The 55,186-nt window shown below is 68.1% G+C and carries 56 protein-coding genes (1 of these 56 cut by a window edge); 24 read left to right on the forward strand and 32 right to left on the reverse strand.

Annotation, left to right across the window (positions count from 1 at the left end; all coding sequences use genetic code 11):
* Positions 1 to 1,017: 1,017 nt before the first annotated feature.
* On the forward strand, positions 1,018 to 1,272 hold the full coding sequence (locus FHW85_RS19590; RefSeq protein ID WP_167252133.1) for a hypothetical protein: 255 nt from the start codon (positions 1,018 to 1,020) through the stop codon (positions 1,270 to 1,272).
* A gap of 149 nt (positions 1,273 to 1,421) precedes the next feature.
* Here FHW85_RS19590 and FHW85_RS19595 read toward each other — a convergent pair whose 3' ends face one another.
* Both FHW85_RS19595 and FHW85_RS19600 read right to left on the reverse strand, forming a co-directional pair.
* Positions 1,422 to 2,456 (reverse strand): PHB depolymerase family esterase, encoded by a 1,035-nt coding sequence (locus tag FHW85_RS19595; RefSeq protein WP_168649397.1) that lies wholly within the window; start codon positions 2,454 to 2,456, stop codon positions 1,422 to 1,424.
* Between the two features lie 26 nt (positions 2,457 to 2,482).
* The gene (locus FHW85_RS19600) at positions 2,483 to 4,759 is read right to left on the reverse strand and encodes a TonB-dependent receptor (protein ID WP_168649398.1); all 2,277 of its coding nucleotides are present in this window, start codon (positions 4,757 to 4,759) and stop codon (positions 2,483 to 2,485) included.
* Between the two features lie 169 nt (positions 4,760 to 4,928).
* Here FHW85_RS19600 and FHW85_RS19605 point away from each other — a divergent pair, with 169 nt between their 5' ends.
* From FHW85_RS19605 to yeiP, 10 genes are all read left to right on the forward strand, one after another.
* Positions 4,929 to 6,326: a GntP family permease gene (locus FHW85_RS19605; protein WP_167258152.1), complete on the forward strand. Its 1,398-nt coding sequence runs from the start codon at positions 4,929 to 4,931 to the stop codon at positions 6,324 to 6,326.
* 120 nt (positions 6,327 to 6,446) lie between these two features.
* Complete coding sequence (locus tag FHW85_RS19610; protein WP_168649399.1) at positions 6,447 to 7,148, forward strand: alpha/beta fold hydrolase; 702 nt, start codon at positions 6,447 to 6,449, stop codon at positions 7,146 to 7,148.
* 136 nt (positions 7,149 to 7,284) lie between these two features.
* Positions 7,285 to 8,598, forward strand: a complete 1,314-nt coding sequence (locus tag FHW85_RS19615; RefSeq protein WP_168649400.1) for an amidohydrolase family protein — start codon at positions 7,285 to 7,287, stop codon at positions 8,596 to 8,598.
* On the forward strand, positions 8,595 to 9,083 hold the full coding sequence (locus FHW85_RS19620; protein ID WP_167258145.1) for a GNAT family N-acetyltransferase: 489 nt from the start codon (positions 8,595 to 8,597) through the stop codon (positions 9,081 to 9,083). The genes FHW85_RS19615 and FHW85_RS19620 overlap by 4 nt, the downstream gene beginning before the upstream one ends.
* 10 nt (positions 9,084 to 9,093) lie before the next feature.
* Complete coding sequence (locus tag FHW85_RS19625) at positions 9,094 to 9,699, forward strand: YdeI/OmpD-associated family protein (RefSeq protein WP_168649401.1); 606 nt, start codon at positions 9,094 to 9,096, stop codon at positions 9,697 to 9,699.
* Positions 9,696 to 10,163 carry a GNAT family N-acetyltransferase gene (locus FHW85_RS19630; RefSeq protein WP_168649402.1) on the forward strand — a complete coding sequence of 156 codons (468 nt, stop codon included), beginning with the start codon at positions 9,696 to 9,698 and terminating at the stop codon, positions 10,161 to 10,163. Before FHW85_RS19625 ends, FHW85_RS19630 begins: the two co-directional genes overlap by 4 nt.
* Positions 10,160 to 10,720 carry a GNAT family N-acetyltransferase gene (locus tag FHW85_RS19635; protein ID WP_167258139.1) on the forward strand — a complete coding sequence of 187 codons (561 nt, stop codon included), beginning with the start codon at positions 10,160 to 10,162 and terminating at the stop codon, positions 10,718 to 10,720. The genes FHW85_RS19630 and FHW85_RS19635 overlap by 4 nt, the downstream gene beginning before the upstream one ends.
* A 68-nt stretch (positions 10,721 to 10,788) precedes the next feature.
* Entirely contained in the window at positions 10,789 to 11,220 is a 432-nt protein-coding gene (yiaA, locus tag FHW85_RS19640; RefSeq protein ID WP_168649403.1) for an inner membrane protein YiaA, read from the forward strand.
* Positions 11,221 to 11,500: 280 nt separating this feature from the next.
* Entirely contained in the window at positions 11,501 to 12,268 is a 768-nt protein-coding gene (locus FHW85_RS19645) for an SDR family NAD(P)-dependent oxidoreductase (protein ID WP_167258135.1), read from the forward strand.
* Between the two features lie 142 nt (positions 12,269 to 12,410).
* A complete protein-coding gene (gene yeiP, locus FHW85_RS19650; protein ID WP_167258133.1) occupies positions 12,411 to 12,977 on the forward strand; it encodes an elongation factor P-like protein YeiP in 567 nt (188 codons plus the stop codon).
* 345 nt (positions 12,978 to 13,322) lie between these two features.
* On the opposite strand, the gene FHW85_RS19655 is transcribed toward yeiP, so the two are convergent.
* Together FHW85_RS19655 and FHW85_RS19660 are read right to left on the reverse strand one after the other, a co-directional pair.
* Positions 13,323 to 14,102 (reverse strand): iron-containing redox enzyme family protein, encoded by a 780-nt coding sequence (locus FHW85_RS19655; RefSeq protein ID WP_208399904.1) that lies wholly within the window; start codon positions 14,100 to 14,102, stop codon positions 13,323 to 13,325.
* 199 nt (positions 14,103 to 14,301) lie between these two features.
* Positions 14,302 to 14,844 carry a TetR/AcrR family transcriptional regulator gene (locus FHW85_RS19660; protein WP_167258130.1) on the reverse strand — a complete coding sequence of 181 codons (543 nt, stop codon included), beginning with the start codon at positions 14,842 to 14,844 and terminating at the stop codon, positions 14,302 to 14,304.
* A gap of 244 nt (positions 14,845 to 15,088) precedes the next feature.
* Between FHW85_RS19660 and FHW85_RS19665 the strand changes: the two genes are divergently transcribed.
* The 4 genes from FHW85_RS19665 to kynU all read left to right on the forward strand — a co-directional run bounded on the left by FHW85_RS19665 (position 15,089) and on the right by kynU (position 20,225).
* Positions 15,089 to 17,176, forward strand: coding sequence for an FUSC family protein (locus FHW85_RS19665; RefSeq protein WP_167258129.1), 2,088 nt, complete (start codon positions 15,089 to 15,091; stop codon positions 17,174 to 17,176).
* Between the two features lie 125 nt (positions 17,177 to 17,301).
* Positions 17,302 to 18,315, forward strand: a complete 1,014-nt coding sequence (locus FHW85_RS19670) for an amidohydrolase family protein (RefSeq protein WP_168649404.1) — start codon at positions 17,302 to 17,304, stop codon at positions 18,313 to 18,315.
* 21 nt (positions 18,316 to 18,336) lie between these two features.
* The gene (locus FHW85_RS19675) at positions 18,337 to 18,843 is read left to right on the forward strand and encodes a hypothetical protein (RefSeq protein ID WP_167258127.1); all 507 of its coding nucleotides are present in this window, start codon (positions 18,337 to 18,339) and stop codon (positions 18,841 to 18,843) included.
* 101 nt (positions 18,844 to 18,944) lie between these two features.
* On the forward strand, positions 18,945 to 20,225 hold the full coding sequence (gene kynU / locus FHW85_RS19680) for a kynureninase (RefSeq protein ID WP_168649405.1): 1,281 nt from the start codon (positions 18,945 to 18,947) through the stop codon (positions 20,223 to 20,225).
* Positions 20,226 to 20,441: 216 nt separating this feature from the next.
* On the opposite strand, the gene FHW85_RS19685 is transcribed toward kynU, so the two are convergent.
* The 14 genes from FHW85_RS19685 to FHW85_RS19750 all read right to left on the reverse strand — a co-directional run bounded on the left by FHW85_RS19685 (position 20,442) and on the right by FHW85_RS19750 (position 34,246).
* A complete protein-coding gene (locus FHW85_RS19685) occupies positions 20,442 to 21,848 on the reverse strand; it encodes an esterase-like activity of phytase family protein (protein ID WP_168649406.1) in 1,407 nt (468 codons plus the stop codon).
* A gap of 192 nt (positions 21,849 to 22,040) precedes the next feature.
* Positions 22,041 to 23,303 (reverse strand): glutamate-5-semialdehyde dehydrogenase, encoded by a 1,263-nt coding sequence (locus FHW85_RS19690; RefSeq protein WP_168649407.1) that lies wholly within the window; start codon positions 23,301 to 23,303, stop codon positions 22,041 to 22,043.
* Positions 23,300 to 24,463 carry a glutamate 5-kinase gene (proB, locus tag FHW85_RS19695; RefSeq protein WP_167258123.1) on the reverse strand — a complete coding sequence of 388 codons (1,164 nt, stop codon included), beginning with the start codon at positions 24,461 to 24,463 and terminating at the stop codon, positions 23,300 to 23,302. The genes FHW85_RS19690 and proB overlap by 4 nt, the downstream gene beginning before the upstream one ends.
* On the reverse strand, positions 24,435 to 24,782 hold the full coding sequence (locus FHW85_RS19700; RefSeq protein WP_167258122.1) for a cupin domain-containing protein: 348 nt from the start codon (positions 24,780 to 24,782) through the stop codon (positions 24,435 to 24,437). The genes proB and FHW85_RS19700 overlap by 29 nt, the downstream gene beginning before the upstream one ends.
* A gap of 10 nt (positions 24,783 to 24,792) precedes the next feature.
* Positions 24,793 to 26,088 (reverse strand): argininosuccinate lyase, encoded by a 1,296-nt coding sequence (gene argH / locus FHW85_RS19705; protein ID WP_167258120.1) that lies wholly within the window; start codon positions 26,086 to 26,088, stop codon positions 24,793 to 24,795.
* Between the two features lie 23 nt (positions 26,089 to 26,111).
* Entirely contained in the window at positions 26,112 to 27,071 is a 960-nt protein-coding gene (gene argC, locus FHW85_RS19710) for an N-acetyl-gamma-glutamyl-phosphate reductase (RefSeq protein WP_167258118.1), read from the reverse strand.
* 19 nt (positions 27,072 to 27,090) lie between these two features.
* On the reverse strand, positions 27,091 to 28,356 hold the full coding sequence (locus tag FHW85_RS19715; protein ID WP_243868229.1) for an acetylglutamate kinase: 1,266 nt from the start codon (positions 28,354 to 28,356) through the stop codon (positions 27,091 to 27,093).
* 37 nt (positions 28,357 to 28,393) lie between these two features.
* Entirely contained in the window at positions 28,394 to 29,494 is a 1,101-nt protein-coding gene (locus FHW85_RS19720) for an acetylornithine deacetylase (RefSeq protein ID WP_167258114.1), read from the reverse strand.
* Positions 29,495 to 29,527: 33 nt separating this feature from the next.
* Positions 29,528 to 29,965: a GNAT family N-acetyltransferase gene (locus FHW85_RS19725; RefSeq protein ID WP_168649408.1), complete on the reverse strand. Its 438-nt coding sequence runs from the start codon at positions 29,963 to 29,965 to the stop codon at positions 29,528 to 29,530.
* A gap of 3 nt (positions 29,966 to 29,968) precedes the next feature.
* Entirely contained in the window at positions 29,969 to 31,165 is a 1,197-nt protein-coding gene (locus FHW85_RS19730) for an argininosuccinate synthase (RefSeq protein ID WP_168649409.1), read from the reverse strand.
* Positions 31,166 to 31,197: 32 nt separating this feature from the next.
* Positions 31,198 to 31,665, reverse strand: a complete 468-nt coding sequence (locus tag FHW85_RS19735; RefSeq protein WP_168649410.1) for an OsmC family protein — start codon at positions 31,663 to 31,665, stop codon at positions 31,198 to 31,200.
* Positions 31,655 to 32,281, reverse strand: coding sequence for an FMN-binding negative transcriptional regulator (locus tag FHW85_RS19740; protein WP_168649411.1), 627 nt, complete (start codon positions 32,279 to 32,281; stop codon positions 31,655 to 31,657). Before FHW85_RS19740 ends, FHW85_RS19735 begins: the two co-directional genes overlap by 11 nt.
* A gap of 1 nt (position 32,282) precedes the next feature.
* Complete coding sequence (locus FHW85_RS19745) at positions 32,283 to 33,290, reverse strand: N-acetylornithine carbamoyltransferase (protein WP_167258104.1); 1,008 nt, start codon at positions 33,288 to 33,290, stop codon at positions 32,283 to 32,285.
* A gap of 425 nt (positions 33,291 to 33,715) precedes the next feature.
* Positions 33,716 to 34,246 (reverse strand): glycine zipper 2TM domain-containing protein, encoded by a 531-nt coding sequence (locus tag FHW85_RS19750; RefSeq protein ID WP_167258102.1) that lies wholly within the window; start codon positions 34,244 to 34,246, stop codon positions 33,716 to 33,718.
* A gap of 169 nt (positions 34,247 to 34,415) precedes the next feature.
* Between FHW85_RS19750 and cysS the strand changes: the two genes are divergently transcribed.
* Positions 34,416 to 35,798 (forward strand): cysteine--tRNA ligase, encoded by a 1,383-nt coding sequence (cysS, locus tag FHW85_RS19755; RefSeq protein WP_168649412.1) that lies wholly within the window; start codon positions 34,416 to 34,418, stop codon positions 35,796 to 35,798.
* Positions 35,799 to 35,871: 73 nt separating this feature from the next.
* Complete coding sequence (locus tag FHW85_RS19760) at positions 35,872 to 36,297, forward strand: SufE family protein (RefSeq protein ID WP_167258098.1); 426 nt, start codon at positions 35,872 to 35,874, stop codon at positions 36,295 to 36,297.
* Positions 36,298 to 36,390: 93 nt separating this feature from the next.
* On the opposite strand, the gene dksA is transcribed toward FHW85_RS19760, so the two are convergent.
* Positions 36,391 to 37,563 carry an RNA polymerase-binding protein DksA gene (gene dksA, locus FHW85_RS22440; RefSeq protein ID WP_168649413.1) on the reverse strand — a complete coding sequence of 391 codons (1,173 nt, stop codon included), beginning with the start codon at positions 37,561 to 37,563 and terminating at the stop codon, positions 36,391 to 36,393.
* A 110-nt stretch (positions 37,564 to 37,673) separates the two neighbouring features.
* On the opposite strand from dksA, the gene yidD reads away from it, so the two are divergent.
* From yidD to FHW85_RS19780, 3 genes are read left to right on the forward strand one after another with little or no spacing between them, the layout of a single operon-like run.
* A complete protein-coding gene (yidD, locus tag FHW85_RS19770) occupies positions 37,674 to 37,958 on the forward strand; it encodes a membrane protein insertion efficiency factor YidD (protein WP_167258164.1) in 285 nt (94 codons plus the stop codon).
* Complete coding sequence (locus FHW85_RS19775; RefSeq protein ID WP_168649414.1) at positions 37,948 to 39,285, forward strand: dihydroorotase; 1,338 nt, start codon at positions 37,948 to 37,950, stop codon at positions 39,283 to 39,285. The genes yidD and FHW85_RS19775 overlap by 11 nt, the downstream gene beginning before the upstream one ends.
* Positions 39,286 to 39,302: 17 nt before the next feature.
* The gene (locus FHW85_RS19780) at positions 39,303 to 40,094 is read left to right on the forward strand and encodes a M23 family metallopeptidase (RefSeq protein ID WP_246866828.1); all 792 of its coding nucleotides are present in this window, start codon (positions 39,303 to 39,305) and stop codon (positions 40,092 to 40,094) included.
* 48 nt (positions 40,095 to 40,142) lie between these two features.
* On the opposite strand, the gene folE2 is transcribed toward FHW85_RS19780, so the two are convergent.
* The 7 genes from folE2 to efp all read right to left on the reverse strand — a co-directional run bounded on the left by folE2 (position 40,143) and on the right by efp (position 45,760).
* Complete coding sequence (gene folE2 / locus FHW85_RS19785) at positions 40,143 to 41,096, reverse strand: GTP cyclohydrolase FolE2 (RefSeq protein ID WP_168649416.1); 954 nt, start codon at positions 41,094 to 41,096, stop codon at positions 40,143 to 40,145.
* A 110-nt stretch (positions 41,097 to 41,206) separates the two neighbouring features.
* Positions 41,207 to 42,058, reverse strand: coding sequence for a squalene/phytoene synthase family protein (locus FHW85_RS19790; RefSeq protein WP_167258088.1), 852 nt, complete (start codon positions 42,056 to 42,058; stop codon positions 41,207 to 41,209).
* Positions 42,055 to 42,735 carry a phosphoglycolate phosphatase gene (gph, locus tag FHW85_RS19795; RefSeq protein ID WP_168649417.1) on the reverse strand — a complete coding sequence of 227 codons (681 nt, stop codon included), beginning with the start codon at positions 42,733 to 42,735 and terminating at the stop codon, positions 42,055 to 42,057. The genes FHW85_RS19790 and gph overlap by 4 nt, the downstream gene beginning before the upstream one ends.
* A 13-nt stretch (positions 42,736 to 42,748) precedes the next feature.
* Positions 42,749 to 43,456, reverse strand: coding sequence for a bifunctional 2-polyprenyl-6-hydroxyphenol methylase/3-demethylubiquinol 3-O-methyltransferase UbiG (gene ubiG / locus FHW85_RS19800; protein ID WP_168649418.1), 708 nt, complete (start codon positions 43,454 to 43,456; stop codon positions 42,749 to 42,751).
* Between the two features lie 41 nt (positions 43,457 to 43,497).
* Positions 43,498 to 43,752: a YciI family protein gene (locus FHW85_RS19805; protein ID WP_168649419.1), complete on the reverse strand. Its 255-nt coding sequence runs from the start codon at positions 43,750 to 43,752 to the stop codon at positions 43,498 to 43,500.
* Between the two features lie 4 nt (positions 43,753 to 43,756).
* Positions 43,757 to 45,097, reverse strand: coding sequence for a TRZ/ATZ family hydrolase (locus tag FHW85_RS19810; RefSeq protein ID WP_168649420.1), 1,341 nt, complete (start codon positions 45,095 to 45,097; stop codon positions 43,757 to 43,759).
* Positions 45,098 to 45,190: 93 nt separating this feature from the next.
* Positions 45,191 to 45,760: an elongation factor P gene (gene efp, locus FHW85_RS19815; RefSeq protein WP_167258078.1), complete on the reverse strand. Its 570-nt coding sequence runs from the start codon at positions 45,758 to 45,760 to the stop codon at positions 45,191 to 45,193.
* Positions 45,761 to 45,844: 84 nt separating this feature from the next.
* Between efp and epmB the strand changes: the two genes are divergently transcribed.
* Positions 45,845 to 46,855 (forward strand): EF-P beta-lysylation protein EpmB, encoded by a 1,011-nt coding sequence (gene epmB / locus FHW85_RS19820; RefSeq protein WP_168649421.1) that lies wholly within the window; start codon positions 45,845 to 45,847, stop codon positions 46,853 to 46,855.
* Positions 46,856 to 46,996: 141 nt separating this feature from the next.
* Positions 46,997 to 49,048, forward strand: coding sequence for a bifunctional diguanylate cyclase/phosphodiesterase (locus tag FHW85_RS19825; RefSeq protein WP_167258162.1), 2,052 nt, complete (start codon positions 46,997 to 46,999; stop codon positions 49,046 to 49,048).
* 126 nt (positions 49,049 to 49,174) lie between these two features.
* On the opposite strand, the gene rplS is transcribed toward FHW85_RS19825, so the two are convergent.
* The 5 genes from rplS to ffh form a co-directional block, all read right to left on the reverse strand.
* Entirely contained in the window at positions 49,175 to 49,552 is a 378-nt protein-coding gene (gene rplS, locus FHW85_RS19830; protein ID WP_167258074.1) for a 50S ribosomal protein L19, read from the reverse strand.
* A 31-nt stretch (positions 49,553 to 49,583) separates the two neighbouring features.
* The gene (gene trmD, locus FHW85_RS19835; RefSeq protein ID WP_167258072.1) at positions 49,584 to 50,363 is read right to left on the reverse strand and encodes a tRNA (guanosine(37)-N1)-methyltransferase TrmD; all 780 of its coding nucleotides are present in this window, start codon (positions 50,361 to 50,363) and stop codon (positions 49,584 to 49,586) included.
* Positions 50,364 to 50,396: 33 nt separating this feature from the next.
* Positions 50,397 to 50,912, reverse strand: coding sequence for a ribosome maturation factor RimM (gene rimM, locus FHW85_RS19840; RefSeq protein ID WP_167258070.1), 516 nt, complete (start codon positions 50,910 to 50,912; stop codon positions 50,397 to 50,399).
* Positions 50,913 to 50,914: 2 nt separating this feature from the next.
* Positions 50,915 to 51,169 (reverse strand): 30S ribosomal protein S16, encoded by a 255-nt coding sequence (gene rpsP / locus FHW85_RS19845; RefSeq protein WP_026635253.1) that lies wholly within the window; start codon positions 51,167 to 51,169, stop codon positions 50,915 to 50,917.
* A gap of 186 nt (positions 51,170 to 51,355) precedes the next feature.
* Positions 51,356 to 52,735 (reverse strand): signal recognition particle protein, encoded by a 1,380-nt coding sequence (gene ffh / locus FHW85_RS19850; RefSeq protein WP_168649422.1) that lies wholly within the window; start codon positions 52,733 to 52,735, stop codon positions 51,356 to 51,358.
* A 94-nt stretch (positions 52,736 to 52,829) separates the two neighbouring features.
* On the opposite strand from ffh, the gene ccsA reads away from it, so the two are divergent.
* Positions 52,830 to 53,636 (forward strand): cytochrome c biogenesis protein CcsA, encoded by an 807-nt coding sequence (ccsA, locus tag FHW85_RS19855; protein ID WP_168649423.1) that lies wholly within the window; start codon positions 52,830 to 52,832, stop codon positions 53,634 to 53,636.
* Between the two features lie 31 nt (positions 53,637 to 53,667).
* On the forward strand, positions 53,668 to 54,276 hold the full coding sequence (locus tag FHW85_RS19860) for a glutathione S-transferase (RefSeq protein WP_168649424.1): 609 nt from the start codon (positions 53,668 to 53,670) through the stop codon (positions 54,274 to 54,276).
* Positions 54,277 to 54,337: 61 nt separating this feature from the next.
* Here the strand turns inward: FHW85_RS19860 and FHW85_RS19865 are convergent, their stop codons facing one another.
* Positions 54,338 to 55,186: the 3' portion of an enoyl-CoA hydratase-related protein gene (locus tag FHW85_RS19865; RefSeq protein ID WP_168649425.1), read on the reverse strand. 840 nt of this gene lie beyond the right edge of the window; only the last 849 of its 1,689 coding nucleotides appear in the window; the start codon falls outside the window, past its right edge; it ends in the stop codon at positions 54,338 to 54,340.

Below are 55,186 nucleotides of genomic sequence, written 5' to 3' on the forward strand. Positions count from 1 at the left end.
CAGCCTTGAACTCGTCGGTGAAACGTTTGCTGGTCATAGATCCTCCGATCCTCAATAGACACTATCAGGTGTCTACGGAATCGGGGGCGTACCAGGCCACGTTGAGGGAGCGTATCGAGAAGCGGAGCCCCAGCACCGCCCAGCACTAACTCTGCGGTGGCGGGTTTTCTATGCCCGCCAGCTCCTACCTTCCGCTGGAAAGTCCGGCTATACCGGAGACAGGTAATCGAGGTAATCCGTCGCTTTTTGGCGTCCAAGTCATTGATCTTACGAAGATCAATGGTTACCTCAAAAAGTGATCAAAGGTAACCCTAAAGGTAATCACCTCCTAAGTCATTGATTTTTCGTGGCCGGCTCCGTCCGCGCCATTACCTTCTAAGGAGGTAATCAGTGACCTTCTCATCACCTCAAAGATTACCGTGGGGATCAACCTCTATGGCATTGATCCAGCGCGAAAAACATATCTATGAAAAAGCATGATGACCGTGATTACCTTTTTCCGATGGGGCCAAACATTTTCGAGCCCAAGAGCGACACGTCCCTCTCCATTGGGATCGACAATCATCTCCATGATCGCGCAGCTGCGTGCCGGCGTTGGTGCATCGGATAGTGCTCGTCAAAACGCCGCCGCACATTGCACCAGCCCAGTCGGTCGTGTAGCCGCTCTCTTGGGTGGCTGTTTGTACCTATAGCCCGCCCCGCTATGGACAGAGGCTTGCCTTCGTCTCCATCGCAGAGCCGTCGCTTGTGTACTCGTCCACTCATACACCACGACAAGATTGCTCATGTGCCCCGCCTTGCCGACGATAGTGGCCTCTTTCGCCACGCTTGGCCGCCTATGCAGCACCCACGTTGTTCTGCGAGACCTCGTTCAGAACGGCCTCTCCTTGCCCAACCTCAAGACGAGCGTGATGCTGCTGATCGTCGCCATGACCACGCTCGTGGATATCTCCGCACCGTCTTGGCGACCTTCTCCGAAACGCTCGCGTCCCATCCCTTCCTCTTGCTGGAGCATGCATGATTGGTATTCCCTCAACCGGCGGCCTGACTCAGGCCACCCTTACCGCGGTCTGCTTCGAAGGCCTTTCTGCTGAGACCCGAGAGGGGCAGAAGGCGACGTTCGCTATCATCGATGAGAACGAAAAGGTCATCGAAAGAGGCCCCGTCGTTGCCCGGGAGGCCTGGAATGTCATGCTCGCTTCCTACAAGAATTTCCTTGTAGGACAAGGACACCTTCGTGTGTTCTCCGGTCCGCCAAGCACGATGAAGTGAGACACTACCAAGCGGCCTAACGGCCGCTTTTTTTCGCACATGCGAGAAGTTTATATAGGCTTGACTTAGGGCACGCAAAGAAGAAGTAACTCGCCCCGCGGCAGCGGGGCGAAACACTCGCCAAAGGCGAGACACATACGCGACAGCGCTCACTTCGCTGACGGCAACCCGAGCGCCTCCACGGCACGCACCAGCCAGCGCAGCTGCACCCCCTGCCGCGTGTCGTAATTCGCGCCCGAATACCCCCACCAATCCCAGCATGCCTGCGGATTCAAAGGCGCCATGCTGGCGCGCGTCTGAGGATACAGGACCGCCACGCCGTACACGTCGGCCCAGCGATTGAACCCGGCATCCTTGACGAAAGCCTCGCCCACCGCCGTGGCGTTCTGCTTGCAGCCATGGAACGCCACCAGCAGACCGCAAGGCTTGCCGGCAAGACACGACGGCGGCAGGTAGACGTAACCCTCGTCGGCGAGGAACGCATCGGCACCATCCGGCTTGTACGCATTCTGGTCGAAGCGGCGTAGCTCGCCCTTCGCCTCGCCCGCCGCATGCGCCGGCTTGCCGAACAACTCGGCGAAAATCTCGCCCGCCGCATCGAACCCGCAATGCCCGAGATACGGCGACACCGACTTGTCGCAATCGTCGCCCTTTGCCGCGATCGGCAGGTTGTGCGCGAAATCGCGCCCGCCATCGTCATGCACCTTGAAGTTCTTCAGCGCCGGATCGGCCGCGCGCAACTTCTCGTAGAAGCTCGCCGCGGCCTCCGCCACCGAGGGCGCCACCAGCGCATCGCCCTTGCCATGCAGCAGATACACCTTGCCCTTGGCCAGCGCGGCCAGCGAACCGTTCTCGCCCGCCTTCGCGCGCTGGCGCGCCTTCTCCACCAGCGCCGGCACATCCGCCGGCGGCGCACCCTTCATGCAGGTACTGAGCGCCACATCGAGCTTGCCATCCGCGCATCCGTACGGCCCGCCCGCCACCAGCGCGGCGGCGGGAAAGCGCTCCGGATACGCCAGCTGCACCTGGGTCGCCATATAGGCGCCCGAGGACAGCCCGGCCACCGCGACGCGCGAGGCGTCCAGCTTCAACGACGGCAGCGCCGCCACGTCCGCGGCCTGCGCCGCGCCTGCCGCGGCCAGCAGCGCGCACGCCGCCAGCCAGGTTCCCCATCGATGCTTCATCGCCGTGCTCCGCGCCGTGTCCATGCTCAGAAGTTGTAGCGCGCGCTGACATACCAGTTGCGCGGCATGCCGTAGTACGCCGTGCGGATATTGCCCACGCTGGAGAACTCCTGCCCGTCGGTCTTGTACACCTTGTTGGTGGCATTGCGCACGCCGGCGCGGAACTGCCAGTGGCCGTCCAGGGTGTCGTAGATGCCGAACAGGCCCAGCAGGGTATACGCCTTCTGGCTCAGCGCCGCATAGTTGTCCACGCTCAGCCAGGTCTCGCTGCGGTACGACACGTCGCCGCCCAGGGTCAGCGTGCCGGCGTTGCCGATATTGAAGCTCTGGGTCAACGCCAGGCGGCTGGTCCACTTCGGCGAGAACGGCACGTACTTGTGCAGGTTCGGGTTGTACTGCGGATCGCCGGGAATCAGGCGGTGGTCGTCGAAGCGGTCGTAGCGCGCATCCAGATAACCCACCTGCGCCTGCAGGCGCGTGCCCTCGCCCAGCACGGCAGCGCCTTCGAATTCGATGCCGTCCATCTTCAGCTTGGCCGCATTGATCACCGGGAAGGCGAAGGTCGGGGTGATCGAACCCGGGTTCTGGATCTCCGACACGCGCGCCTGGAAATCCTTGTAGTCGCTGTGGAAGGCGGCGATGTTGGCCTGCAGGCGCTGGTCGGCGGAGCGCCACTTCAGGCCCAGCTCGTAGGTCCACACGTATTCCGGCGCGAACTGTGGATTGCGCGCCTCGTTGGCATCGTTGGCGCGGCCGTTGAAGCCGCCGGACTTGAAGCCGCGCGCGGCCGAGACATACACCATGGTCTGCGGATCGAGCTGCTTCTGCAGGCTCACCGTGGGCGTCCATGCGCTCCAGCGCTTGCTCTTGTCCAGCGCCACCGTGCCGTTGAGCGCCGTGAACGGCACGCCCCAGAAGGTGCTGGTGGTGCGGTAGTAGTCCTTGTCGTCGCTGCTGTAGCGCACGCCCGCGGCCAGGGTCCACGAGGGCACGAATTGCCAGTTGAGGTGGGCGAAGCCGGCGTAGCTGGTGGTCTTCAGGTCGTCGTCGATGGTGCGCAGGAAAGTGATCTGGCGGCCGGCCAGCGCGAACAGGTCGTTGGCATAGGCTTCCTGGTGCGAGGGCACCGTCTCGCGCAGGTAGTACAGGCCGTACACCGCCTGCAGGTTGCTGCCATTGTCGTACTGCAGCTGCAGCTCCTGGCTGGTCTGCTTCTGGTGGAAATCCACCAGCACGTCGCCGAGCTGGTACTGCGAGGCGTCGATGTCGATATACGAATCGCTGTTGAGCTTGCGGAACGCACTGATGCTCTTGAGCGTCCACTGGTCGTTGAGCTTCCAGCTCAGGTTGAGCGCGGCGCCCTCGTGCTTGAGCTTCTGGCCCCGGTCGGGATCGAACGAGGTGCGCGTCTGGAAGTTGTATTTCCGGTCGAGGTCGGGCTTGTACAGCACCACCGGACCCAGCACCAGGTCGGTGCGGATCAAGGGAGACACCGGCTGGCCCAGGGTCAGGCCGGTGTCCTGCCTGGTGTAGTCCAGGCTCAGCACCGCGTCGAAGCGATCGGAGGGGTGATAGCGCAGCTTGGCGCGCACCGCCTTGGTGTCCTCGTCGTTGTATTCGTGATTGGTCGACGGGTCCTTGACGTAGCCGTCCGTCCTGGTCGCCACGCCGGCGATCGAGGCCGACCAGGCGCCGCCCAGCGCACCGCTCAGATAGAACTTGCCTTCGCGCCGGCCGAAGCGGCCGAAGGTCACTTCGGCCGCGCCTTCGGTCTGCTCGCCGGGATTGCGCGTCACCACCTTCACCGCGCCGCCGGTGGAGTTCTTGCCGTACAGCGTACCCTGCGGGCCGCGCAGCACTTCCACGCGCTCCACGTCGAACAGGTTCAGCAGCGCGCCCTGGATGCGCGAGTAGTAGACGTCGTCCACGTACATGCCGACGCCGGGATCGAAGGTCTGCAGCGCGTCGGGCTGGCCGATGCCGCGGATGAAGATGTTCACCGCCGAGGACGAACCGCGTCCCTGCACGATATTGAGATTGGGCACCGCGCCCTGCAGGCCGTCGATATTCATCGCCTGCAGGTCTTTCAGGTCTTCGCCGCTGAAGGCGGTGACCGCCACCGGCACCTTTTCCAGCGACTCCTCGCGGCGCCGCGCGCTGACGGTGATCTCCTCCAGCTGCTTGGCCTCCGTCTTCTTCGCAGCCGGCTGACTGCCGCTGTCCGCCGCCTGCTGCGCGTGCAGCGGCAGGCAGGACAGGCTCACGACCAGGCCGATGGCCAGACTCAAACGCGTGCGCTTCATGGTTCCCCTCGCAATGAAGAACAGCCCCTCACCCGGGCTGCCGATGCCGGGCAATGTAGGCAGGGCCGGCAGATGGGGCACTTGTACCTTCGTACAGTGCCGTGACTGAAGGCACATCCGGATACTCGCCGCCGTTGCGTCTTTGGCGTCGCCGCGAGGAAGTTCCCGGATGTCGTTCCTGATCGTGCTGGCCGCACTGTGTTTCCTGATGCTGGCGGCTTACCGCGGCTACAGCGTGATCCTGTTCGCGCCGCTGGCCGCGCTGGGTGCGGTGCTGCTGACCGACCCGTCCCTGGTCGCGCCGATGTTCACCGGCCTGTTCATGGACCGCATGGTGGGCTTCCTCAAGCTGTATTTCCCGGTGTTCATGCTGGGCGCGGTGTTCGGCAAGCTGATCGAGATGTCGGGTTTCTCCAAGGCGATCGTGGCCGCCACCATCGGGCTGGTCGGGCGCGGGCGGGCGATGCTGTCGATCGTGCTGGTATGCGCGCTGCTCACCTACGGCGGCGTGTCGCTGTTCGTGGTGGTGTTCGCGGTGTATCCGTTCGCGGCGGAACTGTTCCGCCAGGCGGACATTCCCAAGCGCCTGATCCCCGGCACCATCGCGCTGGGCGCGTTCACCTTCACCATGGATGCGCTGCCGGGCACGCCGCAGATCCAGAACATCATTCCCACGTCGTTCTTCGGCACCACGGCCTGGGCCGCGCCGTGGCTGGGCACGCTGGGCGCGGTGTTTATCCTGATCGTTGGCCTGGCTTATCTGGAGTCGCGCCGCCGTCGCGCCGCGGCGGCCGGCGAAGGCTACGGCCAGGCGCTGGCGAACGAGCCGGCGCCGTTCGAGGGCACGCGCCTGGCGCATCCGCTGGTGGCGCTGCTGCCGCTGGTGGTGGTGGGCGTGGCGAACAAGCTGCTGGCGGACGCGATGCCGCGCTTCTACGGCGCCACGCAATCCTTCGTGCCGGCGGTGATCGGCGACGCCAAGCCCGTGGTGCAGGAGGTCTCCAAGCTCGCCGCGATCTGGGCGGTGGAAGGCGCGCTGCTGCTGGGCATCGCCTGCGTGCTGGCATTCGCGTGGAAGCCGGTGAAGCAATCTTTCGCCGAGGGCAGCAAGGCCGCGGTCGGCGGCGCGCTGCTGGCTTCGATGAATACCGCTTCGGAATATGGCTTCGGCGCGGTGATCGCCGCCCTGCCCGGCTTCAAGCTGATCGCCGATGCCTTGCACGCCATTCCCAATCCGCTGGTGAACCAGGCCATCTCGATCACCGCGCTGGCCGGCATCACCGGTTCGGCTTCCGGCGGCATGGGCATCGCGCTGGGTGCGATGGCCGATACCTTCATCAAGAACGCGCAGGCCGCCGGCATTCCGATGGAGGTGCTGCACCGCATTGCGGCGATGGCCTCCGGCGGCATGGACACGCTGCCGCACAACGGCGCGGTGATCACCTTGCTGGCGGTGACCGGGCTGACCCACCGCCAGTCTTACCGCGACATTTTCGCCATCACGCTGATCAAGACCGCGGCTGTCTTCGTGGCGATCGGCGGCTATTACCTGCTGGGCCTGGTCTAGCTCCACGAAGTCCGGCCCATGGCGGAACGCGTCGCTTGCGATACGGGGCCGCGCCTTGCGCGCGGTTCCACACCGTTCCGCCACGGCGGGACTCGTCAAAGCGAAGGGAGCGAAAGCGCGATGTCGATCGAACGATGGGGTAAGGGCCTGCTGGCCCTGTTGTTGCTGATACCGGCGGTAAGCCTGCATGCCGCCTGCGTGGACAGCGTGGTGCTGGTGCACGGCAATACCGGCAGTCCCGGCGATTTCCAGAACACCTACAACGCCCTGGTGCAGCACGGCTATACCGACGCGCAGATCTATGCGCCGAGCTGGGGCAATGCGCTGTGCGCGGCCTGCAACGACCATAACGGCAGCGAAGAGACGCCGGTGGCGAATGCGCTCAAGGCGGCGATCGCCGGTTCGTGCACCGGGCGCATCGACGTGCTCGGGCATTCGATGGGAGCCACGCTGGCCGCGCATGAGATCGACAAGCTCGGCCTGTCCGGCAAGGTCGACGTGTTCGTCGGCATCGCCGGTGCGTTCCACGGGTTGTGGTCGTGCGGCACCTATCCGTTCAACGTGGCGACCAGCACCTGCGGATACTGGGGCCTGTCGGTGGGCAGCCCGCTGCTGGGCAGCCTGGCGGGCAAGCGCTTCGGGCAGAAGATGTATTCGATCAAGTCGTGGATCGACGAAATCAACTGCTACGGCGGCGTGTGCACGGTGGGCGGGGTGCATACCTCGAGCATCGACGGCGAGAACGGCAGCCTGACGTATGCGTATGGGCACTACGGCCTGCTGTGGTACACGGCGGCGGACCAGGTGTCGCTGCTGCAATAGCGCCCAGTGTAGGTTGGAGTGAGCAACGCGAACTCCAACACCGGCCTGGCCGCAGCGACCGTCGGGGTTCGCTGCGCTCACCCCAACCTACGCCACTCCTCGCTATCATCGGGCACTTCCACCGAAGGAAGCCCGCATGCCCCCGCGCTGGAAAACCCGCCTGCTCGCCGCCCTGCTCGCCTGCGTGTCCGTGCCCGCGGCGGCGGCCGACACCTTGCTGCTGCCCGCGCGCGTCTGGACCGGCGACGGCAACCAGGCCCACGCCGGCTGGGCCGTGCTGGTCCACGACGGCGCCATCGCCGCGGTCGGCCCCGCTGCAGGCATCCAGCCGCCGGCCGGCGCGCGCCGCGTCGAACTGCCGGGCGCCACCCTGCTGCCCGGCCTGATCGACCTGCATTCGCACCTGTTCCTGCATCCGTACAACGAGACGCTGTGGAACGACCAGGTGCTGAAGGAGCCGCAGGACTACCGCACGCTGGAAGCGGCGAAGCACGCGCGCGACACCTTGCTGTCCGGCTTCACCGCGCTGCGCGACCTGGGCACCGAAGGCGCCGGCTATGCGGACGTCTCGGTCAAGCGCGCCATCGACGAAGGCCTGATCCCTGGCCCGCGCCTGTTCGTCGCCACCCGCGCCATTGTCGCCAGTTCCAGCTACGGCCCCGGCCCGCGCGGCTTCCGCCCGGACCTTGACCTGCCCGGCGGCGCGCAGGAAATCAGCGGCGCGGACGAAGCCATGCGCGCGGTGCGCGAACAGTCCGGCCGCGGCGCCGACTGGATCAAGCTGTATGCCGACTACCGCGTCGGCCCCGGCGGCGGCACCGCGCCCACGCTTACCGCGGCGGAACTGAAAGCCATCGTCGACACCGCCCATCTCTCCGGCCGGCCGGTGGCCGCGCATGCCGCCAGCGATGCCGGCGTGCGCATGGCGGTGGAAGCCGGCGTGGACAGCGTCGAGTACGGCTACGGCGCGAGCGAAGCGACCTTCCGCCTGATGAAGCAGCGCGGCGTGGCCTACGAGCCCACGCTCACCGCGGTCGAAGCCACCGCCGAATATTTCGAGCACTACGTGCCCGGCAAGAGCGAGCCGACCGAACGCATGAAGGAAGCCGGGCGCGCGTTCGGCACCGCCATGAAACTGGGCGTGACCATCGGCAACGGCAGCGACGTCGGCGTGTTCGCCCACGGCAGCAACTGGCGCGAGCCGGCCGCGATGGTGCGCGCGGGCATGACGCCGGCGCAGGCGCTGCATGCCGCCACCGACGTAGCCGCGCGCATCCTGCGCGAGCAGGAGCGCTTCGGCCGCATCGCGCCGGGCCTGCGCGCCGACCTGGCCGCGTTCGCCGGCGATCCCAGCGAGCGCATTAGCGATCTGCAGCATCCGGTGTTCGTGATGAAGGACGGCACCGTCTACCGCACTCCCGACGACAAGCCCACCAGCAGCGAACCATGAGCCAAGCTTTTCTGATCCGCCCCATCGAGCCGCGCGACGATGCCGACGTCGCCGCGATCATCCGCGCCGTGATGCCGGAGTTCGGCGCCGACGGCCCCGGCTTCGCCATCCACGATGCCGAGGTGGATGGCATGCATGCCGCGTATTCGCGTCCGCGCAGTGCGTACTTCGTCGTCGAAGTGAACGGCCGGGTGGTGGGCGGCGGCGGCGTGGCGCCGCTGGAAAACGGCGACGCCGACGTGTGCGAGCTGCGCAAGATGTATTTCCTGCCCGCCGCGCGCGGCATCGGCGCCGGCGGCGCCATGATGGAGCGCTGCCTGGACGCGGCCCGCGCACATGGATTCAAGCGCTGCTATCTGGAAACGCTCACCGGCATGGACGCGGCGCAGTCGCTCTACCGCCGCAGCGGCTTCACCACGCTGTGCGGGCCGATGGGCGGCACCGGGCATTTCAGTTGCGACCAGTTCTTTATCCGCGAGCTGTGAGGACAGCGCCATGAGCAGCCACGATCCGCGCATCGATGCGTATATCGCCAAATCCGCCGAGTTCGCGCGGCCGATCCTGGAACAGATCCGCGCCACCGTGCACGCCGCCTGCCCCGAGGCGGAAGAAACGCTGAAATGGAGCATGCCCTACTTCAGCTACCGGGGCGCGCTGATGTGCGGCATGGCGGCGTTCAAGCAGCATGCAAGCCTGCATTTCTGGCACTACAAGGAACTGTTCGGCGAGACGGCCGAAGCCGCCGGGGAAGGCATGGGCCAGTTCGGCAAGCTCGCTTCCGTGCGCGACCTGCCTGCGAAGAAGGAACTGGCCGCCTGCGTAAAGAAGGCGATGAAGCTGATCGAAGGCGGCGCCACGCGCGCGCGCCCGAAAGCCGCGCCGAAGGCGGCGCCAACCATGCCGGAAGATCTCGCCGCCCTGCTCGCGCAGAAAAAGCACGCCGCCGCGCGCAAGACCTTCGACGGCTTCAGCGCCAGCGTGCAGCGCGAATACCTTGTATGGATCGGCGAAGCCAAGACCGGCGCCACCCGCCAGAAACGCCTCGCCACCACCCTGGAATGGCTGGCCGAGGGCAAGCAACGCAACTGGAAGTACATGTGAAGACGCGACCGCAGCTCAGTTTCGCCATCGAGGATCCGGGCACGCCGGACATCCTGCCGCTGACCCAGCAATTGGACGGCTATCTGGCCGGGCTCTATCCCACCGCCAACATCCAGCCGGTGGCGCTGGATGAACTGCGCCGCGCCAATGTCGCCTTCGTCACCGCCCGCGTGGATGGCACGCCGGTGGCCTGCGGCGCCTGCGTCGACGAAGGCGACTACGTGGAGGTCAAGCGCATGTACGTGCTGCCGGCCTGCCGCGGACTGGGCCTGGGCAAGCAGCTGCTGGAAGCGCTGGAACAGCAGGTGCACGCGCGCGGCGGCCGCGTGGTGCGCCTGGAAACCGGCACGGCCCAGGCCGAGGCGCTGGAGCTGTACGAACGCGCCGGCTATCGCCGCTACCCGCCGTTCGGCAGCCATCGCTCCAATCCGCAGAGCGTGTGCATGGAAAAGGTGCTCGCATGATCCGCATTGCCGTTCCTGAAGATGCCGCCGCGATCCATGCCATCTACACCCCGCACGTGCTGCAGGGCATGGCCACGTTCGAGACCGAACTGCCCGGGGAAGCCACGATGCGCGAACGCATCGATGCGCGCCTGCGGCACTATCCGTGGATCGTGTGGGAGGAACAGGGCCGCCTGCTCGCCTACGCCTATGCCAGCCGCTTCCGCGAACGGGCGGCCTACGACTGGATCGCCGAAACCTCGATCTACGTGCACGAAGACGCGCAGCGCCGCGGCATCGCGCGCCGCCTCTACGGCGTGCTGCTGGACGGCATGCGCCTGCAGGGCATCAACCAGGCGGTGGGCGTGATCACCATGCCCGGCGCGGCCAGCGTGAGCATGCACGAGTCGATGGGCTTCACCCCCGCGGGCATCTGGCGCAAGGCCGGCTACAAGCTGGGGCAATGGTGGGACGTGGGCGTGTGGCAGAAGGAACTGCAGGCGCCGGTGGTGCCGCCGCCGGCGGTGATTCCGTTCGCGCAGCTGCGCGAGCGGGACGCGTGGAAAGCGCTGCTGTAGCAAACGGCGCGGCTTCGATTAGGATGGCCGCGCCGCCCCGCCGGGGCACCCTACGCAAAGGAACTGCCATGAAGCCCCTGCCCCAGAAGCCCTCGCCCGCCTTTATCGCCGTGTCCTGGGCAGCCCTGCTGGCGGGCTTCCTGGCCTTCGTGACCGGCTTGTGGAACGCCGGCATACAGCTCAACGAGAAGGGCTATTACTTCACCGTGCTGATGTACGGCCTGTTCTCCGCGGTGTCGGTGCAGAAGAGCGTGCGCGACCGCCTGGAAGGCATCCCGGTCACCAACATCTATTACGGCCTGAGCTGGGTGTCGGTGCTGCTGAGCATCGTGCTGCTGGTGGTGGGGCTGTGGAACGCCACCCTGGCGCTTAGCGAGAAGGGCTTCTACGGGATGTCGTACGCGCTGGCCCTGTTCGCGGCGATCGCGGTGCAGAAGAACACGCGCGACAGCCAGGCGGCGGAGGGTTCGGACGCGCGGGACTACGCGGCCTCCGAGTAACCCCGCCACCTGCCCCCTCTCCCCGCCGGGGAGAGGGCTGGGGTGAGGGGTCGGGCGGAGCGATGAAGCAAGAGCATTAAACGCGCCGCGCTCCACCGATCCGTCACCGCGAGCCCCGGCCCCTCATCCGGCTGCCGCCACCTTCCTCGCTCCTCAGAGCAGGGCACATCCATGTGCCCTCCCCGCGTGCTCCCCGGAGGGGAGAAGGGTTCCACTGGCAAGCGCTCTCCCCAGCTCCTCGGCTACCATTCCGCTTTTCGGCATTCCCGAGGACGTACCCATGCAGCTCCAGCAGGTCAAGGCGATCATCACCGGCGGCGCCTCCGGTCTCGGCTACGCCGTGGCGCAGCGCCTGGTCGCCGCCGGCGGCCAGGTCGCGCTGTTCGACGTGAACGAGGACAAGGGCCAGGAAGCGGCCAAGGCGCTGGGCGCCGCCGCGCGCTTCCTGCGTACCGACGTCACCTCCGAAGACGGCGTGTCCGCCAACGTGGCCGCGGCCCGCGACGCCATGGGCGGCCTCAACGTGGTGATGAACTGCGCCGGCATCCTGGGCGCCGGCCGCGTGCTGGGCAAGGAAGGCCCGATGCCGCTGGGCACCTTCGCCGGCACGGTGATGGTCAACCTGGTGGGCAGCTTCAACGTGGCCAAGGCCGGCGCGGCCCTGATGCAATCCAACGAAGCGGGCGAGGACGGCGAGCGCGGCGTGATCGTCAATACCGCCAGCGTGGCCGCCTACGAAGGCCAGATCGGCCAGGCCGCGTATTCGGCCTCCAAGGGCGGCGTGGTCGGCATGACCTTGCCGATGGCGCGCGAGCTGTCGCGCTTCGGCATCCGCGTGGCGACCATCGCGCCGGGCATCTTCTGGACCCCGATGGTCGACGGCATGCCGCCGCAGGTGCAGGAGGCGCTGTCCGCGTCCATCCCGTTCCCGTCGCGCCTGGGCAAGCCGGAGGAGTTCGCCGAGCTGGTGGCCTTCATCCTGACCAACCGCTACATCAACGGCGAAACCATCCGCCTCGACGGCGCGGTGCGCTTGCAGCCAAAGTGAGGGAATAGGGAGTCGGGAATAGGGAATAGCAAAAGCAAAACCCTGCCAGACTTCCTCGCCCCGCTCTTCCTATTCCCTATTCCCTATTCCCTATTCCCTATTCCCTATTCCCAACTCCCTATTCCCGACTCCCTAAAAATCCATGAAAGCTTCCGACGTCAAGAAAGGCAACGTGGTCGAACACGAAGGCACCGTGTACCAGGTGCGCGACATCGAGCGCAGCTCGCCCACCGCGCGCGGCGGCAACGTGACGTTCCGCTTCACCCTGTATTCCATCCCCGGCGCACGCAAGTTCGACCTGAGTCTGCGCGCCGACGACGACCTGAAGGAAATGGACCTGGTGCGCCGCGCGGCCAACTATTCCTACAAGGACGGCGAGGCGTTCGTGTTCATGGACGCGGAGGACTACACGCAGTACCTGCTCGGTCCGGAACTGGTCGGCGAGAACGCCGGCTACATCGTCGAGGACACCGAAGGCTTCTACGTGCAGCTGATCGACGACGCGCCGGTGGGTCTGCAGGTGCCGACCAGCGTGATGCTGGAAGTGGTGGACACCGCGCCGGAACTGAAGGGCGCCAGCGCCACCAAGCGCACCAAGCCGGCCAGGCTCAGCACCGGCGTGGAAATCCAGGTGCCGGAATACATCACCAACGGCGAGAAGGTGTGGGTGAACACCACCACCGGCGAATTCGGCGGCCGCGCCTCGTAAACCTTGCGCGCAAAAAAAGGCCCGTGAAAATCACGGGCCGAAATGGGCATCACCCGATTCACCCTTGGGAGGCCGTCGCACCGAAGCGCGCCAGCCTCCCCCTTCCTGCGCGGGCCGCGCGCTCCCGGCCGCGCGGCTCCGCCTTGATCGTTGCGCTCAAGCGCATGTTGCCGGCGAGGCCCCTGCCTCGCCGCAAGGTTTACGGGTCCAGCGCCTCATGCGCCGGACCCGCCCCCTGCTGACCCCGCCCGGCGCGCTGATCAGCTGCGGCACGTCCTGTGCCCGGCGCATCCATTCGCCGCAGGGAGACCCGGCTCCATGGGTATCCCTCCTTCCCAACCCCCATCAGACCGCTTCAGCCAGCCCCTGGGTGCCCGCCAGGGAGGCCGCCGGGCGCATCAACGCCAGCTGCGCGGTCCAGAACTGATCCCACAGATCGCAATAGCGCAGGCACAGCGACTGCACGCGCGGATAGTGTTCCGGCGTGAGCGCCTGTGTGAGCGCAAGCCACAGGTCGTTCTCGTGATCGTCGTCGGCCGCTTCGGCGCTGACGTCCTCGCTGACGCCGTGCACGAAGTAGTAGCCGTCGTCGACGTCGATGCCCAGCGCGCGGGTGGCTTCGCGCAGCGGCGCGCTGTACAGGATCACTTCCTCTTCCGCGGCGGCGAGCAGCACCACCACGTCGAGGTAGTCGCCATAGCTGTGCTCGAGGAATTCGCGCACCTTGCGCGAGATGCGGCTGGCCGGATACGACTGCCGCTGCTGCAGGCTGATGCCGTAGTCGTCCAGCACGCGCTCGAACAGCGGGTAATGCGCGTAGGCCGGATTGCCGCGGTAATAGCCTTCGGCGTCGAGGCCGGGGCGGAAGCCGAATTCGTCCAGGTCGTTGAGCGTGATCAGGAACCGCGGCGCCAGCTTGGAACCCGGCGGCAGGCGCGGCTCCAGCTGGCGCGTCTGCAACTGCGCGGCGAGCAGTGCGTCGGTGAAGATCTGCACGATCGCGTGGCGGTATTCCAGATGGATCGTGCGCATCGCTTCGAGATCGAGCGTGCCGCTGTTGAGCACGCCGATCGCGCGATGGCGCGCCACCGGATGCGTGGAGATCAGTTGCCGAAGGTTTTCCACGAAGCCGGCATTCCGTTGCCAGAGGGCCGGCGCAACGCTCGCCCGCATGGCGGCGATCGCCTTCCTGCGGGGTTGATCCAGATCAGCCATCAACGAAGGCATGGTTGTTCCCCCTGGGTTTGCCTGCACGAACAGCCAAAACCAAACGTTTGGTTTTCTACCAGACGGTACGCCCCCGTGTAAAGCGCTTTTTTTGGAGCTACAAGAGGTTACGCACCTGTTTACTGCATTCCCGCAAGGCTTCCTCTTCCCCGGCGATCTGCAGCCAGATCACCGCCCCCTCGATCCGCGCCAGGGCGTCCGTGGCCAGGCTGCGGGCCTGCGCCTCGCCGTGGCGGGGGGCCAGCAGGCCGGCCAGCAGGTCGCGCCAGTCGCGGAAGAACTGCTGGATCATGCCGCGCGCCTCCTCGCTCTCCTGCAGGGCGTCCGGCCATAAGTGAACCAGCGCGCAGACCCGGTGCTGGATGTAATAGCTCTCCACCGCGTCGACCATGCCGTCCAGGCGCTGCTTCTCGCTCAGGTCGGTGCGCCGCGCCTCCTCGAAAACGCCGTTCTCGAACAGTCCGATGACATGCTGCACCACTTCGATCAGCAAGCGCTCCTTGTTAGGAAAGTGATGATAGATGCTGCCCTTGAGCAATCCGGTCGCCCGGCCGATGTCGGCCATCGAAGTGCGCCGGTATCCCTTGCTCCTGAACAGCGACAGCGACACCTCGATCAGATTGGATGGATCAGTTTTCATAATGGCCTTCCAGATTGCACAAACCGGGCATCCATCCCGGGACACCGCGGCGACCTACTGTAAGTGATTTGACTGTAAGCGATTTGGGCAGCCGGACGGCCCCGGCCGCGCCCGCCCTTCGACCTATGCACTTTCGCCGGGAAATAAAGCCCTCGGCATGCGCTGATTGCAGGCGCCGCGTCCCACCCTCTTCAGCCCTGCTCAGGCAGAATCCCTTAAATCGTTTAGGAGCGAACGAGAACCCATGCCCGCCAGCGGCTATTCGCTACGCGCCACCGTCATCGAGAGCCTGCTGACCGCCAAGCGCCCCGACGTGCCGCCGCGCGTCGTGCTGCGCAATACCGCTGCGGTGATCCTGCCGCTGGGGCTGGGCCTGGCCACCGGCCACGCGGAAATCGGCCTGGGCGTGGCCGCCGGCGCCCTGGACACCATGTTCTCGGACCAGCCCGGCCCTTACCGCCAGCGCATGTGGCAGCTGTTCCTTGCCTCGCTGGCGGCGGCGCTGGCCTCGGTGCTGGGCTTCCTGCTCGGCGACCAGCTGGCGCCGATGCTGGTGGCCACGGCGGCGTTCGGTTTCTTCGGCGGCCTGCTGGTGGTGTTCGGCACCGACATCGCGCGCGTGGGCATGACCAGCATGATCCTGCTGGTGGTCACCGCCGCCTCGCCCACCACGCTCACTGGGGCGCTGAGCGGCGCGGGACTGATCTTCGCCGGTGGCCTGCTGCTGGCGCTGTTCTCGGTGGCGGCATGGCCGCTGCAGCGCTATCGGCCGGAGCGGCACGCGCTGGCGGCGGTGTATCGCGGCCTGTCCAGCCTGGCCAGGCAGCAGGCGCACGACGACGCGGACGTGCCCGCGCTCACCGACGCGATGACCACGCTGCAGCACACCCTGCTGGGCCGCCATCACGCCAATGGGCGTGCGATGGAAGCATTCCGCGTGCTGCTGGAGATCGCCGAACGCATCCGCCTGGAACTCACCGCCATGGCCGAGCTGCGCACCAACCCCGGCGTGCATGCGATGTTCCGCGGCGACGCCGCGCGCGTGCTCGCCGCCATTGCGGACGCGCTGGAAGCGGCCGAACCGCCGCAGCAGGCCGAGCGCGCGCTGCAGACCCTGCAGGCCAGCGAGAACGCCCTGCTGGGCCGCGGCGGCTCCGGCGATGGCCTGGCCGCGCATATCCATGCCTTGTCGGGCCAGCTCGCGGCGGCGGTGCGCAACGCCAACTGGGCCGGCAGCCGCGGCGAGCTGCGCGCCTCGGCGGCGGAAACGCCGCTGCCGGCGGCGCTGCGCGCGGATTCCGCGCTGTCGATCCTGCGCGCCAACCTCACGCCGCATTCGGTGGCGTTCCGCCATGCGGTGCGCAGCGCGGTATGCCTGAGCGTGGCGCTGTTCGTCGCGCGCAAGCTGGCGCTGCCGCATGGCTACTGGCTGCCGATGACGGCGGCCATCGTGCTGCGTCCGGATTTCGGCGCCACCTTCAATTTCGGCCTGCTGCGCGTGGTCGGCACCGTGCTCGGCCTTGTGCTGACCACGGCGGTGCTGCACTTCACGCCGCACGATCCATGGGCGCACCTGGCGGTGATGGCGGTGCTGTGCATGGCGTTCCGCTACCTGGCCAATGCGCACTACGGCATCGCGGTGGCGGCGCTGACCGGCACGGTGGTGATCCTGCTGTCGTTCGAAGGCGTCAATTCCAGCGCGGCGGTGGCCGACCGCGTGCTCAACACGGCGCTGGGCTGCGGCATGGCCCTGCTCGCCTACGTGCTGTGGCCCACCTGGGAACGCGGCCGCGCACGCGCCGCCCTGGCCGACATGCTGGACGCCTACGCCGGCTACCTGCAGTGCCTGGCGCGCCCCGGCCGCCGCGACGCGCAGCGCGAGTCGCGCACCGCCGCACGCACCGCGCGCAGCAATGCGCAGGCCTCGCTGGACCGCATGCGCGCGGAGCCGGCCACGCCCACGCAGCTGATGGACCTGGCCAGCACGCTGTTCGCCAACGGCAACCGCCTGGCGCGCACCGCCATGACGCTGGAAGCGGTGATCGACGACCACGAGGCCCTGCCCGAAGCCACCGAGATCGGCGCCTTCGTCGAGCACGTCGCCGCCGCCCTGCACACCATCGCCACCGCCCTGCGCGATCACCGCGCGCCCACCGACCTGCCCGACCTGCGCGCATTGCAGCGCAGCCTGGCCTCGCTGCTGGCGATGGCCGAGGACCGCCGCGCGGCGGAGCTGCTGGAGCGCCTGAGCGACCGGCTGGTGGACAACGTGAATACGCTGGCGCACATCGTGGGGCGCGGCGAGCGGGAGAAGACGGCGGCCGCTGCTTGATCGCCATTCCGGCCTGCGCCGGAATGACGAGCAAAAGCAGATCCTGCCCTGGACCGCGGTGACGAGCGACGGCTTTGCCGCGCCGCGACAAGGCACCGCCACCCCAAGCGCCTACACTCGCGGGCATGCTCAAGATCGATACCCACGCGCACGTCCTGCCCCGCGACTGGCCGAATCTTGCGGCCAAGTTCGACGACCTCCGCTTTCCCGTGATGACCCATCACGACGGGCGCCACCGCATCTACAAGGACGGAAAATTCTTCCGCGAGGTGTGGGAATCGGCGTTCGACCCGCAGCACCGCATCGACGACTACGCGCGCTTCGGCGTATCGGTCCAGGTCGTTTCCACCGTGCCGGTGCTGTTCTCCTACTGGGCGCCCGGCTACCAGGCGCTTGAGCTGCACCGGCATCTGAACGACAACATCGCCGGCCTGTGCCGCGACTATCCGCGCCACTACGCCGGCATCGCCACGGTGCCGCTGCAGTCGCCGGACCTGGCCATCCGCGAGCTGGAGCGCTGCATCGACGAGCTCGGCCTGCACGGCGTGCAGGTCGGTTCGCACTGCAACGACTGGAACCTGGACGCGCCGGAGCTGTTCCCGTTCTTCGAGGCCGCCGCCGACCTGGGCGCGGCGGTGATGGTCCACCCCTGGGACATGATGGGCGCCGCCAGCATGCCCAAGTACTGGCTGCCCTGGCTGGTCGGCATGCCGGCCGAGCAGTCGCGCGCGGCCTGCTGCCTGGTCTTCGGCGGCGTGCTGGAGCGGCTGCCGCGGCTGCGCGTGATGCTGGCCCACGGCGGCGGCAGCTTCCCCTCCACCATCGGCCGCATCGAGCACGGCTTCCGCATGCGCCCGGACCTGGTCGCCACCGACAACCCGCGCAACCCGCGCGAATACCTCAAGCGGCTGTATTTCGACTCCTGCGTGCACGATCCGCAGGCGCTGCGCTATCTGCTGGATGTGACCGGCGTCGAGCGCGTGATGCTCGGCACGGATTATCCTTTCCCGCTGGGGGAGCAGCACCCGGGCAGCGGCATCGAGGCCCTGGGACTGGACGAGGCGGCGCGAGCGCGCCTGTTCCACGGTACGGCCCTGGAGTGGCTGGGCCTGCCCCTCTACCGTTTCGCACCCGACTGACTTCACGAGAGCACACCCGGCATGAGTTTCCTGCGCAACACCCTCCTGGCCAGCGCCCTGCTGCTGGCCGGCGCCGCCCACGCGGGCGAGGTGGAGATGGCCCACGGCACCGTGCACTTCAGCACGCCCGACAACTGGCTGGGCATCATGGAGACCCAGGGCGACCCGGAACTGCGCGTGTTCCAGGTGCCCGACACCTCGCCCACCGGCAGCACCGCCCTGGCCCGCGTCACCGTGACGGTGAAGCAGGTGCCGGACGTGGCTTCTTTCCAGGACTACGTCAACGCCGCCACCGCCAAGGCCAAGGGCCTGACCGGCTACCAGCCCGGCAGCAGCCCCGCGCCGAACGCCAGCACCTACACCGCGCAGGAGAACGGCGCGCAGTTCAGCTACGTGGAGCGCTACTGGTTCCGCGAGGGCCACGCCATCCAGCTGCGCTGCGTGCGCCCGGCGCAGAGCCAAGCCGGCGCGGCCTGGAAGGCCGCCTTCGACAAGGGCTGCGACGCCATCGCCGAGCGCCTGAAGTAAGCGCGGCAAGCTGCCGAAGCCCGGGCCATGCGCCCGGGCTTTTTCTTTGCCCGCCGGCTTGGCCTAAGCTTTAGCGGTTTTCCGCGTGGGACGAGAACTCGATGTCGACCGCTTACCAAGCCACCCTCGAATGGGCCCGCGCCCAGGACGCCGCCGATCCGCTGCGCGCGTTCCGCGACGAGTTCCTGATCCCGCCGCACCAGGGCCGCGACAGCCACTACTTCTGCGGCAATTCCCTGGGCCTGCAGCCGCGCGCCGTGCGCGAGGCGCTGAACGCCGAACTGGACGACTGGGGCGCGCTGGCGGTGGAAGGGCATTTCAAGGTGCGCCTGCCGTGGCTGGACTACCACGAGTTCGTGCGCGACGACCTCGCCGCCCTGGTCGGCGCCCTGCCCTCCGAAGTGGTGGCGATGAATACGCTGGGTGTGAACCTGCACCTGATGATGGTGAGCTTCTACCGCCCCACCCTGGAGCGCCACGCCATCCTGATCGAGGCCGGCGCCTTCCCCACCGACCGCTACGCGGTGGAATCGCAGATCCGCTTCCACGGCTTCAGCCCCGCGCTGTCGCTGATCGAACTGCAGCCGGACGAACCGAACGGCACGCTGTCGATGGAAGCGATCGAACGCGCGCTGGCCGAACATGGCGAGCGCATCGCGCTGGTGCTGCTGCCGGGCGTGCAATACCGCACGGGGCAGGCCTTCGACTTGAAGGCGATCACCGCGCTGGCGCATGCGCAGGGCTGCGCGGTCGGTTTCGATCTCGCCCATGCGGTGGGCAACCTGCCGCTGCAGTTGCACGACAGCGGCGCCGATTTCGCCGTGTGGTGCAGCTACAAATACCTCAACTCCGGCCCCGGCGCGGTGGCCGGCGCCTTCGTGCACGAGCGCCACGCCCATACCGAGCATCTGCCGCGTTTCGCCGGCTGGTGGGGCCACGACAAGCAGTCGCGTTTCCGCATGGGCCCGGAATTCGTGCCCATGCCCGGCGCGGACGGCTGGCAGATTTCCAACCCGCCGATCCTGTCGCTGGCACCGCTGCGCGTGTCCTTGCAGATCTTCCAGCGCGCCGGCATGGCGCAACTGCGCGAGAAGACGCTGCGCCTTACCGGTTATCTGGAATGGCTGGTGCAGACCCAGCTGGGCGACGTGCTGGAATCGGTGACGCCGCGCGAGCCTTCGCGCCGCGGTTCGCAGCTGTCGATCCGCGTGCTCGGCGGGCGCGAACGCGGGCGGGCCTTGTTCCAGTACCTGATGGACCACGGCATCGTCGGCGACTGGCGCGAGCCGGATGTGATCCGGATTTCGCCGACGCCGTTGTATAACCGGTTTGAGGATTGTGTCGTGTTTGCGGAAGCGGTGCGGGATTGGAGCAAACGCTAGACCAAGGAACCCTTCTCCCCGCCGGGGAGTACGCGGGGAGCGCACATGGATGTGCGCGGCTTTGAGGAGCGAGGAAGGTGGCGGCAGCCGGATGAGGGGCGGGTGCTCGCGGCAGAGGATCGACGAAGCGTCGCATCGCTTTGATGCTTCCGCTTCTGCGCTCCGTAGGTCCCCCTCACCCCAACCCTCTCCCCGACGGGGAGAGGGAGCAAAAGCTCAGCGTGCGTCGCAGCGCTCGTGCTCGATGCGCTGCGGCTTCAGCCCCGGCAGATCCGCATCGTCGAAGGCGAACACGAAGAAGCGGTTCGGATTGTCGGCGCCCTGCGGATGCAGATCGTCGGTGACGGTGGCCAGGAAGTCGTTGTCGTTGGCGATGAACAGCGTATGGCGGCGGCGGCCGTCCTGGGTCACGTCCGGGCCGAAGCTGAGGCCTTCGAGCTTGGCGGGAATCTCCGACGGCAGCGTGCCGTGGCGGCCGAGCTCCGCGACCACATCCAGGAATGGCGTCTTCTGCACGGCCACCGCCGCCAGCACAGCGGCGCCGCTGAGCTTGCCCACGTCGGCCGCGCCATCCAGGTCGATCAGGTACACGCGCTTGAACTTCGCCTCCGAGCCGTCGCCGAAGCCCTTGCCGTCGCGCTCGTCCACCAGCAGCTGGTGGTCGTTCACCGCCAGGATCTCGCTCACGCCGTTGTACTTCGGCTTGGCGGGCGTGCCGGAGTTGGTCAACGGATAGGCGTACTCGCGCACCTGGCGCGTGCGGAGGTCGATGCGCGCGATGCGCAGCACCGGCGCGCCGTCGCCGCCGTCCTGGATCAGCGGCGCCTGCATCGCGCCGAACAGCACGCGGCCATCGGGCGAGATCGCCAGACCTTCCATGCCCTTGTTGGCGACGCGGCCCGAGGTATTGCCGGCGATCTCGTCGGCGCCGTGCGAAGCGGTCTTCGCCACGTAGAAATGCGCCGGCAGCGCGTAGCTGTCGAGGCGGCGGCCGCTGCGGCGGTCGAACTTGTAGACGTAGGGGCCGTATTCGTCGGAGACGAACACCGCGTTGCCGTCGGCCGAGACGCGGATGCCTTCCGGATCGAGGCGGCCGTTCAAAGGCCAGCCGGAGTTGCGCGCCGGGTCGGCGTTGTCGGAGCGGCCGGTGAAGTAATGATGGAAGGCGTGGTTCTCGCGCGGCGCGCCGTTCGGCAGATTCGCCGCCTTGCCGTCGCCGTAGTACAGGCCGAACAGGTCCCACAGCAAGGTGGTGCGTTCCAGCTTCGGCGTCAGCGCGAATGGCAGCGCGGCGCCCGCGCCGGCGGGGCGCAGGTCCATGCGCAAGGTGTGGAAGCGGGCGATATACGACGAGGTGTCGTCCACGGCGCTGTCGTAGGAGACCGCATTCGGACCGCGGTCCGGCAGGGCCACGAAGCTGCCGCAGCCCGCATAGGCCAGGCCCGAGCCCAGGCCGCCGAGCAGGTTGCCCTGCACGCCGTTCTCCAGCGGACGGGCGGTGCGCATGGCGCGGTCGCCCTGGTGGGCGTCGAGGCTGCCGGCAGCGATCAGTTCCACGCCGGCATGGACGGGAGCAGCGGCGGCGAACGCGGCGAACACAGCGAAAGCGAGCTTGGTACGCATGCGGGGCACTCCGGGCTGGGACAAGCTGCCGAGAGTGCTACCGCTGCGTTGCGGCGATGTGACGCCCGCGAGCTGCCGCCAGCTACCGGGGTAGGTTGGGGTGAGCCGCAGGCGAACCCCAACACCGGCACCTTCCTACGCCTCGCCACGTTGGGGTTCGCCTGCGGCTCACCCCAACCTACGCATGGGTATTCACGATCTGCTCTCGGGATGCCGCACCTGGCCTTCCCCGCGCACCACGAAGCGCTCCACCGTCAGCGCTTCCGCGCCCATCGGCCCGTAGGCATGCAGGCGCGTGGTGGAAATGCCGATCTCCGCGCCCAGGCCCAGCTCGCCGCCGTCGCTGAAGCGGGAGGAGGCATTGACCATCACCACCGCCGAGCGGATGCCGCGCACGAAGCGGCGCGCGGCTTCGTCGTCGCCGGTGGCGATCACCTCGGTGTGGTCGGAGCTGTAGCGATGGATATGCGCCAGCGCGGCGTCGAGATCGTCGACGATGCGCACCGCGATGATCAGGTCCAGGTACTCGGCGGCGTAGTCCGTTTCATCCGCGGCCTTCATCGCCGGCACCAGCGCACGGCTGCGCTCGCAGCCGCGCAGTTCCACCTTGCGCCGGCCCAGCGCATCGGCGGCGCGCGGCAGGAACTCGGCGGCGATGTCCCGGTGCACCAGCAGCGTCTCCAGCGCATTGCACACGCCGGGGCGCGAGGTCTTGCCGTCGACCAGCAGGTCCAGCGCCAGCGGCTGGTCGGCGGCGCGGTCCACGTAGAGATGGCAGACGCCCTTGTAGTGCTTGATCACCGGCACGCGCGCATGCTCGGCGACGAAGCGGATCAACCCTTCGCCGCCGCGCGGAATCGCCAGGTCGACGATGTCGGTCAGCTGCAGCAGTTCGACCATGGCCTCGCGGCGCAGATCGGTCACCAGCGTCAGCGCCGCTGCCGGCACGCCGTGCGATGCCAGCGCCCGGCGCAGCAGCTGCGCGATAGCGGTATTGGAATGCAGCGCTTCCGAACCGCCGCGCAGGATCACCCCGTTGCCGGCCATCAGGCACAGCGCCGCCGCGTCGGCGGTGACGTTGGGGCGCGCCTCGTAGATCATCGCGATCACGCCCAGCGGCACGCGCACGCGTTCGACCCGGATGCCGTTGGGCCGCGTCTCGCGGCGCGTGACGATGCCGACCGGGTCGGGCAGCTCCGCCACTTCGCGCAGCGCGGCGACGATCTTCGCCACGCGCTCCTGGTCCAGCCGCAGCCGGTCGAGCATGGCGCCCTGCACGCCCTTCTCCTGCGCCGCGGCCATATCGCGCGCATTCGCCGCCAGCACCTCGGCCGTGCCGGCCAGCAGCGCATCGGCCATGCCCTGCAGCAGGGCACGCTTGGCGTCGGTGCTCAGTTCCGCCATGGCCAGCGCCGCGTCGCGGCAGGCCAGTGCCTGGGTTCGCATCTCGCTCATGAAAGCATCTCCGCCAGGACGACCAGGTCGTCCCTATGCACGATTTCCGCGCCGTAGCTGTAGCCGAGCACCGCATCGATCGCGCTGCTGTGCTTGCCGGCCAGCCGGCGTACCTCGGCCGCGCCGTACTGGCACAGGCCGCGCGCCACCGGGCGCCGGGTGACGTCGACGATCTCCACCATGTCGCCGCGGTGGAACTCGCCGTCCGCGCCGACGATGCCGCCCGGCAGCAGCGAGGCGCGACCGCCGGTCAATGCGCGCGCGGCGCCGTCGTCGACCAGGATGCTGCCCGGCGCCGCGGGCGCGTGGCGCAACCAGTACTTGCGCGCCTGCATGCGGTTGCGCGGCGCGTCGAACAGCGTGCCGTGCAGCTGGCCCGCGGCCAGCGCCGCCACGGTGCCGGTGTTGCGGCCGTCGAACAGCACGGTAGGCACGCCGGCCGCCCCGGCTTTCACCGCCGCCTCCAGCTTGGTATGCATGCCGCCGGTGCCGACCGCGCTGCCGCTGCCGCCGGCCATCGCCATCACCTCCGGGCTCAGCACCGGCACGTGCGGCACCGGCGCGGCGGAAGCAACGCGGCGCGGGTCGGCGTCGTACAGCGCGTCGATATCGGAGGCGATCAGCAGCAGGTCCGCATCGACCAGGGCGGCGACGATGGCGGCGAGGTTGTCGTTGTCGCCGAGCTTGAGTTCGTCCACCGCCACGGTGTCGTTCTCGTTGACCACCGGCAGCACGTCGAGCAGCAGCAGTTCGCGCAGGGTCGCCCGGGCATTCAGGTAACGGCGGCGATGGCGCAGGTCGTCGTGGGTCAGCAGCACCTGCGCCACCGGGCGCGGCGACAGCGATTGCCACAGCGCGATCATCGGCGCCTGGCCCAGCGCGGCCAGCGCCTGGCGCGCGGCGAGGTCGTCGCCGGGCAGCGCGCGTTCGCGCAGCAGCGCGCGGCCCGCGGCCACCGCGCCGGAGGACACCAGCACCACCTGCCGCCCCTGCGCGTGGCTGTCGCCGACAAACGTGGCGAGGGCGCGCGCATGGCGCGGCGTCAGGCCGCCGCCGTCGGCCGCCAGCAGGTTGCTGCCGACCTTCAGCACCGCGCGCCGCCACGCGGGCAAGGCTTGCGCCGGCAGGCGTTCAGCCATCGACCGTCTCCCGGTCGCCATGGCTCTTGGGCGAGGACACCACGATGAAACGCAGCTCGCCGTCCGCTTCGTTGCGCATCTGGTGCGCGGCGCCCGGCGGCACGTGCAGGCCTTCGCGCGCGGCCAGGCGATGCGCCACGCCTTCCAGCTCCAGCACCGCCTCGCCTTCCAGCACGTAGAAGAACTGGCGCGCGCGCACGTGGCGGTGGCGCACCTCGGCCGTGCCCGGCGGCATGCGCTCCTCGATCACGCTGAGGTCGAAACCTTGCAGCAGATGCCAGCCGTCGCACTGCTGGCCCCAGGTGTAATGCGGTGCGTTGGCAGTGCTGACGGCTTTCATCGCGATGGCCTCAAGTGTGGAGCGCGGCGAGCCGCGCCTTCAGTTCGTCCAGCCGCAGGTCGTGGCCCGCGCCGGGCGACACGCGCGCGGCCAGGCTGCCCTCGGGCGTGCGCCCCTCGCCCGCCGAGGCCGCGGCATCGGCCGCGGCGCGGTAGGCATCGCGGAACGGCACGCCGGCGGCGGCCTGCTCGATCGCCACGTCGGTGGCGTACATGGCCGGCTCGATCGCCGCGCGCATGGCGGGCTCGTTCCAGGCCATCCGCGCCAGCAGGTCCGGCACCAGTTCCAGCGCGGCCAGGCCGTGGCGGCAGCCATGGAACAGCGAGCCCTTGGAGAACTGCAGGTCGCGCTGGTAGCCGGAAGGCAGCGACAGCAGCTGCTCGATCTCCGTACGCGCGGCGGCCACGCTGGCGTAGCTGGCGCGCAGCAGTTCCACCACGTCGGGGTTGCGCTTGTTCGGCATGATCGAGCTGCCGGTGGTGTATTCGGACGGCAGCTGCACGAAGCCGAATTCCGCGGTGGTGAACAGCGAGAGATCCCAGGCCAGCCGGCGCACGTCCAGCACCGCGGCGGCGATCGCTTCCAGCACCGCCATCTCGAACTTGCCGCGCGAGAGCTGCGCGTAGATCGGCGAAATCTGCATGCGCGCGAAGCCGAGCGCCTGCGTGGTGTGCTCGCGGTCCAGCTGCAGGTTCACCCCGTAGCCGGCGGCGGTGCCGAGCGGGTTGCAGTCGATCAGCTCGGCGGTCTGGCGGGCGCGCAGCGTGTTGTCGATGAAGGCTTCGGCGAAACCGGCGAACCACATCGCGGTGGACGAAACCACGGCGCGCTGGATATGCGTATAGCCCGGCAGCGGCAGCGCCGGCTGCGCGGCGCGCTCCAGGCACACTTCGGCGATGGCGTGGCAATACCGCTCCAGCGCCGCCAGCTGCTCCTTCAGCCACAGCCGCGTGGCGACCAGGATCTGGTCGTTGCGGCTGCGCCCGGTGTGCACGCGGCGGCCGGCATCGCCGAGGCGCTCGGTCAGGCGCGCTTCGATGGCGGAGTGGCCGTCCTCGTAGCGCTCGTCGAGCACGAAGCTGCCGGCGCGGAAATCCCCGGCCAGCGCATCCAGCTCGCGCTTCAGCGCGGCGGCCTCGTCGGCGCTGACCACGCCGATGTTGGCCAGGCCTTCCACGTGCGCCTTGCTGGCGGTGATGTCATGCAGGAAGAACTCGCGGTCCAGCACCACGTCGTCGCCGGCCAGGAAACGCATGATGCGCGCGTCGATCTGGATGCCGGATTTCTGCCACAGGGGTTGGGTCATGGGAATTCCTGGGAAACGTGGGATCAGCCTTCGAGCGGGATGGACGTGTACTCGTCCACGCCGATCGCGCGATTGATGTTCTGGATGGCCTGGGTGGCGGCGCCCTTCAGCAGGTTGTCGAGGGTGGCGACCACCACCACGCGCTTGCCGTCCACCGACACGGCGAAGCCGCCGACGTCCGCATGGTGCTTGTGCGCGATCCGGCTGACCCACGGCGCCTCGTCCACCACCTTCACCAGCTTCTCGCCTTCGTAGGCGTGGCGGAAACGCTGCAGGATCTCCTCGCGCTTCATCGGCCGCACCAGGTACAGATTGGTGGTGACGGTGAGGCCGCGGAAATGCGGCGCCACGTGCGGCATGAATTCCACCGGCAGGCCGAGATGGCGGCTGGCTTCCTGCTCGTGCGTGTGGCCGGTGAGCGAATACGGCATCAGGTTGTCGCGCAGCTTCTCGGGGTCGTTCTTGTCCGAGGGCGTGGTGCCCGCGCCGGAATAGCCGGACACGCCGAAGCTCACCGGCGGCGCCGCCAGCACGTCCTTCAGCGGCGCGATGGACAGCTGGATCGCGGTGGCGTAGCAGCCGGGATTGCTGATGCGCTTCTCGCCGCGCCACTTGCTGCGAGTGAGTTCCGGCAGGCCGTAGTACCAGCGCTCGTTGAAGCGGTAGTCGGCGGAGAGATCGAGGATCAGCGTGTCGGGCCTGGCCGCGTCGATCGCTTCCACATACGGCGCCGCCTTGCCGTTGGGCAGGGCCAGCACCACCACGTCGGCGCCCTGGGCGGCGACGGCGGCGGGATCGAGGCTGGCGTAGCGCAGCTCGCCGGCGTAGCCGTCGACCTGGTCGGCCACGCGCTGGCCGTCGAGCTCGCGCGAAGAAACGAAGCTCAGTTCCAGCGCCGGATGCGCGGCGATCAGGCGGATCAGCTCCGCGCCGGTATGGCCGCGCGCGCCGACGATGCCGATGGTTTTCTTGTCAGTGCTCATGAGCTTTCCGTCCAGCGAATCAATCAACCAGGGTGGCGGGACGCACGGCGCAATGCGCCACGCAGCGCTCGATCTCGGCGAAGTCCTTCAGGCCGTACCAGAACACCTTCCAGCGCTCCTGCTTGAAGCAGCCGTCGGACTCGGCGTAGTAGAAGATATTGACCTGGTTGCCATGGCGCGAGCGCCAGAACAGCTGCGGGTTCTCCTCGCGCATCACTTGCCACACGGCGCGGCCAAGGCCTTCGCCCTGCGCGTCGTCCAGCACGGCGAACTTGTCGAGATAGGCCAGGCCTTCTTCCCGGGTGAGGATCATCGCCGCGCGGTAGTTCTCGCTCACATAGATGCGGTACGGCGTGGTGCGCGTGAAGTAGTCCGCCACCACCTTGCGGCCGAAGCTGGATTCGATCAGCTCGCGCATGCGCTCCAGGTCGATGCCTTCCCACGACTCGTAGCGCAGCACTTTCTCGCCGCGGCGCACCAGGGTGCCGGAGCCCTTGTGGGTGAACAGCTCCTTGGCCAGTTCCGCCGGCTGGGTGATCGACACCGACGAGGTCAGCGGCAGGCTGGAAAGCAGGTCGGCGATCTGCTCGATCTTCACGCGCATGCCGCCGTTGATCCACGGCTGCGCCATCAGGTGCTCGTACTCGGTACTGAGGTTGATCGAGTCGATGATGCGGCCCTTGTCGTCCAGCAGGCCGCCGGTGCCGGTCAGGAACACGATCTTGTACGGCTGCAGCACGCGCACCAGCTCGTTGGCGGCGAAGTCGGCATTGATGTTGAGGATCTGCCCTTCCTCGGTTTCGCCCAGGCTGGCGATCACCGGGATGGAACCGGCGCGCAGGCTGGCTTCGATCGGGGCCAGGTTGATGCTGCTGACCTTGCCGACCAGGCCGTAGACGTCGCGGTCCAGGTATTCGGAGGTGAACACGCCGGACGGCACCGAGGTGGCGCGCGTGTCCATGCCCTGCAGCGCCTCGACCAGGCGCAGGTTCTGCTCCTGGAACACCTTGCGCACGATGGCCAGCGCCTTGGGCGAGGTCACGCGCAGGCCGTTGACGGTCTGCTTCTGGATGCCGGCGGCGGACAGCTCCTCGTCCAGCTGGGGGCCGGCGCCGTGCAGCACGATGGGCGTAAGGCCCACCTGCTGCAGGAAGGTGAGCGAGGAAGTGAGCGCCGGCAGGTCGTCGCGCAGCACCGCGCCGCCGACTTTCACCACGGCGAAGCGCTTGGCGTCCAGCTGCGAAAAACGCTTGAGGTACTGCTGGATTTCCTTGGCGCTGCCCATGCTCGACAGCAGCCGGACAATGGTCTTGCGGGTGTGCTTATGCGCTTCCACGGTCAACGATCCGATAGATGGTTTGTGCGTAATGGTCGAGCTGGTCCAGCGCCACCCATTCGTCGGCGGCGTGCGCCTGGGCGATGTCGCCGGGGCCGTAGACGAAGGAGATGTAGCCGGCGGCGGAGAACAGCGCCGCCTCGGTCCAGAAGTTCACGGCGTTGCCGACCGGGATGCCCAGTTCGTCGGCGAGGTCGCGCGCGGCGAGGCGGCGCGTTTCGGCGGTGGCGGTGTCGCCGGCCGGCAGCGAATCGCCGCGGAAGGTTTCACCGAATTCCACCGGCTGCGGCTCGACCAGGGTGCGGAAGGTTTCCAGCATCTTGTCCGCGTCCATCGACGGCAGCGGGCGGAAGCCGAAACGCACGTCGGCGGTGGGCGCGATCACGTTGGCCTTGATGCCGCCCTCGACCTTGCCGATGTTGAAGCGCAGGCCGGTGAGTCCGCCGAAGCGCTCGTGCGCCTGTTTCTCCACGTATTCCAGCGCCGCGCCGCCCCAGCGGATCGCCTGGTGCAGCGCGCTGTCGGACGGCTTCTGCTCGCCCGAGGCGTGGCCGGCCTTGCCGCTGAAGCGCATCTGCACCGAGTGGATGCCGCGGTGCGCCAGCACCGCCTCGCCCTTGGTCGGCTCGGCCACGATCACCGCTTCGTACACGGGGTGGTCCTTGAGGAAACCGGCGATGCAGCGCGCGTCGTTCGCTTCCTCGTCGGTGGACAGCAGCAGCGCCATGTCGCCCTGCGTGGCGTTGGCCACCGCCACCAGCGCGGCGGCCGCGCCCTTGATGTCGCAGGCGCCCAGGCCGATGGCGCGGTCGCCTTCCACGCGCAGCACGTGCGGATCGGCGCTCCAGTGCGGGGAGTCCGGCACGGTGTCCAGGTGCACGTTGAACAGGTATTTCGGCTTGCCGCGCACGGCATAGAGGTTCACCGCGCCGGCGCCGAAATCGGTGACGGTCACTTCGAAACCGGCGAGCTGTTCGCGCAGGTAATCGAAGATGCCGCCGGTGCCGATCTCGCGCGGCGGATTGCGCGTGTCGTAGCTGACCAGGGCCCGGAGATGCCGGAGGGTGTCGTCGAGTAGGTGGCTCATGAAATCCGTCTTGTGTCTGTTATTCCGGGGTGGTCATCGTCGGGCGGCTTGGTAGATGCCCGGTCGGTAGATTTCCATCAGGGTGTCCGGCTTGTGCGGCGGCGTGAAGCCATAGCGGGCGTAGAGCTGGTGCGCGTCGAAGGTGGCGAGGGTGAAGCGGCGCAGCCCCTGCAGCTCGGGGTGCGCGATCACCGCTTCCACCAGCTGCTTGCTGTAGCCCTGCCCGCGATGCGCGGGCAGAACGAACACGTCGACCAGGTTGGCGAAGGTGGCGTAGTCGGAAATGACCCGCGCGAACGCCACCTGCCTGCCGCCGAGATAGCCGCCGAAGCACAGCGAATGCTCGATGGACTTGCGCACCGTATCGAACGAAATGCCCTGCGCCCAGCTGGAGCCGGTGGCAAGGAAATCGTGGATCAGAGCAAGGTCCAACTCGCTTTTATCCGTACCGATGCGCAAGGTTTCGCTCATGGCTCAGGCCTTGCGGTTCACTTCGGCCCACAGCGTGCTGCTCATGCCGAACAGCTTGATGAAGCCCTCGGCCTCGGCCACGCCCCAGTCCGCCGACTGCGCATAGGTGGCGCCCTTGGCGTTGAGGATATGCGGCGAGCGCACTTCCACCGCGGTGACCTGGGCGCCGCAGGTTTCCAGCACCACTTCGCCGTTGACCTGCTGCTGGCTGGAGGCGAGGAAGGCTTCCAGGTCGGCCTTCACCGGATCGTGGAAGAAGCCTTCGTAAACCACCTCCACCCACTTGCGCGCGACCTCCGGCTTGAAGCGGTTCTGCTGCTTGGTCAGCACGGCTTCTTCCAGCGCGCGGTGGGCGGCCAGCAGCGAGATCAGGCCCGGCGCCTCGTACACGATGCGGCCCTTCAGGCCGATGGTGGTGTCGCCGGTGTACATGCCGCGGCCCACGCCGTAGGGGGCGAACAGCTCGTTGAGCTTGGCCAGGATCTTCGCGCCCGCCAGCTTCTCGCCGTTGAGCGAAACCGCCTCGCCGTGTTCGAAGCCGAGCGTGACGCTGAGCTTTTCAGACGGCCATTCGGCGCGCGGCTTGCACCAGCCGCGGGCGCCTTCGCCCGGCGCCTTCCACGAGTCGATCTCGCCGCCGGACAGGGTGACGCCGAGCAGGTTCTCGTTGATGGTGTAGCTCTTCTGCTTGGCGCGCACGGGGAAGCCACGCTCCTCCAGATAAGCCTGCTCGTAGGCGCGGGTCTGGGTGTGTTCCTTCTGGATCTCGCGGATCGGCGCCACGATCTCGTAGTCGCCCAGCGCCTTCACGGCGAGGTCGAAACGCACCTGGTCGTTGCCCATGCCGGTGCAGCCGTGCGCGATGGCGCGCGTGCCCAGTTCCGCGCAGCGCTGGATCGCCGCATCGACGATCAGATAGCGGTCGGACACCAGCAGCGGGTACTGGCCCTGGTAGCCCTCGCCCGCCCACACGAACGGCTTGACGAAGCCGTTCCAGATCGCCGGGCCGCCGTCGACGGTGACATGGCTGGCCACGCCCAGCTCCTTGGCGCGGGCCTCGATATAGGCGCGCTCCTCGGCGTCCACGCCGCCGGTGTCGGCGAACACGGTGTGCACGTTCCAGCCGCGCTCCTTCAGGTAGGGCACGCAGAAGCTGGTGTCGAGGCCGCCGGAGAAGGCGAGGACGATGTCTTTGCTCATGGCTTTCGATGATCCTGGATGAAGAAGAACGTTCAGGCGGAAACGACGATGCGCGGGGCGCAGCGCACGGGGAAATTCATGGAGTTGGCGATAAAGCAGGCGTGATGCGCGTCGTCATGCAGCGCTTCCGCCTTCGCGGCATCGCCGGCCGCGATGGTGACTTCCGGATGCAGCACCACTTCGCTGAAGCGGCCGCCGTTCGCATCGACCACCAGCTTGCCTTCGGCGCGGTCGACGTAATGCGTGACCACGATGCCGGCGTCCGCGGCCAGATGCAGGTACCACAGCATGTGGCAGGCACAGAGCGAGGCGACCAGCAGGTCTTCCGGGTTGTGCTTGCTGGCGTCGCCGCGGAAAGCGGCATCGGAAGAACCGGCGATGACCGGACGGCCGTCGACGCGGATCTCGTGCTCGCGGCCATAGCCTTGATACGTGCGCGTGCCGTCGCCGCGGTTGCCGGTCCACACGACTTCGACCGGGTAGTGGTGTTCATGCGCCATCGGCGGGCTCCTTGCTGGCGAGCATCAAGGCGGCGAGGTCGCCGTCGTGGCGATGCGCGCGTGCGCGCAGCCCGTCGACGACGCCGCCTCGGTTGCGCTCGGGGTGGTTCTGGCTGAGCTTGAACTTGCCTTCGATGCGTTCGATGGCGATGTCCAGGCCGCTGATCGCGCCGAGCATTTTTTCGACGTGGTCGGCCGGTGCGTCGTCGACGCGCCACGGCTTGGCCTGCCCTGCTTCGTGGCGGTCGGTGAGGCGCTGGAGCAGCGCGCGCAGCCAGGCCTGGTCTTCGACCACGCGCAGGCGGCCGTGCACGTGCACCACCGCGTAGTTCCAGGTGGGCACTTCGCGGCCGGTCTCGTGCTTGCTCGGGTACCAGTTGGGGCTGACGTAGGCGTCGGGTCCCTGGAAGATCGCCAGCACCTGCGCGCCATCCGCTTTCGCCAGTTCGTTGCCGCGCGCCACGTGGCCGTGCAGCCGGCCGTCGACCAGCTCCAGCGGCAGGTGGTTGGCGGCCAGGCCCGCGGCGCCGGTGACCACCGTGGCGAACGGGTAGTCGCGCAGCAACGCCTGCAGGGCGTGCTCGCGCGTCTCCTGGAACGAACGCGGCAGATACATGTCAGCGCTGGCCGAGCAAGGTCGCCATCACCGCCTTCTGCACGTGCAGGCGGTTTTCGGCTTCGTCGATGGCGATGCAGTACGGCGCGTCCATCACGGCATCCGTCGCCTTGACGTTGCGGCGCAGCGGCAGGCAGTGGCTGAACAGGCCGTGGTTGGTCAGCGCCATCTTCCGCTCGTCGACGATGAAGTGCTTGTGCGCGTCGCGGATCGGCTTTTCCTGCTCCCAGCGGCCGAAGAACGGCAGCGCGCCCCAGCTCTTGGCGTAGACCACGTCGGCACCGCGGTAGGCCTCGTCGATGTCGTGGCTGATGCGCAGCGATCCGCCATTGGCCTGGGCGTTGGCGTAGCCGGCCTGCATGTAGCGCTCGTCCAGCACGTAGTCCGGCGTGGGGCACAGCAGGGTCACGTCCATGCCCATCTTGGTGGCGATCAGCAGCGCGGAGTTGGCCACCGCGGTGTTGAGCGGCTTGGGGTGGTAGGTCCAGGTCAGCACGTACTTCTTGTTCTGCAGGCTGCCCAGGTGTTCCTGCATGGCCAGCGCGTGGGCGAGTTCCTGGCAGGGGTGGGTGATCGTTTCCATATTGATAACCGGCACCGTCGCGTACTGCGCGAAGGCCTTGATCACGCGGTCCTCGCGGTCCACCGACCAGTCCTGGAACTTCGGGAAAGCGCGCACGGCGATCAGGTCGACGTAGCGGCTGAGCACGCGCGCGACTTCGGCGATGTGCTCTTCGGTGTCGCCGTCCATCACGGTGCCGACGTCGAATTCGATCGGCCACGCATCCTTGCCGGGCGCCAGCACGATGGCATGGCCGCCGAGATGGAAGGCGCCCAGCTCGAAGCTGGTGCGGGTGCGCATGGAGGGATTGAAGAACAGCAGGGCCACCGACTTGCCGGCGAGCTGCTGGCCGCGCGGCGAGCGCTTGAACGCCGCGGCCTGTTCGAGCAGGGCGTCGATCTCGGCGCGGCTGTAATCCTGGGTGGTGAGGAAGTGGCGAAGCGTCATGTGATGTCTCTGCTAGTTCATCCGGTATTCGTAACGATGGTTCGGCAACGGCCGGAACCACGGTGAGCAACTCCCGGCCGAGCCGGTTTTCCCCTGCGTACCCCAAAACCGAAACACAAAAAAACCCGGCGCGATGGCCGGGTTCCTTTGTCGTCTATACGCATGAAACGCGTGCGACAGCCTACCCGGCCGAATGTCGGACCAGCGGTCGGCGCGCACGCGACGTCATGCCAGCAGCCATGCGGGCGCTGGTGAGGACGGTGGCGGTATAGACGGCTGAGGACATGGGTGGCTCGGGTAGAAGAATCGGCATGATGACGGGAATTTCGCTGCTCCGCAACAGGGAATCCGTCCTAAAAGGCCGGCGCCCAAAAGAAACCGCCGCCCGAAGGCGGCGGTGGACTCCCCTGCGACAGGTCCGGCGCTCAGTCCGCCGGGGCCACGCTGACGCGGACGCGCAGGCGCTCGCCCGGGTCGTAATTCAGCCGCGACACATAGACCTCGCCGCGGTAGCGGTATTCCACGTCATAACCCATGATGCGGCGCTGCTCGCTCACGGCCGAGACCTGGCGGCAGTGGGTTTCGGTGGACTCGTACTCGCCGCCGCCGCTGCGCGACACGCCGTTGCCCACGGCGCCGCCGACCACCGCGCCGGCCACGGTGGCGGCCCGGCGGCCGTCGCCCTTGCCCACGGTATTGCCCAGCACGCCGCCGACCACGGCGCCCAGGATGGTGCCCGCGGCGCTGCCCGAACCCGGGTCGCGGCGGACCACCTGCTGGTCGTAGCACTCCTGGCGCGGGACTTCGGTGCGGGCGACGCCGTAGACGGGGTCCACGCGCAGCACGTCGGCCCAGCCGTAGTGGGTGTTGTCGTCATTGGGGTAACGCGCGTCCTGCGCACCGACGCTGGCGGCTGCGAGACTCAGCACCAGTGCGGGAATGAACAGCTTGATCATCGCGGTCCTCCGACGGGACTATCACGGCGCTCCGTTGCGCTTATGTGAATTGCAGCAAAACATCTCTGAATCGCGGCTTAGAATAAACAGCTGCCAGCGGACCCGCTTACAGCTTGTTAAGATGCCCGGCTGGCCCGCGCGCCGCGCGGCCCTCACCGGACCGGAACCGATGCCGATCACGCTCTACAACAGCCTCACCCGCCGCCCCGAGCCGTTCGCCCCGCGCGATCCGCAGCGAGTGACCATGTATGTGTGCGGCCCCACGGTCTACAACTACGTGCATATCGGCAATGCGCGCGGCCCGGTGGTGTTCGACGTGCTGGCCAACCTGCTGCGGCGGCATTACCCGCGGCTGGTCTACGCCCGCAACATCACCGACGTGGACGACAAGATCAACGCCGCCGCCAAGGAAGCCGGCTGCCCGATCGGCGATATCACCGGGCGCTACACCGAGGCCTACCGCGAGGACATGGCCGCGCTGGGCGTCGCCCCGCCGGACATCGAGCCCAAGGCCACCGCGCATATCGAGCAGATCATCGCCATGATCGAAAGCCTGATCGCCGGCGGCCACGCCTACGCGGCCGAGGGCCACGTGCTGTTCGAGGTGGGCACCTATCCTGCCTATGGCGAGCTGTCGGGCCGCGATACCGAGGAACTGATCGCCGGCGCCCGCGTCGAGGTCGCTCCGTATAAGAAGAACCCCGGCGATTTCGTCCTGTGGAAACCCTCCACCCCGGACCTGCCCGGCTGGGACAGCCCCTGGGGCGTCGGACGCCCGGGCTGGCATATCGAATGCTCGGCCATGTGCGAGGCGCACCTGGGCGACACCATCGACATCCACGCCGGCGGCGTCGACCTGCAGTTCCCGCACCACGAGAACGAGATCGCCCAGTCCACCTGCGCGCATGGCGGCAAGGTGTTCGCGCGCTGGTGGCTGCACAACGGCATGCTCACCTTCGACGGCCGCAAGATGTCCAAGTCGCTGGGCAACGTGCTGAAGGTGCACGAGCTGGTGCAGCAGCATCCGCCGGAGGCGCTGCGCCTGGTACTGCTGCGTGGCCACTACCGCCAGCCGCTGGACTGGTCCGACGACGCCGTCGCCCAGTCGGTGAGCACGCTCGACGGCTGGTACCGCGTGCTGCGCGACCTGGCCGACGTCGCCCTGCCCGAAGGCGCGCTGCCGATACCGGCGGCGGTCGAAGCGGCGCTGTGCGACGACCTCAACACCCCGCAGGCGCTGGCTGAGCTGTCGCAGCTGGCCGACGCCGCGCGCCAGGCCGACGCGGCCGGACGCCAGGCCGCCAAGGCCGCCCTGCTCGGCGGCGGCGCCCTGCTCGGCCTGCTGCGGCAGGATCCGGAAACCTGGTTCAAGCACGGCGGCTCCACCGACGTGGACGCGGCCCAGGTCGAATCCCTGCTGGAAGCACGCCGTGCCGCACGCGCGGCACGCGACTTCAAGCGTGCCGACGCGATCCGCGAGGAGCTGACCGCCATGGGCGTGGTGATCGAAGACGGCGCGCAAGGCACGCGCTGGAGCGTCGCCAAAGGCTGATGCATGCGCGAACAGGGGGCCGCACGGTCGCCTGTTCGCCGTGGTTTCGTCCGAAACGCGCGATAATGCGCCGATGAACACCACCGTATCGAGCGCCGCGCAGGCGCAGCAGGACATCGTCGACGAGTTCGCCTTCTTCGGCGACTGGACCGAGCGCTATCAGTACCTGATCGACCTGGGCAAGCAGCTGCCGCCCTTCCCCGAGGATCTGAAGACCGAGGCCTACCGCGTGCACGGCTGCCAGTCGATGGTGTGGCTGGTGCCCGAGGGCGACGCCGCGCGCATGCATTTCCAGGCGGCCAGCGACTCGGCCATCGTGTCCGGCCTGATCGCCCTGGTGCTGCGCGTGTATTCGGACCGCTCCGCACGGGAAATCGTCGACACCGAGCCGCGCTTCATCGACGCCATCGGCCTGGCCAAGCATCTCTCGCCCACCCGCTCCAACGGCCTGGCCGCGATGCTGGCCAAGCTGAAGTCCTACGCCGCCGCGGCGCTCTGAGCGGCTTGTTCCCTTAGACGTGTTCCCTTAGAGCGGACACGCAAAAAGCCCCGCCGGAGGCGGGGCTTGGCGATCCGTCATGACGGACGGATCTTAGTCGCCCATCTGCTTCTGCAGATGCTCGCGACGCTCCTGCGCATCAAGCGAGAGCGTGGCGATGGGGCGCGCTTCGAGGCGCTCCACGCCGATCTCTTCGTCGGTTTCTTCGCAGTAGCCGTAGCGGCCTTCCTCGATCCGGCGCAGGGCCTTGTCGATCTTGGAAATGAGCTTGCGGTAGCGATCGCGGGTGCGCAGCTCCAGCGAGTTCTCCGTTTCGCGGGTGGCGCGCTCGGCTTCGTCGCCGACGTCGCGCACCTCGTCGCGGAGGTTCTCCATGGTCTGGCGCGACTCTTCCACCAGCTGCTCGCGCCATTCGCGGAGCTTGTTGCGGAAGTAGGCGAGCTGCCGCGGGTTCATGTACTCCTCGTCGTCCAGGGGCTTGTAGCCCTTGGGCAGGTCGATGGAGGTCGTGGAAGGCAGGGCGTAGCGCCCGTCTTCCTTGGTGATGCCATTGTCGAGTACGGCTGTGGAACTATTCATCGAGGACTGCGGGGTCTTCTGCTTTTTGGAGGGGGTATGGCGCGCGGTAGCGGTGGCTACTTTGGGGGGCGCCACGGCGATGGCGCTCGCCACCTTGCCCGGAGGGGGCGCGGCGACGGGCTTCGGTGTTTCCTTGGCGGCGGCCGGAGCCGGCGCGGCGACTTTCTTTTCCACCACGGCCGGCTTCGCAGCTGGCTTGGGCGCCACCAGCGCCTTGGCGGGTGCGGGCTTCACGACGGCCTGCTTGGCGGCGGCCTGCTTGGCGGCGGCCTGCTTGGCGGCGGCCTGCTTGGCGGCGGGCTGCTTGGCGACGGGCTTAGGCGGCGGCGCCTTCTTGGCGGCGACCGGCTTGGCGGGCGGCGCGGCCTTCTTGGGCGCCGGCTTGGCGGCTTGCTTCACGGGAGCGGATTTCACAGGGGCCTTTTTCGCGGCCGGCTTGGGAGCCGGTTTCTTGGCCGGGGCCGGCTTCTTGGCGGCCACGGTCTTTACGGGTGCCTTCTTGGCCGCGGGCTGCTTGGTCGGCGCCGCCTTCTTGGCGGGCGCGACCTTGGCGGCGGGTTTCTTGGCCGTCGTCTTGACCGCCTTGGCGGCGACTTTCGACTTGCTGGGCTTGACCTCTTTGGCCTTGGCCGCAGGCTTTCCCTTCTGCGTCTTGGCAGCTGTCGAACTACGCGTCGTTTTCGCCATTTCCCTTCACCATTTTGGCCTTGGCGGCCGGGTGTTATAGCCCATGTGACCTACCCCGGCAACCATGCATCTGGAATACTTCACGCCCGCTCTGCCAACTTCACCGCGCGCTGTTTCGGCAGCGTAAAACCGTCGTGACACGACTCTTACTTCTACTGCTGAGCCTGTACAAGCGCCTGTTGAGCCCCCTGCTCGGTCCGCGCTGCCGGTTCCATCCGAGCTGCTCGGATTATGCACGGATCGCCGTGGCGCGCTTCGGCCCCCTGCGCGGCAGCCTGCTGGCCGGCTGGCGCCTGTTGCGCTGCCAGCCGCTGTGCGACGGTGGCATGGATCCGGTGCCCGAGCAATTCACTTTCCGCCGTTGCCGCAACCACGAGGAACCTCATGTCCACTGACTGGCTGATCAAGAACGCCGAACTGGTCAACGAAGGCCGCCGCTTCCATGCCGACCTGCGCGTGAAGCAAGGCCGCATCGAAACCATCGCCGGCGACCTCGACGCGCGCCCCGGCGAGCAGGTGGTGGACGCCGCCGGCCTGTGGCTGCTGCCCGGCATGATCGACGACCAAGTGCACTTCCGCGAACCCGGCCTCACCCACAAGGCCGACATCGCCCACGAATCGGCCGCCTGCGCCGCCGGCGGCATCACCAGCTACATGGAGATGCCCAACACCAAGCCGCCCGCGCTGGACCGCGACACGCTGGAAGCCAAGTACGCCCGCGCCGCCGAAGTCTCCGCGGTGAACTACGCCTTCTACATGGGCGCCAGCAACGACAACCTCGAGGCGATCCGCTCGCTCGACCCTCTCGCCGCCCCGGGCGTCAAGGTGTTCATGGGCGCCTCCACCGGCAACATGCTGGTGGACAACCCCGAGGTGCTCGACGGCATCTTCCGCGAGGCGCCCACGCCGATCATCACGCACTGCGAAGACACCCCGATGATCGATGCGCTGCACGCCAAGGCGCGCGAGAAGTACGGCGACGACATCCCGGCCTGGGAACACCCGCTGATCCGCTCGCGCGAGGCCTGCATCAAGTCCACCCGCCTGGCCATCTCGCTGGCGCAGAAGCACGGCAGCCGCCTGCACGTGCTGCATATCTCCACCGCCGACGAACTCGCGCTGTTCCAGCCCGGCCCGCTCAAGGGCAAGCGGATCACCGCGGAAACCTGCGTGCACTTTTTGCACTTCGACGACCGCGACTACGAGCGCCTGGGTTTCCTGATCAAGTGCAACCCGGCGATCAAGACCGCCGCCGACCGCGAGGCGATCACCCGCGCCCTGGCCGAGGGCCGCCTCGACGTGCTCGCCACCGACCACGCCCCGCACCTGCTGGAAGAAAAGGCGCAGCTGTACGACAAGGCGCCGTCCGGCCTGCCGCTGGTGCAGTTCGCGCTGCAGGCGGCGCTGCAGCGGGTGTTCGAGGGCAAGCTGTCGCTGGAGCGCGTGGCCGAGGCGGTGACGCATGCGCCGGCCACGCTGTTCGACGTGAAGGAGCGCGGCTACCTGCGCGAAGGCTATGCGGCCGACCTGGTGCTGGTCGACCCGAACAAGCCGCATACGGTGCGCCGCGAGGAAGTGCTGTCCAAGTGCGGCTGGTCGCCGTTCGAGGGCTACACCTTCAACAGCTCGATCGCTGCCACCTTCGTCAACGGCCAGCGCGTGTGGGACGGCCGCAGCGTCGATCCCTCGGTGCGCGGCCAGCGCCTGGCTTTCGCCCGATGAGGCGATGGTGCCTGGCCATGCTCGCGCTGATGTGCGCGAGCGCGGCCCAGGCGGCGGGCGGTGCACTGCCCGCCAGCGTTTCGCAGGGCGGGCTGATCGTCGGCAAGTTGCCCGGACTGGCCCACGCCAGCGTTGGCGGCAAGCCGGTGCGCGTCGGTGCGGACGGCATCCTGGTGTTCGGCGCCGGGCGCGATGACCAGGGCCCGTTGCTGGTCAACCTGGCCTATCGCGACGGCCGCCGCGAAACCGTGCGCATCGCGGTGACGCCGCGCGACTGGCCGACGGAACGCGTGAACGGCGTGCCGCCGAAGACGGTCAACCCGCCGCCGGACCTGGCCGCGCGCATCCGGCGCGAGCAGGCCGAGGTGGCCGCCGCGCGCAACCGCGACGACGACCGCGAGGATTTCCTCGCCGGCTTCGCCTGGCCGGTGCACGGCCGCATCAGCGGCCGCTTCGGCAGCCAGCGCATCTACAACGGCGATCCGAAGGCGCCGCATCCGGGCATGGACATCGCGGTGCCGCAGGGCACGCCGGTGCAGGCGCCGGCGGACGGCATCGTCACCTTCGCCAAGCCCGGCCTGTATCTCACCGGCGGCACCGTGCTGCTGGACCACGGCTACGGGCTCAGCTCGAGCTTCCTGCACCTGTCGCGGCTGGACGTGAAGGCGGGACAGCGCGTGCACCGGGGCGAGGTGCTCGGTGCGGCCGGCATGACCGGGCGCGCGACCGGCCCGCATGTGCACTGGGGCGTCAACTGGTTCGGCGTGCGGCTGGATCCGCTGCTGTTGCCGGGTATCGCCAAGCCATGAAAAAAGGCGCCGACCGGCGCCTTTTTTCATCCTTCTCCGAACACTGGCTCAGCCGCGCGGCGCGCTGCCGAAACCACCGGCCACACCCTTGCTCGCATAGGCCACGGCGTCGTGCGGATGCAGGCTTTCCTGGTGCTCCACGCGGATGTGGAAATCGCTCAAGGCCGCGTCGGCGTCCAGCGCCTTCTGGATGCGGCGCGCCGCGTCCTCGCAGAACATCAGGTTGCCGCCGTTGGCCAGCGCGAAGGCCTGTTCGTCCTCGCGCTTAACCGCGGTCTGCACCGGCGTGCCCAGCGCCTGCTCGGCGCGGTCGATCAGCTGGATCAGGTCGAAGCTGCTGCCTTCGGCGATGCGCACGCGCAGCCGCGCCACGCTGCGCTGCGCATGCGGCGTGGCGACGATGCCGCGCTCCGAACCGAGCCAGGCCAGCACGGTGGCATGGTCGAGCGGTGCGGTGGCTTCGAAGTCCCTGGCGAACTGGTCCTGGATCAGCTGCCGCGACAGCGCGGCCGAGGCCGGGCAGGTGGACGAATAGACCACCTCGGTGCCGTACTCCAGCAGGAACTCCTCGCCCACCATGCTCGCTTCGATGCACACCGGATACGCGCGCCAGCCGCTGTTGCCGCTGCGCAGTGCCGGGCGGCGCACCAGTTGCTCGAAGCGGATGCTGAGGCAGGCGCGGTCGGATAGATCCTTGTGCGATTCCAGGAAGGCCCGCAGCAGTTCGCGCAGCGACTGGGCCGTCACCGCCTGCGTGCTCAGCGCATGCTCCACCAGCAGATACAGCCGCGACATATGGATGCCGCGCTGGTCCGGCCGATGCAGGTTGACGAAGGCGCCGACCCGCGCGCTGGCGCGCTGCGGCTCGCCGTCGCCGGCGTCGAAGCGCACCGGCACCTCGATGCCGTCCATGCCGACCCAGTCCAGCGCGCCGGCCAGGTGCGGCTGCGCGTGATGGGCGACGTCGGGAAGCAGGCGTGCGGTTTGTTCGTGGGTGTACATGGGAAACCCTTCAGACGGGCATCGTAGCCGCGTGCCCTGACCTGCCTATCTTGGGACAGTGCACGCCCGCGGCAATAGCGCGGGCTCGGAAATGCCGCGCCGGCCGGCGCTCAGCCGGCCGCACGCTGCCATTGGCGCGCCGCGCGCCAGGCCTGCCAGGCCGTGCCGAAGCCGCTGCGCGACAGGCCGCTGCGCAGCACGGCCAGCGGGTCGGTGGCCTTGGCGGCGCGGCGGGCCAGCACGCGGCCGGTATCCGATTCCAGCGCGCGGAATACGCTCAGCGGTCCCGGCAGGCGCCCGGCATCGCGCCAGGCGGTGGCGAGGTCGCCGAGCTGGGCGCGGATCGCCTGCTCGCGCGCGGGGTTGTCCTTGCGCAGGTCGCCGCGGCTGAGGCCGAAGCGCGCCATGCGCGCCATCGGCAGCGACAGGCGGTCGCGGTCGGCGTCTTCCTCCACCCGCAGCAGGGCGAACAGCAGGTGCGACAGCGTGGCGACCCGCGCGGCCTGTTCGGCGGACGCGGATTCGCCATACCACCAGGCCGTCTCCAGCGCGGCCAGCGCGCCATGCAATTGGCCGCTGGCGGCCAGCTGCGCATCGAAGTCGGCGGCGGTGCCCTCTTCCAGCTGCGCCATGCCGGCCAGCACCGGCGCCAGCCAGCGCTCGGCCGGCATGCGGCGCGCGCGTTCGTCGTCGAACAGCACCTGGGTCAGCGGATGGCGGCCGCCGCTGGCGGCGGCACCGGCGAGTTCCTCGGCCCACCAGTTGAGCTTGACCGCGGCCACCTGCGGCTCGCGGATGCCGTAGGCGGCGGACAGCAGTTCCTGTTCCAGCGCGGCCAGCGCGATATGCCCGGGATAGCGCGCGCCATCCACGAAGGCCAGCGCGATGCGCTGGCGCGGCTGTACCGCCAGCCACTTGTCGACGTAGCTCTGCAGCGGGCCGCTGGATTCGGCAGCGGTCATGCCGCGACGGCGCCGCGCTGGAGCAGCACGGTGAGCTCGGACGGCGCATCCAGCACCAGGTCGGCGTTCCAGGCGTGCGGATCGCCGCCGTCCAGATAACCCCAGGCCGCGGCCACGGTGCAGCAACCGGCGGCAGCGCCGGCCAGCACGTCGCGGCGGTCGTCGCCGACGAACAGGCAGCGCACCGGGTCCAGCCCCGCGCGCTCGCAGGCCAGCAGCACCGGCGCGGGGTCCGGCTTCTTCACCGGCAAGGTGTCCCCCGACACCACCGCGCAGGCACGCCCGGCCCAGCCCATCTGCCGCACAATCTCGTCGGTGAGGAAGCCGGGCTTGTTGGTGACGATGCCCCAGCGCAGGCCCTGCGCCTCGATCAGGGCGAGCAGGGGTTCCACACCGTCGAAAGCGCGCGTCTGGCGCGACATGACGTCCTGGTAGAGCTCCAGGTAGCGCGGCACCAGCGCCAGCACGCCGGCCTGGTCGAGCGCGGGAAAGCCGACGCCGATCAGCGCGCGCGAACCGCGCGACACCACTTCGCGCACCGGCTCGTAGGCCGGCACCGGAGCGCCCTGCTCCGCGCACAGCGCCACCAGGGCGTCGTACAGGTCGGGGGCGCTGTCGAGCAGGGTGCCGTCGAGGTCGAACAGCACGCCTTGAAGGTCTTGCGGGAGTGGTTTCATCAGGAGCGGGGCTTTAGGCAGGTTTGCGCGCGCACAGCACGTAGTTGACCGAAGTGATGCGGCCCAGCCAGGCCTTGCGGTTCACCGGGTTGTAGCCGAGGCCGGTGACGTCCTCCAGTTCCAGCCCGGTGTGGCGCAGCAGGCGGCCCAGCTCGGACGGCTTGAGGAACTTGCCGTAGTGGTGCGTGCCGCGCGGCAGCATGCGCAGCAGGTATTCGGCGCCCAGGATGGCCGCGCCGAATGCGGCCGGCGTGCGGTTGATGGTGGACATGAAGACCAGGCCGCCGGGGCGCACCAGGTTCGCCAGGTCGGCCACCAGCGCGGCCGGATCCGGCACGTGCTCGATCAGCTCCATGCAGCACACCGCATCGAACGAAGCCGGTTCCGCGGCCGCCAGCGCGGCCGAGGACTGCACGCGGTAATCCACGTTCAAGTTGGATTCGTGCAGATGCAGCCTGGCCACCTCGATAACCTTCTCGCCCAGGTCGATGCCGGTGACCTCGGCGCCGGAGCGCGCCAGCGCCTCGCTGAGCAGGCCGCCACCGCAGCCCACGTCGGCGACGCGGGCGCCGCGCAGGTCCATGCGGGCCGCCACGTAGCCCAGGCGCACCGGGTTGAGGTCGTGCAAGGGACGCGATTCGCCGTCGGGATCCCACCAGCGGGCGGCCAGCTTGCCGAAGCGGGCGATTTCGTCGGGGCTGACGTTAGGCGAGGCTTGCATGGGGGTACCTCTGGGGGTGTTGCTTGCGGGGAGGCCGTAGCTTAACGCGCGTGCCACTCGTGAACGGTGAAATCCCACCCGCCGCTGACATAGGCCGGATCGGCATGGACCATCGCCATGGCCTGGGCCAGGTCGTCGCCGAACAGCAGGTAGGCGCCGCCGCTGCCGTCGGCGAAGCCGCCGGTCAGTTCCAGCCGGCCGCCGGCGCGCAGGCCTTCCAGGTAGTCGCGGTGCGGCTGCACCACGGCCGGGTCGAACCGCGCGTTGCGCATCACCAGCACCAGATAACGCTGCATGGATTCAAACCCCCGCGTCGATGGCGGCGATGCGGTCGCGCCAGGCATGGGTGCGGGCGCGGATGCCGTCCACGTCCATGTCCACCAGCACGCGCCCGGCCAGCTTGCGGCGGCCGGCGATCCACACGTCGGTGACCTGGTGGCGGCCGGTGGCGTAGACCAGCTGCGAGGCCACGTGGAACAGCGGCTGGGTTTCCAGGTCCGACAGCCGCACCGCGGCAAGATCCGCCTGCTTGCCGGCTTCGATCGAACCGATCCGGTCTTCCAGGCCCATCGCCCTGGCGCCGTTGAGCGTGGCCGCGCGCAGCGCGTAGGCCGCGTCGAAGGCGGCGGCATCGTTCGACACCGCCTTGGCCAGCATGGCGGCGGTGCGCATCTCGCCGAACATGTCCAGGTCGTTGTTGGAGGCGCAGCCGTCGGTGCCGATCGCCACGTTGACGCCGGCCCGGCGCAGCTGTTCGGCCGGGCAGAAGCCGGAGGCGAGCTTGAGGTTGGACTCCGGGCAATGCACCACCGACACGCCGGCCTCGGCGCAAGCGGCGATCTCGCCCTCGGTCAGCTGGGTCATGTGCACGGCGATCAGGCGGTCGTTGACCAGCCCCAGCTGCTGCAGGCGCTGGAACGGACGCAGGCCGGACTTCTGCTTCTCTTCCTCCACCTCGTGCGCGGTCTCGTGCGTATGCAGGTGCACCGGGATGTCGAGCTGGTCGGCCAGCACGCGGATGCGCTCGAAGCTCTGGTCCGACACGGTATACGGCGCATGCGGCGCGAACGCGGTGCCGATCAGCGCGTCGCCGCGGAAGCTGTCGTGCACTTCGGCCGCGCGCTCGAAGTATTCGTCCTGGGATTTGGCCCAGGCGGTGGGGAACTCGATCACCGGCAGGCCGACCGTGGCGCGGAAGCCCAGGCGCCGGTAGGTGGCGCCGATCACGTCGGGGAAGAAATAGTTTTCGTTGGCGCAGGTGGTGCCGCCGCGCAGCATCTCAGCCACCGCCAGCTCCACGCCGTCGCGCACGAACTCCGGCCCGATCACCTGGCCTTCCACCGGCCAGATGTGCTGCTGCAGCCACACCATCAGCGGCAGGTCGTCGGCCAGGCCGCGCAGCAGGGTCATGGGGTTGTGCGTATGCGTGTTGACCAGGCCGGGGATCAGCGCGTGCTCGCCCAGCTCGACGCGTTCGCGCGGCGCGTAGGCGGCGCGCGCGTCGGCGATCGGCAGCACGGCGACGATGGCGCCCTGGTTTACCGCGACGGCGTGGTTTTCCAGCACCACGGCGTGCGGCTCGACGGGGACGACCCAGCGCGCTTCGATAACCAGATCAATCACAGTGCTGCCGGGGTTCATGCGCTACCTCGCCGATTCGGTTCCAGAAAACATCTATAAAAAAACGGCACGGCGTCCGTGAGGCTGCCGTGCCGTTCGATGTCGCCGCCGCGATTATTTACCGACGCGGCTGACGTATTCGCCCGTGCGGGTATCGACCTTGATCACTTCGTCGGTGGTGACGAACAGGGGCACGCGCACCACGGCGCCGGTTTCCAGCGTGGCCGGCTTGCCGCCGCCGCCGGAGGTGTCGCCGCGCAGGCCGGGGTCGGTCTCGGTGATCTTCAGCTCGACGAAGTTCGGCGGCTGCACCACGATGATCTCGCCGTTGAACAGGGTGACCACGCACTCTTCCTCGCCCTTCAGCCACTTCGCCGCGTCGCCCACGCCGACCTTGCCGGCCTGGTGCTGCTCGAAGGTTTCCTGCTGCATGAAGTGCCAGTACTCGCCGTCGGAGTACAGGTACTGCATGTCGGTGTCGACCACGTCGGCGACTTCGAAGCTGTCGCTGGACTTCATGGTCTGCTCGGTGGTGCGGCCGTTCTTCAGGTTGCGGATGAAGATGCGGGTGAAGGCCTGGCCCTTGCCGGGCTTGATGAAGTCCGCGTCGGTGATGACCCACGGGTCGTTGTTGTGAAGGATCTTCATACCCTTCTTGACGTCGTTGAGACCGACGGTGGCCATGCGCTTGTGCTCCAGAGGTGACACCGCCCGGGGGCGGCTACAATAGGGGATCGTCCGGGCCCTGGGCCCGATCCAAGGCCCGACATGATAACCGCAAGCCCCGCCGCCCGCCTATTGCCGACCGCCCCCGACTGGCGCGAGCTGTGGCGCGCGTCGATCACCGATGCCGGCGAACTGCTGCGCAGCGTGGGCCTGGAACACCTGGCCGGGCGCCTGCCGCCCGCCGACGCCGGCTTCGCCCTGCGCGTGCCGCGCGGCTTCGCGGCGCGCATGCGGCCCGGCGACGCCAGCGACCCGCTGCTGCTGCAGGTGCTGCCCCAGCTGGCCGAACTGGAGCAGGCCCCGGGCTATCTGATCGACCCGGTCGGCGACCTCGCCGCGCGCGAGGCGCAGGGCCTGCTGCACAAGTACGAAGGCCGCGCCCTGCTGATCGCCAGCGGCAGCTGCGCGGTGAACTGCCGCTACTGCTTCCGCCGCCATTTCCCCTACGGCGAGGAGATGGCCGCGGCCGGGCAGTGGCGCAAGGCGCTGGAGCATCTGCGCCAGGACGCCTCCATCACGGAGCTGATCCTGTCCGGCGGCGACCCGCTGTCGCTGGCCACGCCCAAGCTGGAAGAACTCAGCCGCGGCCTGGCCGGCATCCCCCACGTGACCCGCCTGCGCATCCATACGCGCCTGCCGGTGGTGCTGCCCGAACGCATCGACGACGCCTTCCTGGCTTGGTTCGCCGCGCTGCCGCTGCAGAAAGTGGTGGTGCTGCACGCCAACCACGCCAACGAATTCGATGCCGCCGTGGATGCCGCCTGCCGCCGCCTGCGCGAGGCGGGCGCCACGGTGCTCAATCAATCGGTGCTGCTAAAGCAGATCAACGACGATGCCGATACGCTGGTGAAGCTCTCGGAGCGCCTGTTCGCCGCGGGGGTCCTGCCCTACTACCTGCACCAGCTGGACCGCGTGCAGGGTGCGGCGCACTTCGAGGTGGACGATGCGCGCGCGCTGGCGCTGGTCGAGGCGATGCGCGGCCGGCTGCCGGGGTACCTGGTGCCGAAGCTGGTGCGCGAGGTCGGCGGAGACGCTTCCAAGCGCCCTGTCTGAAACTGAGTGCGCCGCGTCACTCCTAGGACTTTTTCGCTGGCGGATGTCATACGAATCCGTTAAAACCAAGCGCTGCCGGCCGGCGCCTCGCCGGCCAGCCCCATCGACAGCTCGGGCGCCCATGGACCGTACAACGTGCCAATGAAGACAGACCTGGTCATCAAGATTCTTTTCATCGAGAAATCGGTCGAAGACGCGGAACAGATCGTCAGCCTGCTGCGCAACAACGGCATCGCCGTGCGCCCTGCGCGCGCCACCAATGCAGAACAGATCCAGGCCGCGCTGGAGGAACTGGGCCCCGACGTGGTGCTCTACGACCCCTCCGTCGGCACGGTCGCCCTGGCCGACCTGCTCCACCAGCTCGACGCCAACGGCCGCGATCTCTCGGTGATCGCGGTGGTGCCGCAGGTGGACAACACCATCGTCTCGGACTTCTTCGTCAATGGCGTGCGCGCCATCGCACTGCGCCCGCAGCCCAAGCAGCTGCTGGCGGTGGTGCAGCGCGAGTTCGAATCGCTCAACACGCGCCGCCAGCTGCGCCGCCTGGAGACCGCGCTGCGCGAATCCGAGCGCCGCTGCGATGCCTTACTGGATTCCTCCACCGACGCCATCGCCTACGTGCACGAAGGCATGCACGTACGCGCCAACCAGGCCTACCTGGACACCTTCGGCTATGCCGAATTCGACGACCTGCTCGGCCTGCCCGTGCTGGACATGATCGGCTCCACCCATGCCGAGGACTTCAAGGCCACGCTGAAGAGCCTGTCGCGCGGCGAGAAGCCCTCGTCGCCGATGGAGCTGCAGGCGCGCCGCGCCGACGCCAGCAGCTTCAAGGCCATGGTCGAATTCGCGCACGCCACCTTCGAGGGCGAGCCCTGCGTGCAGATCGTGTTCCGCCGCCAGCAGGTGGACCCGTCGGTGCTGGAGCAGTTGCAGCGCGACCCGGTCACCGGCCTGTTCAACCGCGCGCGCATGCTCGAATGCATCGACCAGGCGGTAGCCGCCGCCACCGAAGGCACCAAGGGCCAGTCGCTGCTGCTGATCGAGCCGGACAACTGGCAGGCGATCGTCTCCGGCATCGGCCTGGGCAAGGCGGACGAGCTGCTGGCGGCCTTCGCCGCGCGCGTCAACGCCCTGCTCGGCCTGGAAGACACCGCCGGCCTGCTGGCCGAGCACACCGTCGGCGTGATCCTGCATTCGCGCAACGACGACGGCATCAAGGAATGGATCGCCAGCCTGCAGCAGGCGGTGGCCAGCGAGATCTTCGACGTCGGCTCGCGCTCGCTCACCGTCACCACCAGCATCGGCGGCAGCCTGCTGGGCGAGAAGAACGCCAATACCGAGCTGCTGCTGGAACAGGCCGGGCAGTCGCTGCGCAATGCGCAGAGCCTGGGCGGCAGCCGCTACGACCTGCACGACCCGGCGGCGCGCGAGAAGGCCGACGCCGAGCGCGAACGCTACTGGCTGGGCCAGCTGAAGCAGGCGCTGAGCCAGGACGAGTTCGTGCTGTACCACCAGCACATCATCAGCCTGCAGGACGCCGAGGGCGAGTTCTCTGAGATCCTGCTGCGCCTCAACGGCCCGCAGGGCGAAGTGCTGCCCGGCTTCTTCATGCCGATCGCGGAGAAGTACAACCTCACCCCGGCGATCGACCGCTGGGTGCTGAACCAGGCCATCCAGGCGCTCACCTCGCGCGAGCGGCTGGCCTCGCCGACCACCTTCTTCGTCAAGCTCACGTCCGGCTCGCTGCAGGACGAGCAGCTGATTCCGTGGCTGTCGCAGCGCCTGAAGCAGGCCAATCTGAAGCACGGCAAGATCGTGCTGGAGATGACCGAGAGCAAGGTGGTCACTTCGATGCGTCCGGCCCAGGTGTTCGTGCGGGCGTGGAAGCAGCTCGGCGGCCAGTTCGCGCTGGAGCAGTTCGGCTCGGGCCTCAACTCGTTCCAGCTGCTCAACCATATCGACGCGGACTACGTGAAGATCGACCGCAGCTACATGTCCAACCTGCCGCAGCAGCCGGACAGCCAGAAAAAAGTGGCCGAGCTGTGCCGCCAGGCGCGCGAGATCAAGCGCCTGACCATCGCCGAATGGGTGGAGGACGCGGCCAGCACCTCGCTGCTGTTCGCCTGCGGCGTGGACTTCGTGCAGGGCAACTTCCTGCAGGAGCCGCAGCGGCTGGCGATCACGCCCTGAGCTGAACCTGGCGGGTCCGCCGCATGCGGGCCCGGCCTCTCGGGCAGGCACAAAAACCCGGGCATGAAAAAACCCGCGGATGCCAGGCATCCGCGGGTTTCTTTTGAACGGTAGACCGAAGCCCGATTACTCGGCGCTGGCCTTCGCCTTGGCGGCGGCGGCGACGTCTTCCTTGATGCGGGCAGCCTTGCCTTCCAGGCCGCGCAGGTAATACAGCTTCGCGCCGCGGACCTTGCCCTTGCGCTTCACCTGCACCGACTCGATGGCGGCGCTGTGCGACTGGAACACGCGCTCCACGCCGGTGCCGTGCGAGATCTTGCGCACGGTGAAGGCGGAGTTGAGGCCGCGGCTGCGCTTGGCAATGACCACGCCTTCGAAGGCCTGCACGCGCTCGCGGTTGCCTTCCTTCACCTTGACGTTGACGACCACGGTGTCACCAGGGCCGAACTCCGGCAGCTGGCGGGTGATCTGCTCGGCTTCGAACTGTTCGATGATCTTGTTCATGGCAACACCTATCTGATTTCAATGGCTGCGGTTACTGCTTGGCCGCATCGTTAGCTTGCCGCGTGAGCTCTGCTTGAGCGTGTTCGCGACGGAATTCTTCCAACAACGCACGGGATTCTTTATCCAGCGCGCGTTGCACCAAGAGGTCCGGACGCCGCAACCAGGTCCGTCCCAGGGCCTGCTTCAGGCGCCAGCGGCGGATCGCCGCGTGGTCGCCGGACAGCAATACCTCCGGCACGTCACCCAGTGCGTGGCGCACCGGCTTCGCGTAGTGCGGGCAATCCAGCAATCCGTCCGAGAACGAATCCTGCTGCGCCGACTGCGCGTCGTTGAGCGCCCCTTCCTGCAGGCGGCCGACCGCGTCGATGATCACCGCCGCGCCCAGCTCGCCGCCTGACAGCACATAATCGCCGATAGAAAGCTCTTCGTCGACCTCGTGCGCCAGCAGACGCTCGTCCACACCTTCGTAACGTCCGCAGAGCAGTGCGATGCGCGGCAGCTTCGCCAGCGCCTCCACCCTGCCTTGCGTCAGCCGCGCACCTTGCGGGCTGAGATAAATCACGTGCACCGGTTCCGGTGCGGCCTCGCGCATGGCCTGGAGGGCCGCGCGCAGAGGATCGATCAGCATCACCATCCCGGGTCCGCCGCCACAGGTGCGGCCGTCCACGGTGCGGTAATTATCGGTGGCGTAGTCGCGCGGGTTCCAGGTTTCCACCTGGAGCAGCTCGCGCTGCTGGGCGCGCCCGACGACACCGACGGCAGCGCACTGGCGCACGAAGTCGGGAAACAGCGTGACGACGTCGAAGCGCATGACCCTCAAACTCCAGCTGCGGCGCAACCGCCGTCAGAATTCAGGATCCCAGTCCACCACCATGCGTCCGCCGGACAGGTCCACCGAACGCACGTAAGAACCCTGGACGAAGGGAATCAGCCGCTCGCGCTCGCCGTCCCTCACCACCACGACGTCGTTGGCCCCGGTGGCGAACAGGTGAGTCACCCGTCCCAGGACCACGTTTTCCGTGGTGACGACCTCGAGGCCCTCGAGATCGACCCAGTAATACTCGTCCTTGCCGGGAGGTGGCAGCTGCTCGCGGGGGACGTGGATGTCCTGCCCGATGAGTGCTGCCGCCGCGTCGCGGTCGTCGATGCCGGGAAAATAGGCGACTAAGCCCTTGCCCTGCGGACGACCTTTGACCCCGTGCAGTTCCTTTACCTCACCCGGCGCCGTGATGAGCAGCCAGGGCTGGTAGCGGAAAATCTGGGTGCGGGGCTCGGTCCAGGATTCGATCTTGAGCCAGCCCTGCACTCCGTACAGCCCGACGATGCGTCCCACCAGGACGCGCCGGCCGGCTGCGGTCACGCTCAGGCAGCCTGCTGCTTGCCGGCTTCCTTCACCAGGGAGGCGACCTTGTCGCTCAGCTGGGCGCCCTTGGACACCCACTCCTGGATGCGCACGACGTTCAGCTCAAGGCGCTTGTCCTTGCCCGAGGCAACCGGGTTGTAGAAGCCCACGTTTTCGATGTTGCGGCCGTCGCGCGCGCTGCGCGAGTCCGTGACGATGACGTGGTAGAACGGACGGCCCTTGGCGCCGCCGCGCGAAAGACGAATCTTGACCATAAGTAAAAGCTCCAGAGATGCCGGCTGTACCGGCAGCACGCCCGAGCACGGGCGCGGTAAACGCGGCATTTTAGGGGGAAAGCCGGGAAAAGGGAATAGGGAACGGGGAATCGAAAAATCGCTGCTCGGACAGGGCGCTACGCCGCCCCTGTTCCCTGTTCACGATTCTCTGCTCCCGGCAAAGCTTCAGCGCATCGGCGGCAGGCCGCCCATGCCGCCCATGCCCTTCATGGCGCCGCGCATCTGGCGCAGCAGGCCCTTCGAGCCGCCCTTGGACAGCTTGGACATCATCTTTTCCATCTGCATGTACTGCTTGAGCAGGCGGTTGACGTCGGCCGGCTGGGTGCCCGAGCCGCGCGCCACGCGGGCGCGGCGCGAACCGTTCAGCAGGTCGGGATGGCGGCGCTCTTTCTTGGTCATCGAATTGATGATGGCGACCATGCGCTTGATCTCGCCGTCGTTGACCTTGGATTTCACGTTGTCCGGCAGGTTGGAGACGCCCGGCAGCTTGTCCATCAGGCCGGCCAGGCCGCCCATGTTGGACATCTGCTCGAGCTGGTCGCGCATGTCGTTGAGATCGAAGCGCTTGCCCTTGATGACCTTCTCGGCCAGCTTCTGGGCCTTTTCCTGGTCGACCTTGCGCTCGACTTCCTCGACCAGCGACAGCACGTCGCCCATGCCGAGGATGCGCTGGGCCACGCGGTCCGGATGGAACGGCTCCAGCGCGTCGGTCTTCTCGCCGGCGCCCAGGAACTTGATCGGGCGGCCGGTGACGTAGCGCACCGACAGCGCGGCGCCGCCGCGGGCGTCGCCGTCGGTCTTGGTCAGCACCACGCCGGTGAGCGGCAGCGCCTCGGCGAAGGCCTTGGCGGTGTTGGCCGCGTCCTGGCCGGTCATGGAGTCGACCACGAACAGGGTTTCGACCGGGGTGATCGCGGCGTGCAGCGCCTTGATCTCGGCCATCATCGCCTCGTCCACGTGCAGGCGGCCGGCGGTGTCGACCAGCAGCACGTCGACCACCTCGCGGCGCGCGGCGGCGATCGCATTTTTGGCGATGTCGACCGGGTTCTGGCCGGCCTCGGACGGGAAGAACTTCACGCCGACCTGCTCGGCCAGCGTGCGCAGCTGCTCGATGGCGGCCGGACGGTAGACGTCGCAGCTCACCACCATCACTTTCTTTTTCTTGCGCTCGGTGAGGAAGCGCGCCAGCTTGGCCACCGTGGTGGTCTTGCCCGCGCCCTGCAGGCCGGCCATCAGCACCACCGCCGGCGGCTGCTGCGCCAGGTTCAGTTCGGTGTTGGCGGTGCCCATCACCGCAGTCAGCTCGTCGCTGACCACCTTCACCAGGGCCTGGCCGGGGCTGAGGCTCTTGAGCACTTCCTGGCCGACCGCGCGCACCTTCACGCGCTCGATCAGCGCCTGCACCACCGGCAGCGCCACGTCGGCTTCCAGCAGGGCGATGCGCACTTCGCGCAGGGCCTCGCGGATGTTCTCCTCGGTCAGGCGGCCGCGGCCGCGCAGGCGGTTGACGGTGGCGGAGAGGCGTTGGCTGAGCGACTCGAACATGGCGGAGTACGGCAGAGGGAAAGTGGGCAAGTATAGCGGAGTGCGCCGGAGCCGCATTCACTCGTCCCAAGGGCATATGCGACACTCGCCGGTCATGGCTATCCCCCTTCTTTCCGTGCTCGCCGTCGTGCTCTACCTCGCCGCCGCCGGCGGGCTCGCCCGGCCGCTGCTGGGCGGCGGGCAGCCGCTGAACAAGTCGGCGCTGGGCCTGGGCGGCGCGGCCGTGCTGATCCATGCGGGCATCCTGCTGGGCGTGCACCGCGGCGCGCTGGACCTGCACTTCTTCGCGGCACTGTCGCTGGTGGCCTGCGTGGTGTCGGCGCTCACCCTGATGGTCAACCTGACCCGGCCGGTGGCCGCGCTGGGCGTGATCGTGTTTCCGCTCAGCGCCTTAATGCTAGGGGCGATGGCAGCCGAGCGGATTTGGATGCCACCCACGTTCCCACTGGCAATGGACTGGCAAATCAAACTGCATGTCGTCGTGGCTTTGTTGGCCTATAGCGTCCTTTCTTTGGCATCTATCCTTGCCCTCCTTCTCGCCGTGCAGGAACGCGCCCTGCGCCATCGCCACTTCGGCCCCTGGCTGCGCGCGCTGCCGCCGCTGACCCTGACCGAATCGCTGCTGTTCCGCCTGATCGGCGCCGGCTTCGTGCTGCTCACCTTCACCCTGCTGACCGGCGCGCTGTTCGTCGGCGACCTGTTCGGCCAGCACCTGATCCACAAGACCGTGCTGTCGATCATCGCCTGGCTGGTGTTCGGCGCCCTGTTGTTCGGACGCTGGCGCTACGGCTGGCGCGGGCGCCGCGCGGTCAATCTCACCCTGGTGGGCATGGGCGTGCTGCTGCTGGCCTTCTTCGGCACCAAGGCGGTGCTGGAACTGATCCTCCATCGCACGGCCTGACCTCACCTCTTTCTCGCGGGAACCTGAGCCCATGAAGCTGATCGGCATGCTCGACTCACCCTTCGTCCGGCGCGCGGCGATCACGCTGCACCTGAAGGGCCTGCCGTTCGAGCACCAGTCGCTGTCGGTGTTCCGCAACTTCGACGAATTCCAGGCGATCAATCCGCTGGTGAAGGCGCCGACCCTGGTCGGCGACGAAGGCTGGCAGCTGGTGGATTCCTCGCTGATCATCGACTGGGCCGAAAGCACCGGCAGCGGCCCCAGCCTGATGCCCGGCGATCCCGGCGAACGCCTGCGCGCGCTGCGCCTCACCGGCCTGGCGCTGGTCGCCGCGGAGAAGAGCGTGCAGATCGTCTACGAAGGCAAGCGCAGCGAAGACCACCGCGACGCAGGCTGGCTGGCGCGCGTCGAAGGCCAGCTCAAGGCCGCCTACATGGGACTGGAACGCGAAGCCAGGGGCCGCGACGGCTGGCTGGTGAACACCAGCCTGACCCAGGCCGACATCACCATCGCCGTGGCCTGGCGCTTTACCCAGCTGATGCAGCCGGAACTGATCGCGGCGCAGGACTACCCTGCCCTGGCCGCGCATTCGGCGCGGGCCGAGCGGCTGCCGGCGTTTGTGGCGTTGCCGCCGGAGTGATGCGGCATACGGCGGGCAGCATTTCTTAGCTCGTCATCCCGGCCTGCGCCGGCATGACGAGTCAGGCGCGTTCGGCCGCTGCGTTTTCCATCGCCGGTTCCAGCCTGCGCACGAACGCGCGCCGCGCCAGGTGATAAGCCGGATCCGCGCCGAAGAAATTGCGCCGCATCTCCGCCAGCTCTTCTTCGGCGTAGCGTTCCAGCGGCTTGCGCTGTTCGTCCTCCGCGCGGCGCGCAGCCTTGCGGGTCAGTTCGTCGCGCCAATGCCGCGCCTCGTTGCCCGGCACCAGGATCGCTTCCATCGCACCCGGCAATTCGCTGGCCGGCAGCACGCCGTCGACCAGCCCGATGCGCTTGGCGCGCGCCGTGCCCAGCGGCTGCAGCGATTCGGTAAGCAGGCGCGCGGCGGTTTCGCCGACGCGGCGCGGCAGCAGGTAGGTCCAGTATTCCGAACCGTACAGGCCGCCCATGCCCTTGTAGTGCGGATTGAGCACGATGCCTTCGCGGGCGTAGACCAGGTCCGCGGCCAGCGCCAGGATCACACCGCCCGCACCGGCATTGCCGCGCATAAGGGCCACCGTGCGCTTGTCGTGGGTGAGCACGATCTCGCGCACCAGCGCGTTCATCGCGAGGATATTGCGCCATGACGCCTCGGCCGGATCCCGCGCTGCCTCGATCGCATTGAGGTCGATGCCGTTCGACCAGAAATCCTCGCCGCCGCACAGCACCAGGGTGCGGGTAGGACGCGAGCGCGCATGCCGATATGCGGCGAGCAGCCGTTCCAGCAGCGCGGTGCCCATGGCGCCATTGAGCACGTCGAAATGCAGATAGCCGTTGTGGCCGCGTTCGCGGTAGCGGATCGGCTGCCAGGTGGAAGCGGAAGGCCGCGCCTCCGGCGCCAGCGGCCATTC

It is taken from the genome of Dyella sp. SG609, assembly GCF_012275375.1.
GTDB lineage: Bacteria > Pseudomonadota > Gammaproteobacteria > Xanthomonadales > Rhodanobacteraceae > Dyella_D > Dyella_D marensis.

Coding starts and splice junctions, on each gene's coding strand:
- FHW85_RS19590 (WP_167252133.1), top strand. CDS start 1,018: ATGATTGGTATTCCCTCAACCGGCGGCCTGACTCAGGCCACCCTTACC.
- FHW85_RS19595 (WP_168649397.1), bottom strand. CDS start 2,456: ATGAAGCATCGATGGGGAACCTGGCTGGCGGCGTGCGCGCTGCTGGCC.
- FHW85_RS19600 (WP_168649398.1), bottom strand. CDS start 4,759: ATGAAGCGCACGCGTTTGAGTCTGGCCATCGGCCTGGTCGTGAGCCTG.
- FHW85_RS19605 (WP_167258152.1), top strand. CDS start 4,929: ATGTCGTTCCTGATCGTGCTGGCCGCACTGTGTTTCCTGATGCTGGCG.
- FHW85_RS19610 (WP_168649399.1), top strand. CDS start 6,447: ATGTCGATCGAACGATGGGGTAAGGGCCTGCTGGCCCTGTTGTTGCTG.
- FHW85_RS19615 (WP_168649400.1), top strand. CDS start 7,285: ATGCCCCCGCGCTGGAAAACCCGCCTGCTCGCCGCCCTGCTCGCCTGC.
- FHW85_RS19620 (WP_167258145.1), top strand. CDS start 8,595: ATGAGCCAAGCTTTTCTGATCCGCCCCATCGAGCCGCGCGACGATGCC.
- FHW85_RS19625 (WP_168649401.1), top strand. CDS start 9,094: ATGAGCAGCCACGATCCGCGCATCGATGCGTATATCGCCAAATCCGCC.
- FHW85_RS19635 (WP_167258139.1), top strand. CDS start 10,160: ATGATCCGCATTGCCGTTCCTGAAGATGCCGCCGCGATCCATGCCATC.
- yiaA (WP_168649403.1), top strand. CDS start 10,789: ATGAAGCCCCTGCCCCAGAAGCCCTCGCCCGCCTTTATCGCCGTGTCC.
- FHW85_RS19645 (WP_167258135.1), top strand. CDS start 11,501: ATGCAGCTCCAGCAGGTCAAGGCGATCATCACCGGCGGCGCCTCCGGT.
- yeiP (WP_167258133.1), top strand. CDS start 12,411: ATGAAAGCTTCCGACGTCAAGAAAGGCAACGTGGTCGAACACGAAGGC.
- FHW85_RS19660 (WP_167258130.1), bottom strand. CDS start 14,844: ATGAAAACTGATCCATCCAATCTGATCGAGGTGTCGCTGTCGCTGTTC.
- FHW85_RS19665 (WP_167258129.1), top strand. CDS start 15,089: ATGCCCGCCAGCGGCTATTCGCTACGCGCCACCGTCATCGAGAGCCTG.
- FHW85_RS19670 (WP_168649404.1), top strand. CDS start 17,302: ATGCTCAAGATCGATACCCACGCGCACGTCCTGCCCCGCGACTGGCCG.
- FHW85_RS19675 (WP_167258127.1), top strand. CDS start 18,337: ATGAGTTTCCTGCGCAACACCCTCCTGGCCAGCGCCCTGCTGCTGGCC.
- kynU (WP_168649405.1), top strand. CDS start 18,945: ATGTCGACCGCTTACCAAGCCACCCTCGAATGGGCCCGCGCCCAGGAC.
- FHW85_RS19685 (WP_168649406.1), bottom strand. CDS start 21,848: ATGCGTACCAAGCTCGCTTTCGCTGTGTTCGCCGCGTTCGCCGCCGCT.
- FHW85_RS19690 (WP_168649407.1), bottom strand. CDS start 23,303: ATGAGCGAGATGCGAACCCAGGCACTGGCCTGCCGCGACGCGGCGCTG.
- proB (WP_167258123.1), bottom strand. CDS start 24,463: ATGGCGACCGGGAGACGGTCGATGGCTGAACGCCTGCCGGCGCAAGCC.
- FHW85_RS19700 (WP_167258122.1), bottom strand. CDS start 24,782: ATGAAAGCCGTCAGCACTGCCAACGCACCGCATTACACCTGGGGCCAG.
- argH (WP_167258120.1), bottom strand. CDS start 26,088: ATGACCCAACCCCTGTGGCAGAAATCCGGCATCCAGATCGACGCGCGC.
- argC (WP_167258118.1), bottom strand. CDS start 27,071: ATGAGCACTGACAAGAAAACCATCGGCATCGTCGGCGCGCGCGGCCAT.
- FHW85_RS19715 (WP_243868229.1), bottom strand. CDS start 28,356: ATGGGCAGCGCCAAGGAAATCCAGCAGTACCTCAAGCGTTTTTCGCAG.
- FHW85_RS19720 (WP_167258114.1), bottom strand. CDS start 29,494: ATGAGCCACCTACTCGACGACACCCTCCGGCATCTCCGGGCCCTGGTC.
- FHW85_RS19725 (WP_168649408.1), bottom strand. CDS start 29,965: ATGAGCGAAACCTTGCGCATCGGTACGGATAAAAGCGAGTTGGACCTT.
- FHW85_RS19730 (WP_168649409.1), bottom strand. CDS start 31,165: ATGAGCAAAGACATCGTCCTCGCCTTCTCCGGCGGCCTCGACACCAGC.
- FHW85_RS19735 (WP_168649410.1), bottom strand. CDS start 31,665: ATGGCGCATGAACACCACTACCCGGTCGAAGTCGTGTGGACCGGCAAC.
- FHW85_RS19740 (WP_168649411.1), bottom strand. CDS start 32,281: ATGTATCTGCCGCGTTCGTTCCAGGAGACGCGCGAGCACGCCCTGCAG.
- FHW85_RS19745 (WP_167258104.1), bottom strand. CDS start 33,290: ATGACGCTTCGCCACTTCCTCACCACCCAGGATTACAGCCGCGCCGAG.
- FHW85_RS19750 (WP_167258102.1), bottom strand. CDS start 34,246: ATGATCAAGCTGTTCATTCCCGCACTGGTGCTGAGTCTCGCAGCCGCC.
- cysS (WP_168649412.1), top strand. CDS start 34,416: ATGCCGATCACGCTCTACAACAGCCTCACCCGCCGCCCCGAGCCGTTC.
- FHW85_RS19760 (WP_167258098.1), top strand. CDS start 35,872: ATGAACACCACCGTATCGAGCGCCGCGCAGGCGCAGCAGGACATCGTC.
- dksA (WP_168649413.1), bottom strand. CDS start 37,563: ATGGCGAAAACGACGCGTAGTTCGACAGCTGCCAAGACGCAGAAGGGA.
- FHW85_RS19775 (WP_168649414.1), top strand. CDS start 37,948: ATGTCCACTGACTGGCTGATCAAGAACGCCGAACTGGTCAACGAAGGC.
- FHW85_RS19780 (WP_246866828.1), top strand. CDS start 39,303: ATGCTCGCGCTGATGTGCGCGAGCGCGGCCCAGGCGGCGGGCGGTGCA.
- folE2 (WP_168649416.1), bottom strand. CDS start 41,096: ATGTACACCCACGAACAAACCGCACGCCTGCTTCCCGACGTCGCCCAT.
- FHW85_RS19790 (WP_167258088.1), bottom strand. CDS start 42,058: ATGACCGCTGCCGAATCCAGCGGCCCGCTGCAGAGCTACGTCGACAAG.
- gph (WP_168649417.1), bottom strand. CDS start 42,735: ATGAAACCACTCCCGCAAGACCTTCAAGGCGTGCTGTTCGACCTCGAC.
- ubiG (WP_168649418.1), bottom strand. CDS start 43,456: ATGCAAGCCTCGCCTAACGTCAGCCCCGACGAAATCGCCCGCTTCGGC.
- FHW85_RS19805 (WP_168649419.1), bottom strand. CDS start 43,752: ATGCAGCGTTATCTGGTGCTGGTGATGCGCAACGCGCGGTTCGACCCG.
- FHW85_RS19810 (WP_168649420.1), bottom strand. CDS start 45,097: ATGAACCCCGGCAGCACTGTGATTGATCTGGTTATCGAAGCGCGCTGG.
- efp (WP_167258078.1), bottom strand. CDS start 45,760: ATGGCCACCGTCGGTCTCAACGACGTCAAGAAGGGTATGAAGATCCTT.
- epmB (WP_168649421.1), top strand. CDS start 45,845: ATGATAACCGCAAGCCCCGCCGCCCGCCTATTGCCGACCGCCCCCGAC.
- FHW85_RS19825 (WP_167258162.1), top strand. CDS start 46,997: ATGAAGACAGACCTGGTCATCAAGATTCTTTTCATCGAGAAATCGGTC.
- rplS (WP_167258074.1), bottom strand. CDS start 49,552: ATGAACAAGATCATCGAACAGTTCGAAGCCGAGCAGATCACCCGCCAG.
- trmD (WP_167258072.1), bottom strand. CDS start 50,363: ATGCGCTTCGACGTCGTCACGCTGTTTCCCGACTTCGTGCGCCAGTGC.
- rpsP (WP_026635253.1), bottom strand. CDS start 51,169: ATGGTCAAGATTCGTCTTTCGCGCGGCGGCGCCAAGGGCCGTCCGTTC.
- ffh (WP_168649422.1), bottom strand. CDS start 52,735: ATGTTCGAGTCGCTCAGCCAACGCCTCTCCGCCACCGTCAACCGCCTG.
- ccsA (WP_168649423.1), top strand. CDS start 52,830: ATGGCTATCCCCCTTCTTTCCGTGCTCGCCGTCGTGCTCTACCTCGCC.
- FHW85_RS19860 (WP_168649424.1), top strand. CDS start 53,668: ATGAAGCTGATCGGCATGCTCGACTCACCCTTCGTCCGGCGCGCGGCG.